Source organism: Belliella kenyensis (genome assembly GCF_022549675.1).
In the GTDB taxonomy this organism is placed as follows: Bacteria; Bacteroidota; Bacteroidia; order Cytophagales; family Cyclobacteriaceae; genus Belliella; species Belliella kenyensis.
Map to the genome: position 1 here is coordinate 1 of NZ_JAKZGR010000003.1, position 57,671 is coordinate 57,671.

41 protein-coding genes (1 of these 41 running past the window's edge) are annotated in these 57,671 nt (G+C 37.3%); 26 read left to right on the forward strand and 15 right to left on the reverse strand.

The window, feature by feature from the left end:
- Nucleotides 1–930: 930 nt before the first annotated feature.
- Complete coding sequence (gene pyrE, locus MM214_RS03420) at nt 931–1,575, reverse strand: orotate phosphoribosyltransferase (protein ID WP_241292030.1); 645 nt, start codon at nt 1,573–1,575, stop codon at nt 931–933.
- A gap of 104 nt (nt 1,576–1,679) precedes the next feature.
- Here pyrE and MM214_RS03425 point away from each other — a divergent pair, with 104 nt between their 5' ends.
- A complete protein-coding gene (locus MM214_RS03425; RefSeq protein ID WP_241292032.1) occupies nt 1,680–2,366 on the forward strand; it encodes an NUDIX hydrolase in 687 nt (228 codons plus the stop codon).
- On the opposite strand, the gene coaD is transcribed toward MM214_RS03425, so the two are convergent.
- Genes coaD through MM214_RS03445 form a run of 4 tightly spaced genes read right to left on the reverse strand, consistent with a single transcriptional unit; the run spans nt 2,354 to nt 4,792 of the window.
- Nucleotides 2,354–2,809 carry a pantetheine-phosphate adenylyltransferase gene (coaD, locus tag MM214_RS03430; RefSeq protein WP_241292033.1) on the reverse strand — a complete coding sequence of 152 codons (456 nt, stop codon included), beginning with the start codon at nt 2,807–2,809 and terminating at the stop codon, nt 2,354–2,356. The genes MM214_RS03425 and coaD overlap by 13 nt on opposite strands.
- 11 nt (nt 2,810–2,820) lie before the next feature.
- Complete coding sequence (locus MM214_RS03435; RefSeq protein WP_241292035.1) at nt 2,821–3,651, reverse strand: DUF3822 family protein; 831 nt, start codon at nt 3,649–3,651, stop codon at nt 2,821–2,823.
- Nucleotides 3,652–3,653: 2 nt separating this feature from the next.
- On the reverse strand, nt 3,654–4,235 hold the full coding sequence (locus MM214_RS03440) for a hypothetical protein (RefSeq protein ID WP_241292037.1): 582 nt from the start codon (nt 4,233–4,235) through the stop codon (nt 3,654–3,656).
- 53 nt (nt 4,236–4,288) lie between these two features.
- Nucleotides 4,289–4,792 carry an NUDIX domain-containing protein gene (locus MM214_RS03445; RefSeq protein ID WP_241292039.1) on the reverse strand — a complete coding sequence of 168 codons (504 nt, stop codon included), beginning with the start codon at nt 4,790–4,792 and terminating at the stop codon, nt 4,289–4,291.
- A gap of 23 nt (nt 4,793–4,815) precedes the next feature.
- Here MM214_RS03445 and MM214_RS03450 point away from each other — a divergent pair, with 23 nt between their 5' ends.
- Together MM214_RS03450 and MM214_RS03455 are read left to right on the forward strand one after the other, a co-directional pair.
- Nucleotides 4,816–6,261, forward strand: coding sequence for an ATP-dependent DNA helicase (locus MM214_RS03450; protein ID WP_241292041.1), 1,446 nt, complete (start codon nt 4,816–4,818; stop codon nt 6,259–6,261).
- 88 nt (nt 6,262–6,349) lie between these two features.
- Nucleotides 6,350–6,739 carry a DUF1573 domain-containing protein gene (locus MM214_RS03455; RefSeq protein WP_241292043.1) on the forward strand — a complete coding sequence of 130 codons (390 nt, stop codon included), beginning with the start codon at nt 6,350–6,352 and terminating at the stop codon, nt 6,737–6,739.
- A 36-nt stretch (nt 6,740–6,775) separates the two neighbouring features.
- Here MM214_RS03455 and MM214_RS03460 read toward each other — a convergent pair whose 3' ends face one another.
- The 5 genes from MM214_RS03460 to MM214_RS03480 form a co-directional block, all read right to left on the reverse strand.
- Nucleotides 6,776–7,399, reverse strand: coding sequence for an SGNH/GDSL hydrolase family protein (locus MM214_RS03460; RefSeq protein WP_241292045.1), 624 nt, complete (start codon nt 7,397–7,399; stop codon nt 6,776–6,778).
- Between the two features lie 99 nt (nt 7,400–7,498).
- Nucleotides 7,499–8,542 (reverse strand): S66 peptidase family protein, encoded by a 1,044-nt coding sequence (locus MM214_RS03465; RefSeq protein ID WP_241292047.1) that lies wholly within the window; start codon nt 8,540–8,542, stop codon nt 7,499–7,501.
- 19 nt (nt 8,543–8,561) lie between these two features.
- Nucleotides 8,562–9,878: a D-alanyl-D-alanine carboxypeptidase/D-alanyl-D-alanine-endopeptidase gene (locus MM214_RS03470; RefSeq protein ID WP_241292049.1), complete on the reverse strand. Its 1,317-nt coding sequence runs from the start codon at nt 9,876–9,878 to the stop codon at nt 8,562–8,564.
- Nucleotides 9,875–10,264, reverse strand: a complete 390-nt coding sequence (locus tag MM214_RS03475; protein ID WP_241292051.1) for a DUF423 domain-containing protein — start codon at nt 10,262–10,264, stop codon at nt 9,875–9,877. Before MM214_RS03475 ends, MM214_RS03470 begins: the two co-directional genes overlap by 4 nt.
- Before the next feature lie 53 nt (nt 10,265–10,317).
- A complete protein-coding gene (locus tag MM214_RS03480; protein WP_241292053.1) occupies nt 10,318–10,983 on the reverse strand; it encodes a YggS family pyridoxal phosphate-dependent enzyme in 666 nt (221 codons plus the stop codon).
- Between the two features lie 48 nt (nt 10,984–11,031).
- On the opposite strand from MM214_RS03480, the gene MM214_RS03485 reads away from it, so the two are divergent.
- The 3 genes from MM214_RS03485 (at nt 11,032) to MM214_RS03495 (ending at nt 14,034) form a co-directional block, all read left to right on the forward strand.
- Nucleotides 11,032–12,585: a GH3 family domain-containing protein gene (locus tag MM214_RS03485; RefSeq protein WP_241292055.1), complete on the forward strand. Its 1,554-nt coding sequence runs from the start codon at nt 11,032–11,034 to the stop codon at nt 12,583–12,585.
- Between the two features lie 38 nt (nt 12,586–12,623).
- The gene (locus MM214_RS03490) at nt 12,624–13,217 is read left to right on the forward strand and encodes a LysE family translocator (protein WP_317208405.1); all 594 of its coding nucleotides are present in this window, start codon (nt 12,624–12,626) and stop codon (nt 13,215–13,217) included.
- A gap of 205 nt (nt 13,218–13,422) precedes the next feature.
- Nucleotides 13,423–14,034 (forward strand): DUF6992 family protein, encoded by a 612-nt coding sequence (locus MM214_RS03495; protein ID WP_241292059.1) that lies wholly within the window; start codon nt 13,423–13,425, stop codon nt 14,032–14,034.
- Nucleotides 14,035–14,343: 309 nt separating this feature from the next.
- On the opposite strand, the gene ald is transcribed toward MM214_RS03495, so the two are convergent.
- Nucleotides 14,344–15,462 (reverse strand): alanine dehydrogenase, encoded by a 1,119-nt coding sequence (gene ald, locus MM214_RS03500; RefSeq protein ID WP_241292061.1) that lies wholly within the window; start codon nt 15,460–15,462, stop codon nt 14,344–14,346.
- A 442-nt stretch (nt 15,463–15,904) separates the two neighbouring features.
- On the opposite strand from ald, the gene MM214_RS03505 reads away from it, so the two are divergent.
- From MM214_RS03505 to priA, 6 genes are all read left to right on the forward strand, one after another.
- A complete protein-coding gene (locus MM214_RS03505; protein WP_241292063.1) occupies nt 15,905–18,319 on the forward strand; it encodes an alpha-ketoacid dehydrogenase subunit alpha/beta in 2,415 nt (804 codons plus the stop codon).
- Nucleotides 18,320–18,596: 277 nt separating this feature from the next.
- A complete protein-coding gene (locus MM214_RS03510) occupies nt 18,597–20,525 on the forward strand; it encodes a DUF3857 domain-containing protein (RefSeq protein ID WP_241292065.1) in 1,929 nt (642 codons plus the stop codon).
- Nucleotide 20,526: 1 nt separating this feature from the next.
- Nucleotides 20,527–22,449, forward strand: coding sequence for a DUF3857 domain-containing protein (locus tag MM214_RS03515; RefSeq protein WP_241292067.1), 1,923 nt, complete (start codon nt 20,527–20,529; stop codon nt 22,447–22,449).
- Between the two features lie 115 nt (nt 22,450–22,564).
- A complete protein-coding gene (gene purL / locus MM214_RS03520) occupies nt 22,565–26,248 on the forward strand; it encodes a phosphoribosylformylglycinamidine synthase (protein WP_241292069.1) in 3,684 nt (1,227 codons plus the stop codon).
- A gap of 218 nt (nt 26,249–26,466) precedes the next feature.
- Nucleotides 26,467–27,450: a GSCFA domain-containing protein gene (locus MM214_RS03525; RefSeq protein ID WP_241292071.1), complete on the forward strand. Its 984-nt coding sequence runs from the start codon at nt 26,467–26,469 to the stop codon at nt 27,448–27,450.
- Nucleotides 27,451–27,668: 218 nt separating this feature from the next.
- On the forward strand, nt 27,669–30,188 hold the full coding sequence (priA, locus tag MM214_RS03530; protein WP_241292073.1) for a replication restart helicase PriA: 2,520 nt from the start codon (nt 27,669–27,671) through the stop codon (nt 30,186–30,188).
- Nucleotides 30,189–30,249: 61 nt separating this feature from the next.
- Here priA and MM214_RS03535 read toward each other — a convergent pair whose 3' ends face one another.
- Entirely contained in the window at nt 30,250–30,921 is a 672-nt protein-coding gene (locus MM214_RS03535) for a hypothetical protein (protein WP_241292075.1), read from the reverse strand.
- A 311-nt stretch (nt 30,922–31,232) separates the two neighbouring features.
- Here MM214_RS03535 and MM214_RS03540 point away from each other — a divergent pair, with 311 nt between their 5' ends.
- The 4 genes from MM214_RS03540 (at nt 31,233) to MM214_RS03555 (ending at nt 35,949) form a co-directional block, all read left to right on the forward strand.
- Entirely contained in the window at nt 31,233–33,584 is a 2,352-nt protein-coding gene (locus tag MM214_RS03540) for a TonB-dependent receptor (protein ID WP_241292077.1), read from the forward strand.
- 4 nt (nt 33,585–33,588) lie between these two features.
- Nucleotides 33,589–34,512: a DUF4249 domain-containing protein gene (locus tag MM214_RS03545; RefSeq protein ID WP_241292079.1), complete on the forward strand. Its 924-nt coding sequence runs from the start codon at nt 33,589–33,591 to the stop codon at nt 34,510–34,512.
- A 418-nt stretch (nt 34,513–34,930) separates the two neighbouring features.
- On the forward strand, nt 34,931–35,176 hold the full coding sequence (locus MM214_RS03550) for a hypothetical protein (protein WP_241292081.1): 246 nt from the start codon (nt 34,931–34,933) through the stop codon (nt 35,174–35,176).
- Nucleotides 35,173–35,949 (forward strand): XRE family transcriptional regulator, encoded by a 777-nt coding sequence (locus MM214_RS03555; protein WP_241292083.1) that lies wholly within the window; start codon nt 35,173–35,175, stop codon nt 35,947–35,949. Before MM214_RS03550 ends, MM214_RS03555 begins: the two co-directional genes overlap by 4 nt.
- 276 nt (nt 35,950–36,225) lie before the next feature.
- On the opposite strand, the gene MM214_RS03560 is transcribed toward MM214_RS03555, so the two are convergent.
- Nucleotides 36,226–37,608, reverse strand: coding sequence for a TIGR00341 family protein (locus MM214_RS03560; protein WP_241292085.1), 1,383 nt, complete (start codon nt 37,606–37,608; stop codon nt 36,226–36,228).
- Nucleotides 37,609–38,144: 536 nt separating this feature from the next.
- On the opposite strand from MM214_RS03560, the gene MM214_RS03565 reads away from it, so the two are divergent.
- The 5 genes from MM214_RS03565 to MM214_RS03585 all read left to right on the forward strand — a co-directional run bounded on the left by MM214_RS03565 (nt 38,145) and on the right by MM214_RS03585 (nt 44,174).
- Nucleotides 38,145–38,510, forward strand: coding sequence for a response regulator (locus tag MM214_RS03565; RefSeq protein ID WP_241292087.1), 366 nt, complete (start codon nt 38,145–38,147; stop codon nt 38,508–38,510).
- Between the two features lie 54 nt (nt 38,511–38,564).
- Nucleotides 38,565–39,362 (forward strand): MlaE family ABC transporter permease, encoded by a 798-nt coding sequence (locus tag MM214_RS03570; RefSeq protein ID WP_241292089.1) that lies wholly within the window; start codon nt 38,565–38,567, stop codon nt 39,360–39,362.
- Nucleotides 39,355–40,113 (forward strand): ABC transporter ATP-binding protein, encoded by a 759-nt coding sequence (locus MM214_RS03575; RefSeq protein WP_241292091.1) that lies wholly within the window; start codon nt 39,355–39,357, stop codon nt 40,111–40,113. Before MM214_RS03570 ends, MM214_RS03575 begins: the two co-directional genes overlap by 8 nt.
- Nucleotides 40,113–41,081, forward strand: coding sequence for an MlaD family protein (locus MM214_RS03580; RefSeq protein ID WP_241292093.1), 969 nt, complete (start codon nt 40,113–40,115; stop codon nt 41,079–41,081). The genes MM214_RS03575 and MM214_RS03580 overlap by 1 nt, the downstream gene beginning before the upstream one ends.
- Before the next feature lie 396 nt (nt 41,082–41,477).
- Nucleotides 41,478–44,174 (forward strand): M14 family metallopeptidase, encoded by a 2,697-nt coding sequence (locus MM214_RS03585; protein WP_241292095.1) that lies wholly within the window; start codon nt 41,478–41,480, stop codon nt 44,172–44,174.
- 220 nt (nt 44,175–44,394) lie between these two features.
- Here MM214_RS03585 and MM214_RS03590 read toward each other — a convergent pair whose 3' ends face one another.
- Both MM214_RS03590 and MM214_RS03595 read right to left on the reverse strand, forming a co-directional pair.
- Nucleotides 44,395–45,240, reverse strand: a complete 846-nt coding sequence (locus tag MM214_RS03590; protein WP_241292097.1) for an OmpA/MotB family protein — start codon at nt 45,238–45,240, stop codon at nt 44,395–44,397.
- Nucleotides 45,241–45,659: 419 nt separating this feature from the next.
- Entirely contained in the window at nt 45,660–48,512 is a 2,853-nt protein-coding gene (locus MM214_RS03595) for a triple tyrosine motif-containing protein (protein ID WP_241292099.1), read from the reverse strand.
- 248 nt (nt 48,513–48,760) lie between these two features.
- Between MM214_RS03595 and MM214_RS03600 the strand changes: the two genes are divergently transcribed.
- The 5 genes from MM214_RS03600 to MM214_RS03620 all read left to right on the forward strand — a co-directional run.
- On the forward strand, nt 48,761–51,841 hold the full coding sequence (locus tag MM214_RS03600) for a SusC/RagA family TonB-linked outer membrane protein (RefSeq protein ID WP_241292102.1): 3,081 nt from the start codon (nt 48,761–48,763) through the stop codon (nt 51,839–51,841).
- A 5-nt stretch (nt 51,842–51,846) separates the two neighbouring features.
- Nucleotides 51,847–53,319: a RagB/SusD family nutrient uptake outer membrane protein gene (locus MM214_RS03605; RefSeq protein ID WP_241292104.1), complete on the forward strand. Its 1,473-nt coding sequence runs from the start codon at nt 51,847–51,849 to the stop codon at nt 53,317–53,319.
- A 12-nt stretch (nt 53,320–53,331) separates the two neighbouring features.
- Nucleotides 53,332–54,813, forward strand: coding sequence for a PKD domain-containing protein (locus MM214_RS03610; protein ID WP_241292106.1), 1,482 nt, complete (start codon nt 53,332–53,334; stop codon nt 54,811–54,813).
- A gap of 12 nt (nt 54,814–54,825) precedes the next feature.
- Nucleotides 54,826–55,947, forward strand: a complete 1,122-nt coding sequence (locus MM214_RS03615) for a glycoside hydrolase family 16 protein (RefSeq protein ID WP_241292108.1) — start codon at nt 54,826–54,828, stop codon at nt 55,945–55,947.
- 413 nt (nt 55,948–56,360) lie between these two features.
- Nucleotides 56,361–57,671, forward strand: partial view of a potassium channel family protein gene (locus MM214_RS03620; protein WP_241292110.1) — the 5' portion only. 387 nt of this gene lie beyond the right edge of the window; only the first 1,311 of its 1,698 coding nucleotides appear in the window; the start codon lies at nt 56,361–56,363; its stop codon lies beyond the right edge, outside the window.

Below are 57,671 nucleotides of genomic sequence, written 5' to 3' on the forward strand. Positions count from 1 at the left end.
AGTTACTGCGATAAACTAGCTACTTCACATGAAAGAACCTCCTTGCGGCTCTGCGTGCTAAATTTTAACTAGGAAGGGCTCAGAGAGGTATTTGCAAAGGATGAAATTTGGTGTTAAGGATGGAATTTAGAAGTATGGGTGAAGTATGGGTGAGTAATGAATTTAGTGTTATAAACTCGCTACTTCACAGAAGGAAACTCTTTGCGGCTCTGCGTGCCAAATTTTAACTAGGAAGGGCTCAGAAAGGTATTTTCAAAGGATTAATTTTAGTGTTAAGGATGGAATTTAGAAGTATGGATGAAGTTAGGGTGAGTAATGAAGTTACTGCGATAAACTAGCTACTTCACATGAAAGAACCTCCTTGCGGCTCTGCGTGCCAAATTTTAACTAGGAAGGGCTCAGAGAGGTATTTGCAAAGGATGAAATTTAGTGTTAAGGATGGAATTAAGAAGTATGCATGAAGTTAGGGTGAGTAATGCAGTTACTGCGATAAACTCGCTACTTCACATGAAAGAACCTCCTTGCGGCTCTGCGTGCCAAATTTTAACTAGGAAGGGCTCAGAGAGGTATTTGCAAAGGATGAAATTTGGTGTTAAGGATGGAATTTAGAAGTATGGGTGAGTAATGAATTTAGTGTTATAAACTCGCTACTTCACAGAAAGAAACTCTTTGCGGCTCTGCGTGCCAAATTTTAACTAGGAAGGGCTCAGAGAGGTATTTGCAAAGGATGAAATTTAGTGTTAAGGATGGAATTTTGAAGTATGGATATAGTTTGGAGGAGTAATGAGTTTAGCCTTATATACTAGCTACTTCACAGAGAGAAACTCTTTGCGGCTCTGTGTATCAGTCAAGCTTTAACTACAAAAAGTTAGCCTCGAAAATGTTTCCGAGGCCATTGAAGATAATATGATTAGATAGATCTATTGTTTTTTATTTACCCCAAGTGCTTGGATCTTTTCTCCATTCTACCAATGATGCTAAAGTCTCATCGTCAATATAATCTTTAGCTAATGCCTGTGGGAGTAAAGAAGAATAGTTGCTTAAGCATACTAAATCTATTCCTGCTTCTTGAAAATTATGGCTTGCGACATCAAAGCCGTAGGTGAAAATAGCGACCATTCCCAAAACCTCAAAGCCTGCGTCCTTCAAATCTCTTGCAGCTTTCAATGAACTGCCTCCAGTGGACACCAAATCTTCAACAACAACAACTTTCTGTCCTGGAGTAACTTTTCCTTCTATCATGTTTTCCATTCCATGACCTTTGGCCTTTGATCTTACATAGACAAATGGAAGGCCTAAGGCATCAGCCAATATCGCCCCCTGAGGAATTCCTGCTGTAGCTACGCCTGCTATTGCTTCTACTTCTGAAAATTCTGTTTGGATAGCTTTTATCAAGTTGTCTTTGATAAGTGTCCGAACCTCCGGATAGGATAAGGATAACCTGTTATCACAATAGATAGGAGATTTCCAACCAGAAGCCCAAGTAAAAGGATTTTCTGGTTGCAATCTTATCGCTTCAATTTTAAGGAGTTTTAGAGCGATTTCGGCCGCTACAGTTTTGTCAAGTAATTTCATACTTCAAAAATAGCAGATAAAAGGGAGTTGGAATTGTGCATGTTGATTTTTTTTATGCATTTTTGAGTGTAATAATAATTAGACGTCAAAAAGTACCTAGTACAATGAAAATTTTTATCAATGATAAGCCTGTGGATCTTTTGACTCCTCAAGAGCTTCCTAAAGATAGGACTTTCGAATGTATTTACGAGAATCCCAAAGATCTTCCAACTTCTGCCAATTTTCATGATGATGTTCTCATCACCAATCCATCGAAAGATATAATTATTAAGCTACTCTATCTATTGCGTACTAGAAAACTTAAGAATCTTGATTCTGTGGTATTGGTGTCGACCGATGTTGAGGAGCTCAAGCGTTTTGTAAAGAGTAGATTTACGATTATCAAAGCCGCTGGGGGTGTTGTCAAAAAGGGTGAAAACGTACTATTTATTCATCGGCTTGGAAAGTGGGACTTACCGAAGGGGAAATTTGAAAAAGGGGAGACTCCTGCCGAATGTGCTGTCCGTGAAGTAGAAGAAGAGTGTGCAATTACAGTAAAGTTAGGAGAGGAAATATGTAAAACTTGGCATACTTATACGCACAATCGAAAAAGTATTTTAAAGAAAACATATTGGTATGCAATGGATAGCCTGAATGATTCTAAAATGAAGCCACAGAAAGAGGAGGGGATTGAAGATATCAAATGGCTTACGCACCAGGAAGCAAAGGTAGCCTTGGTGAATTCATATCCTTCAATGCGCTATTTGTACAAGAGATTTTTGAAAATGGAGCCTAAAGTTCAGACCTCATAAGGGAGATAAGCTTTTATATCTGCCCCATAACGGTGTACATCTCTTATGATAGTGGAGCTGATTGCTGCAAACTCCGGGGAAGTAATCAGAAACACTGTCTCTAAACTTTCATTAAGATTCCTGTTCATTTGAGATATTGTGTTTTCGTATTCAAAATCTGTAGTGTTCCTCAGCCCTCTTATAAGAAAGTTTGCGCCTATTTTTTTAGCTAAAAATGCTGTAAGCTCATTGTAGACTATGACTTCCACACGATCATTATGCTGATATACACTTTTGATTTTAGATACCATTTCATCTATGTCAAAATATCTGTTTTTCTTTGATGAATTGTATCCAATACCTATGTATACTTTGTCAAATAGTTCTAGACTTCTCATGACAATGTCATGATGACCTTTGGTAAATGGATCAAATGAACCAGGAAATATCGCTGTCTTTTTCATGTTTCAGGGTTTTATTTAAACTCCCAATGTGCTTCGAATATTGGGGAATTTAAAAATGCTTCAGTCCCACTCAGATATTGTTGATTTTGCCTTGGCTGAGTCAAAACAAAGTTTTTGAAATATTTATTTCCAAAATCTTGATCAAATTCAAATGTTTGAAAATCTCCCATTGCTGTCACTTTACAATATTTCCTATCGAAGTTCAAATGAATTAAAGTACCGAATACATAATTCAACAATGAATTTCTATCCTCAATATGGTAAGTATTAAAGTTTGCTAATTGATTGTTTTTGAATGAAGCAATGTAACAATTTTTATCCCAGAGGTACATGAATAACTCTTGGTTTAGATAATTGCTTTTATCTTTTAGTAAATAAGCTAAAAATGAGCTGCTTCCATGGTACATCTGAGTCTTAGGTCTACTCTGGGTCAAAAGCTCATGTAATGTATTTGATATGGAGCCTGCTATGTAAAGATTATTACTATCGAGGCTATTGAAGTAATCTGCATGTGTGTTTTTTTGATCCTGAGCAAAAGATAGGTAGTTACTGAGCTGATTAACATCAAACAGAACCCCTGGGACTAAGGTGTAATTATCATTGAAAAGGTGAACCTTGAGAGGTACTTGGAGATTGAATAGCTTGTCTCGAAGAAGTACATCTTTTAAGGATGAATCGTCAGCAAAGTATTTCTGGTGTATTGCTGATATTTTTTCATTTCCATCTTTGGCAAGCAAGACGAATTTTTGTTCAAACAATAAAAGCGACAAACTTGACACCAAACTCATGTCAAATTTATCGCTGTACCTATTCTCTTGAATATTTTCTAAAGAATTCGTCAAAATTACTCCCAGTTACCAGCTGTAGACGAGTCTGTTTTTGAACCAACGCGAAGAGCCTTTTCTTTATTATTTAACTTTCTCTTAGGGTTGATAGGGTCTGGATCTCTGATCTCAAATACTGGAATCTCCCTGTTATTTCTTTCCACTTTATCAGCGAAAAACTCAAAGCTTTGTCCACCTGAACCAGGTACTATGTTTAAGTTCTCAAGATTGAAGTTTGGATATTTTCTTGCATTGAACAAAGAATCAATTACTCCAACAGATCCAAGTGTATCAAATTTAACAGTGGTTTCTTCTTTACCATATTCCAAAAGTTTGGTGGTCTCTTTTCTTTCTACCAACCAAATCTCACCGTTTTGGATAAAGTTTTTTAAATCCTGCCAGTTTGAGGCATACTCGCCATTTGCTGCATTGTAAGCAATCTGAGCATCTCTGAGCATTTTAAGCTTTTCGATAATCCTAGTCTCTGTTCTTTCGATTTCTTTCTCAGCTTCTACTACGCTATCCACGCTGTCATAAAGCTTGTATCCTAGGCCCAAAGCACCAATAAGGAAGACAATAGATAATATTCTAGTTAAAGTCATTTTTGATTTGATTTAATCTACTTGATAAGGTTGATGGTATTTCTAATAAAGTGCTATTTTAGATAATTATTTTCAAAATTAAAATATCCTTTCAATTTTCTCACATCATTCAGTGAATTTATTCCCCAAAAGAGTCTATGTTTCTCTGATTTTTTGATAAGCGCAAGATTATTCATGTCGACAAAGCATATTTCTGTGATCAACTGCATTTCCTCGCTGAGCTCAGGGTCTATACCCATTTTTAAAATACCACTCTTGATATTGACTTCAAAATAAAGTTCTATTGCATGAAGTGGTTTTTCTAAGTATTCAAATGTACATAAGAAATCTTTCACTTCAATGTCTAAGCCAGTTTCTTCTAAGAATTCTCTCTTTAGATTGTCTTCAGCTGAGCTACCGAATTTCATTCCTCCTCCTGGCACATTCCAAAAAAATCTGTTTTCACCCATTTTATGTTTGATTAGAAGAATTTTATTTTCTACGATCAAAACTCCATTTACCCTTACTCTTAGTCTGTTTCCAAATTTCTCTTTGATTGTTTGTTCTAATTTCTCCATTTTAGGCTTAGATTCGTAGCTTTATGAGCAATAAAGATAATCAATTCGTGCCAAAGCCTTCTTTGCTTTTGCAAAGAAACTTCTCCTATGAACCTACCTCTGGGCAAAAGAGATTTTTTGAGAAAATGGATATTTTTTTCTCTCAAAAGTCTGATAATCAATCAGCTTTTATTCTAAGAGGATACGCTGGGACTGGCAAGACGTCGTTGATTTCTGCCCTCGTAAAAACTTTGCCAAGATTGAACCTGAAGTCATTGCTTCTTGCTCCTACAGGAAGAGCTGCCAAAGTTATGGGGAATTATAGTGGACGTGCTGCTTTTACTATTCATAAGATCATTTATAGACCAAAGAACAGTTCCCTTGAGATAGGCTCTGGCTTTGAGCTTTCAAAAAACTATTACAAAGACACACTTTTTATAGTAGATGAGGCTTCCATGCTGGCAGATGATGGTGCTGGAAGTCTCTTGAGAGACTTGGTCCATTTTGTCTACCAAGAGAGTAGCAATAGGCTCATGCTAGTAGGTGATACTGCACAGTTGCCTCCCGTTGGGAGTCAGCATAGTCCAGCTCTAGATAAGGAGTATTTAATAAGAAATTTCAGAATCGAAGCGGATCATATTGAATTGACAGAAGTGATGAGGCAACAATTGAATTCTGGAATCCTTTACAATGCTACGCTTCTGAGACAGCAAGTGATACTTGAAAAACCCAAGATTGGGTTTTATACTAAAGGGTTTAAGGATTTCTTTAAAATGACAGGGGAGAGGTTGGAGGACGGTTTACGGTATGCATATCAAAAGTTTGGAGTAGAAAATTCTACAATCATTACTAGGTCCAACAAGCTTGCTGTTCAATATAATCAATACATTAGGAGGACTATTCATTTTTTCGAAGAGGAGATCAGTGCAGGAGATCTATTGATGATTGTGAAAAATAATTACACCTATATGGCAGATTCTGAAAAAGTAAATTTCCTTGCTAATGGTGATTTTGCTGAGGTTGCAAAAATCAGATCTTTTGAAGAAATTTATGGCTTAAGATTTGCAACTTTAGAACTTAGGCTGATAGATTATCCTGAGGAGCCAAATTTTGAAGCCAAAGTGATACTCGATACATTGTATAGCAATGCACCATCTTTGGATTTAGACACTTATAAGGAGTTATATAGGCAAGTTGCTGAGGATTATGCTGATATAGCGAACAAGGCAGAAAGAATGGAATTGATAAAAAAAGATCCTTATCTTTCGGCGCTACAAATAAAGTTTGCCTATGCGCTGACTTGTCACAAATCACAAGGCGGACAATGGGATGCTGTATTTGTAGATCAAGGCTTCCTAACAGAGGAGCAAGTAGATAAAGAATATATGAGGTGGCTGTATACGGCAGTTACCAGAGCCAAAAAGGAACTATTTATGGTGAACTTTCATTCGAATTTTTACCTTAATGGCGATAATCCAGAAGTAGTTTAAGGTTAGTAAGCCTTTGATGAAGTTCAAAGGCGGAGTTATAGATTGAAAATGATATACTAAATGCATTACAATTAAATTAAATGATAAAATGAAAAAGTTAGTTTTATTAATGGTCATGGCGCTATTTGTGTTTGCCGCACAAGCACAAGAAAAGAAGGGAGCTGAAATCATCTTCAAAGAGAAATCTATAGATTTTGGGGATATCACTCAAGGTGATAAAGTAGAGCATACCTTTGTGTTTGAGAATACTGGAGATTCACCTCTTGTTATTTCAAACGTGGCAGTGACTTGTGGGTGTACTGCACCAAATTGGCCAAAAACTCCAATAGCTCCAGGGGAAAAAGGCGAAATGAAAGTGGTCTTCAATTCTGCTGGTAAAATGGGGAAACAAAATTCAGTAGTTCGTGTGTATTCAAATGCAGCTGAACCTATTGAAAAAGTGTCTTTGATATCCAATGTTTTGCCCAAAGGAAAATAGTTTAAATCGTGGATATCATCATGATTTAGAGCAGACCTAAAAGGTCTGCTTTTTTTTATAGGTTTTTAAAATTAAATCAGACCAATAATCATATATAATATAGCTTGGATGAAGTTCATCGGCTACCAATGCTTGGCTTTGATGGCCAAACTGTCGATAATGTGCTGTAATGTCCAAGAAGGTGATCCCAAATTCCAAACAGATACTTTTTTTTACAATATTGAATGCGTCGATTTCCTTTTTTACATTTTCTTTATCTACGCCTTTGTGAGCGGCAAAAGGTGTTACTCCCCAGTCAGGTATTGAAAGAACGATCACGTTTGATGTATTGCCACGAGCAAATGTGATGGCATCTAGAAGTAAAGCCTTGAATTCAAGCTGGAAATTATCCACTGATCTGCCTCTGTACTGATTGTTGACACCAATCAATAGCGTAACAAGGTCATAGGTTTGACCTTTTATTTGAGCTTTTTCTATGCCTTTTTGAAGTTCATCAGTGGTCCATCCTGTAGTTGCTACGATTATTGGCTGATCAAATTCTACGTTTTTGGAGGCTAATTTTGTGACGAGTTGACTTGGATACCTATCCTTTGAATCTACTCCTTCACCTATCGTATAGGAATCTCCAAGAGCTAAATAGGTTTGTTTACTAGAATCCATTTTGATTACATTTTTTTGGGTGCTTTTAGACGAAATACAACTTGACCAATTCAATGTTAGTGTCAAAAACAGGATGTTAAATATGATTTTTTTCATATTTTATTCGAATATTCTTTCAATCATGGTGATTGTACCCTTATCAGCATCTAGCTTCACTTTGGCACCTATAGGTATAATGAATTGTTTAGGTATATGTCCTATCATAGCTCCTTTGTAGGCGGGTATTTTTAAAGGAAGAATGTAGTCATCAAGGATATCATCTAGGGTTAGAGATCCGTATCCACTTGATGGTGTACAGTCAGTGCATTGACCAAAGACAAAACCTCTTATTTTATCCAAGGTTCCATTTAGTTTTAAGGTACTCATCATACGATCTATTTTGTAGGGATCCTCCCCAATATCTTCTAAGAATAGTATGGCGTCTGCGAAATCTGGTAAATAGGGTGTTCCTGAAAGTGCTGTAAGCACGGTAAGATTTCCTCCCAATATTTTCCCTTCAACAACTCCAGGATAAATCCCAATAGTTCGGTTGCCTTTGATGACGAGATCATCACTTTTTTGATTTTCGTTTTCGAAGGTTATCAAAGATTTATTGAAAAACATTTCCTCAAATTGCTTGACGTTGAAAGAATTCCAACTACCTGTTCCATTGGGTCCATGGAAACTGATTAAGCCAGCCTTCGCTTGGAGAGCATTATGTATCGCTGTGATGTCAGAATATCCCAGAAGTGGTTTGGGATTTTTTTTGATCAATTCATAGTCGATAAGAGGTAAAATTCTCGAAGCTCCAGAACCACCCCTAATGCAAACAATGCCTCTTACATCCCTATCCGCAAACATTTCATTCAAATCGTCTGCTCTCTCCTCGTCAGTTCCTGCCAAGTGGCCGTGGCGATTTTTTAAATTTTTGCCTAGCTTGACTTTGAAGCCTAATGCTTCCAAAGCTTCTTGAGCAAACATAAACTGAATCCTGTCTGATGTGGCCGCTGAAGGACTTATTAGTCCTATTTGATCTCCTTTGTGCAATGAGATTGGTAAAATTGTTTTTTCATTTATTGAAAACGATTTTTTTGAATCAAATCCAACGAAGGGCATTGCTCCCAAAGTAAGTCCAATAGATTTTATAAATTGTCTTTTCTTCATGATAAGGTCAAATTGAGAGTTAAAAATTTTCCTTTACAAAAATCAGCACTTTTTCCATTTCAGCCCGGATTTCGGAAGCTTTATTTAAATAATTATTGTTCATCAATGCAAATGCAAAGTAATTGTTCGATTTGGTTTTTATAATTCCAACCAACGAATGATTGTTACTTATTGTACCAGTTTTTGCAAATACATATGGTGATGAATCTTTGTAATTGTTTTTTAGAGTTCCATTAATTCCTCCCTGTGGCAATAACTGCATTAGTTCTTGCCGAGGCATCATTTTATCTAATTTTTGAATCAGCTGAACCATGCTCCGAGGTGTTACCAAATTATGTCTGGATAACCCTGACCCGTCTACCCATTGAGGTGTGTCGGGGAGATCTGATAAGTGGTTTTTGAGTATATATTGAATAGTTTTCTCTACATTGAGTTCACCAAACAATTCGTCGCTAACCATTAGCAGGATTTGTTCTGCGATAAAATTGTCACTCTCTTGTAACATTTCCTTCCAAAGAGGTTGTAATTCACCTCCTTGGTATTTTTTTGCATTAGCGGGAATTGTAGTGTTTACAATTTCTACCGGTTTTTTGAGAAGCTCCCGCATCAATTCTGCTGTAAGCTCTGGAGTGGCAATAAATGGCATAGAGCTTCCTGAGTGGGTATAGCTTTTGGGGTTGTAATAGAAAGTGTTGCTATGGAAATCTCTTCTGACAGATGTTAGGTTTTGCATTTCTGTAGAGCTAGTGGCATTGATTGCTCGAATATTGCTTTGAGGTCTACCATTTACATTTTTGAAGGTCACCAAATTGCCATAAATCGGCAATGGACTTTTTTCTGCTGAGTAAGAGTAGTAATAATCGTCCCAATTCCATCCTCTTCCGAAACTGTTTTCTTTCCAATTGGAAGTAGAATATTTTATTTTCTTATAATGTTCAAGAAAGGCTTCAATCTTTGGCTGAGGGAGTAAACTGTATTTCCAAGAAGGGTCTCCTGATCCCCAGATCGTGATCTCATCTCCTTGGGTAATGTATCTGAATGTATTTGTTTTTCTATTTAGGACCGCCAAGGAAGCAAAGAATGTTAACAATTTTGTGGTAGATGCAGGGATGAAATTCATGTGGCTATTTTTTTCAAAATGAACCCATTGATTATCCAAATCATAAAGCATGAAGCCAGTCAAATGATTGTCAAAAAAAGTATTTGGCCCGATCAGAGCATTTAATCGCTCATATCTTACCCGAATACTGTCTTCAAGTACATCATTGCTTTGTGCGTTTACAAAGCCAAACTGAAGAATTAGAATGAGTGAAAAGATACCTTTTTTAATGTTCATGAAATTGTTTTTTGAGTTTGGTTAGTAAATAAAAGTAAGAAAATCCAACCTAAAATAAATGCAATTCCTCCAAAAGGTGTAATTGCTCCTAACCAGGTGATACCAGTCAGGGAAAGCGTATAAAGCGATCCGGAAAAAACAAATATTCCAGTAAGAAATAGAAAAAAAGCTCTAGAAAGATGTTTGCTATAGGGATATCTATCTTTCAGTATTCCAACGGCAAGAATTGCAAATGTATGATAGAAGTGATATTTGACCGCTGTTTCGAATGTTTCGGCACGTCCATGTGTAGCTAGTGTTTCTGCTAGTCCATGAGCACCAAATGCTCCAATTACGACTCCTAAGCCTCCTAGAATTGCTGCTATTTTGATTTCTATATTGTTCATTCCCTTCTGATTGCGTGTTATGTTATGGAAAATACTAAGAATACGTTGTTTGATCACCTACTTCCGAATATAGCAGAACCAATCCGTACCATGGTACTGCCCTCTTCTTGTGCTAATAAATAGTCTCCACTCATGCCCATCGAAATTTCTTTAAGGTCAAAGTTTGATGGTAGATTTTTAGCTTTTAAAGTTTCAAATAGATTCTTGAGTCCTCTGAATTCAGACCTGATCTTTTGCGTATCCTCTGTAAAAGTTGCCATGCCCATCAATCCAATAATTTTTATGTTTTTTAAGGATTGAATTTCCATGCTATTGAACATTTCATTTAGTTCATTTTCATCAAAGCCAAATTTTGATTCTTCTTGTGCGATGTGAATTTGAAGTAGACAATGAATAATTCGATCCACTTTGCTGGCCTGCTTGTCGATTTCTTTTAGAAGCTTGTAAGAGTCCACCCCATGAATAAGGTAGACGAAAGGGGCAATATATTTCACTTTGTTCCGCTGAAGATGTCCGATCATATGCCAGCGAATATCCGACGGGAGATGTTCGTGTTTTTCAACAAGTTCTTGTACTTTATTTTCGCCAAAATCTCTGATTCCAGTTTCATAAGCCTCTTTAATGGCTTCGATTGATTTGGTTTTACTTACCGCTACCAGCAGGCATTCTGGATTTTTAAAGGTATTTTTTATTTCGAATAAGTTTTCTTTGATAGACATTCTTTTAACTTTGACAGCTCAATAACTCAAATATACCAAAACAAAGATATGGCTATCTTAGGGACATTACTAAAAAACGGCATCAGATTAAGAGAATCTTTGGAACAAGAGTACAGCTCGCCAGCATTTTTGCAGAAGCATGAGTTGCAAAAACTAATCATTAAATCTGCCAAGACTGAAATAGGTAAAAAGTATGGATTTGGCGATATATTGAAAGCATTCAAATCGGATGATGATAGCTTTTACCAACATTTTTGTAAAAATATCCCAATATATGATTATGATAAAATTTATGAAGAGTGGTGGTATAAGCTAAAGGAAGGTGGAAAAAATATTACTTGGCCAGGAGAGATCAGGTATTTTGCTCTTAGTTCTGGAACATCAGGTGCTACTTCGAAGTATATACCTATCTCCAAGGATATGGTGAAGGCTATTAGGAAAACTGGTGTCAGGCAGATTTTGACTTTATCAAAATATGATTTACCTCCAAGTCTATTTACAAAAGGAATTTTGATGCTTGGTGGAAGCACGGATTTGGAGTTTAATGGAACTTATTTTTCTGGAGATTTAAGTGGGATTACAGCTGGAAGGCTTCCTATTTGGTTTCAAAGATTCTATAAACCCGGCAAGAAAATATCTAGAAATAAAAATTGGGGTGAAAAACTAGATCAAATAGTTCAAAATGCCAGTAAATGGGACATTGGAATTATAGTAGGTGTACCTGCGTGGCTACAGATTCTTATGGAAAAGATAATTGAGCATTATCAAGTTGATACAATTCATGATGTATGGCCCAATCTGCAGATTTTTGTTCATGGTGGAGTTTCGTTCCAACCTTATCGAAAGGGTTTTGAAAAGCTTTTGGCTAAACCCTTGATCTATATGGAGACGTACTTGGCTTCAGAAGGATTTTTGGCATTCCAAGCTACTCCAAACAGTGGATCTATGCGATTGGTACTTAATAACGGGATATTTTACGAGTTTGTGCCATTTATTGATGAGAATTTTGATCAAAATGGGGAGTTGAAGTCTGATGTTAATCCTCTGAAAATAGATGAAATAGAAGAAGGAAAGGAGTATGCCATACTGATAAGCACTTGCTCTGGAGCATGGAGGTATTTAATAGGTGATACGATAAAGTTTGTTTCAAAATCAGACAATGAAATCATCATCACAGGAAGGACAAAACATTTTTTAAGTTTGTGTGGAGAGCACCTGTCAGTGGATAATATGAATAAAGCGATAAATCTACTAGAGGATGCATGCAATATAGATGTAAGAGAATTTACTGTGGTCGGTCTTCCTCATGGAAATTTATTTATGCATCATTGGTTCATTGGTACAGAAGATGAGGTAGATGAAAATTGGCTTAGAGATCAAATAGATGAACAATTGAAGTCATTAAACGATGATTATGTCGTCGAAAGGAAACACGCACTAAAAGAGGTAAAGCTTACTAGGCTTTCTCCATCGTTGTTTTACACCTGGATGAGATCTGAAGGAAAAGAGGGGGGGCAAAATAAGTTTCCAAGGGTATTGAAGGGGGAGAAATTGAAATCATGGCTATCATTCCTTCAAGAAAATAATGTTTCAATCTCATGAATCAGGCACTTCTTGAAGGGCTCAGTGTAGGATTGATCTTGTCAGCAATGATAGGTCCTGTATTTTTCACTCTGATTCAAAATTCTATCGAATCAGGATTTAAAAATACAGCAGTAATGGCATTTGGAATATTATTAAGTGATTTGATTTATGTGATGATTACTTTTTTTAGTGTCAGCATTTTTGCACAAAATCCATATTTCGAAGTATTTTTAGGATATGGAGGAGCATTGGTACTAATCGGATTTGGCGTAGTTACATTTTTCAAAAAATCAGTACACAGACCAAATACTGCTGGCATTGTTTTCCCAAAACCGAAAAAAATGACAGCATTTTTGAAAGGATTCAGTATAAATGGAGTGAATCCATTTGTGATGCTTTTCTGGATATCGATCGCTGGTATTGTTAGTATCAAAGATGAATTTAGAATTATCGATGTTGTTTTTTATTACGCAGGTATTTTACTGACTGTATTTTCTATTGATCTTTTAAAAGCTTTTGTGGCGAAGCAATTAAAACCGTATGTGACTCCAGTAATTATGATGAGAATGAATCGGATAGTGGCAATTGTTTTAGTCTTTTTTGGAATCAGGTTAATTTTGTATGCATATGAAAAACATTTGTTGCTTTAAAAGGTATTAGTAGGTGTAAAAGCCTTACCTACAGAGGTTGAACTGTGTTCAAGTCTAGAGATCCAAGCTGTCGGCTAGGGTGCGTATGTATATTCAGTTTTATAATGATCATTTCTAACGCATTTCCAACGATGTGATTGATATTCAGGGACAATGCATGTCGATCATTTTTTTTCCAATTAATAATTATAAAAACGATAGCTATATGAAAATCAAAAAAATTAACATGCTACATCTTATAGTGATGGCATTTTTGGTATTATTTAGTTGCCAGGTGATTGCACAGAATGATCAGCCAGAGCGACTGAGAGAGTTTAATGTAAAACGCATTGACTACAATAAATCTGGGATGTTGATCTTAGGCTCATGGGCTGTAGGAAATATGATGCTAGGTGGAGTGATGGCTAATAGAACGTCTGGTCAAACGAAAGCATTTCATCAGATGAATATATATTGGAATACAGTGAATCTCGCTATAGCAGGATTTGGGTATTATTCAGCAATGAAAGAAATTCCTAGCCCAGACTTTTGGGAAACATTAGATGCTCAACATGGTATCGAAAAGATATTGATCGTCAATGCAGCGTTGGACATTGCATATATGGCAGGAGGGTTTTACCTCAATGAGCGAGGTCTAAGAGTAGGAAGTGAACAGTTGCAGGGATTTGGTAAGTCAGTGATTCTTCAGGGAGCTTTTTTAATGAGTTTTGATGCTATCAAGTATGTTTTTCACGTTTCTCACGGAAAAGAATTGCCTGAAATCATGCAACATATCGGTTTTACCCCAAATGGCCTTGGTCTCGTGATGAATTTCTAAAACTCAAAGACATTATTTTGGATTGGTAACTACATGCTTTATGAATTTTAGAAGTTAAAAAGTTTTGAATCTTCAAAAATTGGAAAAAAATTAGGTTCAAAGTAGAGAACTTTGAACCTAATTTAGAAAATTTTAATCTTAAACTTCTTTGCCGTCATTATCAATTCATGAGTTGACGCCGTTGCTATTGAAGGATCTAGCCCGCCGTCATGGGGCGGCTATTGATCAACTTCAAAAATAAGTTAAATTGATATTCTCCAAAATTACTGGCAAAGTTCCATATTTAGATATGGAATATTAGTGTATAGATTAGTCTACCAGGTATTTTTCAACAGGAACATAATCCAAATTGAAGGCATCAGCTACAGCTTTATAGACAATATCACCATGAATTACATTCAGTCCAGGAATCAACTCGACATTTTCTTGTGCGGCTTTTTTCCAACCTTTGTCAGCCAATTGGATAGCATAAGGTAGTGTTGCGTTTGTCAATGCCAAAGTAGAAGTGTAAGGTACAGCACCCGGCATGTTTGCCACGCAATAATGTACTACATCATCGATCACATATGTTGGGTTTTCGTGAGTTGTAGGTTTACAAGTCTCAATGCAACCTCCTTGATCCACTGCTACGTCCACAAGCACTGCTCCCTTTTTCATATCGGCAAGCATGTCTCTAGTGATCAAGTGCGGAGCTTTAGCTCCTGGGATCAGAACAGCACCCACTACCAGGTCTGCGTCTTTGATCATCTCCCTTACATTGTATTCATTAGACATCATAGTCTTGACATTGGCAGGCATCACATCTGCAAGGTATCTCATTCTTGGAAGAGATACATCCATTATAGTGACATCTGCACCTAATCCAGCAGCCATCCATGCAGCTTGAGTACCAACTATACCACCTCCCAAGATCAAAACTTTCGCAGGGAGAGTTCCAGGGACTCCACCAAGCAATATACCTCTGCCTCCTAAAGGCTTTTCAAGATAATTAGCTCCTTTTTGGATAGCCATTCTTCCTGCTACTTCTGACATAGGCACCAAAAGCGGAAGGCTTCTGTCTGCCTTTTCCACCGTTTCATAAGCTAGGCAGATTGATTTGCTAGCTACCATTGCTTTGGTCAGTGGCTCATAAGATGCAAAGTGAAAATAAGTGAACAAAAGTTGATTTTCTTTGATCAATTTATATTCAGACTCGATTGGCTCTTTTACTTTCATGATCATTTCAGCAATGGCATATACATCCTCTATAGTAGGGAGTATGGCTGCTCCAGCTTCTGTGTACTGATCATCAGAGAACCCACTACCTTCTCCAGCTGTGTGCTGCACAAAAACTGAATGGCCTCTTTTTACTAATTCTTTGGCTCCAGCCGGGGTCAATGCAACCCTGTTTTCATTGTTTTTAATCTCCTTTGGAACACCTATTATCATGTCGTCTAAATTTGGGTTAGTATAACGGCGGCAAATATAATAATGTATAAGCATTCTATTTGAAAAATCCATATACTTTTTTGAATCAATATAGAATTAGATTTTAAATTGGAATATAATTTCATGTATTTTATTTTTTCTTAATAAAATTTTAAATTTGTAATTTTAATGATTGAAAATTTTGATCCGAGAAGCATAAAATATAGTCCTTTTAAAAGTATTGGTAAATTGTGTAATCTCCAATTGAAAATAAAGACTTTGTCATTAAAATAGGAATAATATTTTGTTAAATTGATTTTTTGTTAAAATTGTCAAAATAATTTTCTGAAAAATTTAAAATTTATACTGTTGAGTAGTTTGTAGAAAAGACAAAATTCTTTATTTTTGAAATAGTTGCAATAAATATATAATTACCCAAAATAGCTTTAGTTAACATGAAATTATGGCAGAAGTCGAGACAACATCATTCAAAAGAATAAAAAAGCCTGTGGATAAGAAGCAGCTTATAAAGGAATATCGTTTGGCACAGGAAAGCAGACATGCTTCTCTTATGGGGAGAAAGGAAGTCTTTATGGGTAAAGCGAAGTTTGGTATTTTTGGTGATGGCAAGGAGCTTGCTCAACTAGCGATGGCTAGGTATTTCCAGAAAGGGGATTTCAGAGCAGGATATTATAGAGATCAGACATTTATGTTTGCTACTGGTAACCTGACCTTACAAGAATATTTTGCGCAGTTGTATGCCCATACGGATGTAAATGCTGACCCAGCCTCTGCGGGAAGACTGATGAATGGGCATTTTGCCACAAGGTCACTCAATGATGATGGTTCGTGGAGAAATTTGATGGAGATAAAGAACTCATCAGCTGATATATCCCCGACGGCAGCGCAAATGCCAAAGCTTTTGGGGCTAGCTTATGCTTCCAAGCTGTTTAGAGAGAATCAGGCTCTCCATAGCTTTACAGATTTTACTCACAAAGGGAATGAGGTGGCATGGGGTACAATTGGAAACGCTTCAACCTCTGAGGGTATGTTTTTTGAGACAATCAATGCCGCTGGTGTACTTCAAGTACCGATGGTAGTATCTATATGGGATGACGGATACGGTATATCTGTACCCAATGAATATCATACTACCAAAGGTAGTATTTCAGAGGTTTTGAGAGGGTTTCAGAGAAATGATGACCAAAAAGGCTATGAGATCTTCGTGGTGAAAGGTTGGGATTTTGAAGCACTCGATAGGGCTTTTGAAAATGCATCTCGTATAGCTCGGGAAGAACATGTGCCAGTGCTTATCCATGTGACAGAAATGACTCAGCCACAAGGACATTCTACCTCTGGTTCACATGAAAGGTATAAATCTCCAGAAAGACTTCAATGGGAAAAAGAACATGATTGTCTTACTAAATTCAAAGAGTACCTTATAGATAACAAAGTAGCCAGTAATGAAGAACTAGATCTAATAGAGCAAGAGGCTAAGCAGTATGTCAAAGAGCAAAAAGATATAGCTTGGAAAGCTTTCTCTGGGACGATTAAATCAGAATTGGAAGAGGCTGTTACTCTTTTGAAAGGTGTCTCAGGAAATAGTTCTGATCCATCAGGAATCAACCAGTTAGCACAAGAACTTGAGAAAACCTTAAATCCAATAAGAAAAGATGTCATTTCAACTGTAAGAAGAGCGTTGTGGATTTTAAGAAATGACAAGGATTCAATTAAGCAAGAATTGAAGAATTGGTATCATGCTCAAAAAGACCTTAATGAAGACCGATACAATAGTCATCTGTATAGTCAGTCTGATAGTGGGGTAGAGCGTATTTCCCCAGTGGAAGCTACTTACGAAGAAGATTCTCCTCTAGTAGACGGAAGAGAAGTTCTTCAGGCTTGTTTTGATGATATACTTTCGAGAGATCCGAGGTTTTTTGCATTTGGTGAAGATGTAGGAAAGATAGGGGATGTTAATCAGGCATTTGCAGGATTACAAGCCAAGCATGGAGAATGGAGAGTAACAGACACTTCTATCAGAGAATGCACGATCATTGGTCAAGGACTTGGGGCAGCATTGCGAGGGTTGAGACCGATGGCTGAGATACAATACCTAGACTATATATATTACGCATTGATGACTTTGGCTGATGATGTAGCTTGTCTGCAATACAGAACCAAAGGCGGTCAAAAAGCCCCGCTCATCGTCCGTACAAGAGGACATAGATTGGAAGGTGTATGGCATGCTGGATCTCCTGTGGGGATGTTGCTTCATTCTTTGAGAGGAATGGTGATCTGCGTACCTCGTAATATGACCCAGGCTGCTGGTATGTACAATACTTTGATGGAAGCAGATGAGCCAGCCTTGGTGATAGAATGCTTGAATGGATATAGGCTGAAAGAAAAGATGCCATCGAATATTGGAAAAATGAAAGTTGCCATGGGAATGCCAGAGGTTCTTAGGTCTGGTGAGGATATTACCGTAGTGACGTATGGATCTATGTGCAGAGTCGTAATGGATGCAGCGGATGAACTTTCTTTGATGGGAATTGATCTGGAGGTGATTGATGCTCAGACCCTATTACCATTCGATACGACTGGAGTCATAGGGGAATCGGTGAAGAAAACAAACAGGGTGCTCTTCGCTGACGAGGACGTTCCCGGTGGAGGTACAGCTTATATGATGCAGCAAGCTATACAGCATCAAGGTATCTACTATCACTTGGATGCTGAGCCGGCTACGATTGCGGCAAAAGCACATAGGCCAGCTTACTCTTCAGATGGGGATTATTTTTCTAAGCCATCAGTCGAGGATGTGGTAGAGAAAGTTTACGCAATCATGCATGAGTCTAATCCTCAAAAGTTTCCTGCAATTTAATAGTTACCTTTTTCTTTTTTAAAAAAAAACCAGTCTGTAAAGGGCTGGTTTTTTTACTTTTAGGTATTTGAAAAATATTTTTTTATTAGTAACTATTCACCTATTTGAAATGTGATTTTAAGTATCTACATTTCAAGAAAAAAAAGGTTAGTTTATGGGTAGAATTTTTACTTTTTCAATTCTTGTTGGACTTTTTCACATCATTAGTACCTCTAGTGTTCATTCGCAACAGTTAGGGAGTTTAAAATTTGGTAAAATACCAAATGAATTTGTTCAGATGAAAGAATTTTTGGCAGATCCAGAAGCTGACGCAGTTATTATATCTCACGTAGGTGAAGCAAAGTTTAGTTTTACTACAGCAGCTGGTTTTGTGATTAATTACAAGATACATAAAATTGTAAAAGTCATCAACTCAGAGGGGACGAGTTATGCAGATTTTACCATTCCATTTTATAATATTCAAGGTAGAACAGATAAGGTTTTTAATATCAAAGGGAATGTTTATAATGTGGGAGATGATGGTAGAATTATCCAAGATAAACTGACGAAAGATAATATTTTTGAAGAAAAAGTAAGCGCAACTTACAATTTGATGAAGGTATCAATGCCAAAAGTGAAACCTGGGTCAGTAATAGAAATATCTTATGAAATCAATTCGGATCTGTTTAATTATCTTAGAGAATGGGAATTCCAATCAGAAATCCCCACCATCTGGAGTGAGTATAAGCTAGAGCATCCAGAGTATTTTTCGTATTCACAAATCAATCAAGGTAGTTTGAATTATGATATTAGCAAAAAGACAACTTCAGCTGGTAGGATCAACTGGATGCAATCTGACGTGGTTCATGGTAGGTATGTGACTTCTAATCAATCTAGTATGCAATCAGTAGATTTTGAAAATCAGAATTACCATTGGGCCGTATCTAATGTGCCTGCACTACGGGAAGAACCTTTTGTAGATAATCCTAAAAGTTACATCTCCAAAGTTGAATTTCAATTGAAGTGGATCCAATTTCCAAATAGTACCAGACAAAATGTAGCTCCTAGTTGGGAGAAAATGTCTGAAGAACTGATTGCGGATGAAGATTTTGGTAAGGTGTTGAATAAAACAAAGTTTGTAAAAGCGGTTGTACCTTCAATTGTAAAAGCAGATGACACAGAAGAAGAAAAGATTAATGCAATTTTGAACCATGTGAGTTCTAAAGTGAGCTGGAATGGTAAGAGAGGGATTTACCCTACAAAAAGTTTAGAAAAAGCTTATCAAGAAGGAAATGGGTCTGTTTCTGAAATCAACTTTATTTTGATAGCATTTCTTCGAGAAGCAGGCTTCAATGCTGACCCCATAGTGAGCAGTACAAGAGATATTGGCTTTATAAATCCAATTAATCCGCTGATGTATAAGCTTAACTATTTGAGTGCTGCTGTTCTTCATAATGGTAAAGAGTTGGTGTTAGATGCCTCTGATAATATGCTGCCTTTTGGTGTATCTCCTAGACACTCAATGAATCACAAAGGTTGGGTGGTAAGTAATCAAAATTCTCATTGGATAGATTTTCAAAGTAGGATACCGATGACCGAGGCTGCACTCATTCAGGTGTCTTTATCTGATTCTGATATTAATGTAGATGTAAATAAAAGGATCACTGGTTTTAAAGCAGGCAATTTAAAAAGAAGACTTAAACAAGAAGGATTAGAAAAGTTCAAAGAAGATTTTGCAAATAATTTGAAAGATTGGAAGGTCATAGAATCCAGTTTTGAAAACGCTGATGTGAGAGAAATGCCTTTCGTTGAAAAATATAAAATGGTAAGTCAACAGGGTATAGATATCTCGGGCGATTTTATCTATTTGGATATATTCGAGAAATTTTTTCATGCAGATAATCCCTTCAAAGATGAAAAAAGGCTTTTGCCTATTGACTACATTTATACTAGAAAGGATAACTTGACTCTTATTATTGATATACCAGAAGGATATGAGATTGAATCATTGCCTCAGTCTATTGTCTCAAACTTTGAAGATAAGAATCTTTCTTTTTCCTATATGTCTGCTATAAGTGGTGCTGATAAAATTCAAATCAATTGCTCTATGCTGGTTAATCAAACTTTTTACACTTCAGATAAGTATGAAAAGATGAAGGATTTTTTCTCTATCATGGAAGCAAAAAGGAAAGAGGTAATTGTTTTAAAAAGAAAGGTTACCGAGTAATATGAAGCAATTATCACTATTCTTATGTTTGTTTTGTTTTCTGATGCCGAACATTCTGAAAGCCCAAGAATATGCTGTAGCTAAATTAGATCCAAAATTGGTAGAAAAGGCTTCTGCAGTGATCAGACTTTCGGAAGAGTCAAATGTTGTGGATGAAAATGGTAAGATTACAAGAAGTGTAAAAATTGCATATACAATTTTTAAGGCTGAAGCAAATGATTTGGCAGAGACACAGGTGAACTATAGTAAATCTATTCAATTCAAAAACCTGCAAGCAAACGTGTATGACGCAGCTGGTAAGTTAATATTGAAGTCTAAAAAATCAGATATCAAAGATTATAGTAATTTCAGTTCTTTCTCTATCTATGAAGATAATAGGCAGAAAGTTCTTGATATGAAACAATACAAATATCCTTATACTGTAGAGTTTCTATATGAGGTGCAATATCCAAACTTGTACTATATTTCTTCTTGGTATCCACAGCCTTACTCAGCACTTCCAGTGGAATCAGCATCAGTTACCTATGATCTTCCCAAAGATAAGCGTATTCGGTTTTATTCAGAATCATCATTAATTGATGCAAACCAAAAACCGACAGTAGTAAGTAACAGGCAAAGGTTAATCTGGAGTTTAGAGAATTTACAAGCCATTGAATCAGAAAAGCTGATGCCAAGAACAGGAAATTATACACCTGTGCTTTATGCGGCTCCATCTGAGTTTGATTATGATGGGTATAAGGGTGACCTGAGTACTTGGGATTCATATGGGAGTTGGATAGGTCAACTGAACAAAGGGAAGGATGTTTTGAATGCAACCACAAAGGCTAAAGTGAAGGATTTGACGGAAGGACTTAATACTGATTTTGAGAAAATAAAGGCATTATATCAGTACATGCAAAACCATACAAGGTACGTTAGCATTCAGCTTGGTATTGGTGGACTGAGGCCATTTGAAGCTTCTACAGTCGAGAAGCTGTCATATGGAGACTGTAAAGCACTCTCAAATTATATGGGGGCATTACTCAAGGAGGCAGGGATAAATAGCCACTACGCACTCATCCACGGAGGTGATCGAAAAAGACCTACATTTGATCAGTTTCCTATGCATTACTTCAACCATGTTATCCTAGCTGTTCCATTAGAGAAAGATACTTTATGGCTAGAATGCACTAGCCAAACCAATCCAATAGGGTACTTAGGGAGGTTTACCGCTGATCGTCAAGCATTGCTGATCAATGATCATGGGGGACGTCTTGTTAAAACTCCAAGATATTCTAGTTTTGAAAACACCCAATTATTGAAAGCTGAAATCGAGATCAATGAAAATGGTACAGCTGACCTAGCCATCAATATGATTAACAGGGGCCTTCAGAGTGAGAATTTTGGACTGCAAAATTTGTATAGGCAAACTGATGAGCAAAGGAAAAAATGGTTTAATCAAAACTTCACACTTTCAGTATTGCAATTCGAGTCAATAGAGTCAGCACTCAAAAATGAAGGATTTCTAACTGAAGTCGAAACAAATGCCAAGGTTAAATTGAAAAATTTCACTAGCCTCTCTGGCAACAGAATATTTCTTTCTTTAAATACTTTGAATCCATTTACCTCTGGCCTTTCATCACTAAAAGGTGAAAGAAAGTACGATTTTGAAAGTAATATGGGTTTTTTGGATAATGATCAATTTGAGTATAAAATTCCAGCAGGATTTGTAGTGGAAAAATTGCCAGAATCAATATCTATTGAAAATCAGTTCGGAACTTATAAGGTAGATTTCAAAAATATAGATGGGATATTTACTTACATAAGGAGTTTTCAATTATACGATGGTGTGTTTCCAGCTGATGTGTACGAAAACTATGTTCAATTTTTAGATCAAGTAGAGAAAGCAGATAAAGTTAGGGTTGTCTTAGTCAGACAATCCTAGTTTTTATCAGTCAAGACTTGCTTTAAAATGATTTAGATCGTGATTTCTGTTTTCTGGTTTACAGCAATTGTTTACCTTTGCTACTTCTTCAAAAAAGACATCCAAAACAAAGGACATGATTCTCTTTTTCCAATCACAAAATTCAGCAATATACGCTGTACAATCAAAATTTCCATTAGCACAAAATGATATTGATAAGCTTGTTTGGCTTTTTGGCGAAGCAGAGCAGCTCCAAGTAGATTCAGTATCAGGGAAGTATGCAGGTCCAAGAAAAGAGATGATTACACCTTGGTCTACCAATGCTGTTGAAATTACGCTCAATATGGGGATTGAAGGAATCGTCAGGATTGAAGAATATCACTCCTTGCAAGATGAGTCTGCTATAGATCCGATGCTACAGCATGTATATCACGATCTTGGCCAGGATATATTTGAGATCCAAGTACAGCCTGCGACCGTCAAAGAGATAAATGATATCAAGTCTTACAATGATCAAGAGGGGTTGGCATTAAGTCAAGAGGAAGTAGATTATCTAGAAAATGTAGCAATGCAACTAGGAAGATCACTTACTGACTCAGAGGTGTTTGGCTTTAGCCAAGTCAATTCGGAACATTGTCGACACAAGATTTTTAATGGGACATTCATCATAGATGGTGAAGAAAAAGAAAAGTCACTTTTTCAATTGATTAAAGAAACTTCCAAAAGACATCCAAATCGGATAGTATCTGCTTACAAAGATAATGTGGCCTTTGTCACTGGTCCAAAAGCGCAACAATTTGCTCCTAAAACACAAGACAAGCCAGATTTTTTTGAGCCTGAGACTATTGACACGGTGATTTCCCTCAAAGCAGAAACCCATAATTTCCCTACTACAGTAGAGCCATTCAATGGAGCTGCAACGGGTGCTGGCGGAGAGATCAGAGATAGGATGGCTGGTGGTACTGCTTCTATACCTCTAGCTGGTACCGCAGTATACATGACATCATATTCACGAGCTGGAGAAGGTAGGTCATGGGAAAAAAATCTCAACGAAAGACCATGGTTGTATCAAACACCTATGGATATATTGATCAAAGCTTCAAATGGAGCTAGTGATTTCGGGAATAAATTTGGCCAACCTTTGATTTCTGGATCTGTGCTCACTTTTGAGCACGAGGAAGAAGGAAAGGCACACGGCTTTGATAAAGTTATCATGCTGGCTGGTGGTGTGGGCTTTACACGTAGTGAATATAGTAAAAAGCAAGAACCATCCAAAGGTGACCAAGTGATCATCATGGGTGGTGATAATTATAGAATTGGAATGGGGGGATCGGCAGTGTCGTCTGTAGCTACGGGTGAGTTTTCAAACGCTATAGAATTGAATGCGATTCAAAGGTCTAATCCTGAAATGCAGAAGCGTGTTTCAAACGTAATAAGAGCAATGGCTGAGTCAAATGACAACCCGATCATTTCTATTCATGATCATGGTGCAGGTGGTCACCTCAACTGTCTCTCAGAATTGGTGGAAACTACTGGAGGTACTATTCACATAGATAAGCTTCCTGTGGGGGATCCTACACTATCGGCTAAAGAGATCATTGGAAATGAATCCCAAGAGCGAATGGGATTAGTAGTAGGAGAAAAAAACCTTAGCCTACTACAAAAGATTTCTGAAAGGGAAAGAGCTCCTTTCTATGTCGTAGGAGAAACTACAGGTGACATGCATTTCAAGTTTGAAAATCTGCAGACTGGTGAGAAGCCAGTGGATTGGAATTTGTCATACATGTTTGGAAGTTCGCCAAAGACCATATTAGAAGATGATAGGTTTACAGCGACATTTTCAGAACCTGACTATGATATAGCTCATATCAAGTCTTATATCACCGAAGTGCTACAGCTTGAGGCAGTTGCATGTAAAGATTGGTTGACCAACAAAGTCGATAGGTCAGTGACAGGTAGAGTTGCAAAGCAGCAGACAGTGGGAGAGATACAGGTACCATTGAATAATGTGGCTGTGATGGCTATAGATTTTACAGGACAAAAAGGAATTGCCACTTCCATAGGGCATGCTCCAGTAGCAGCTTTGGCTAACCCAGAGGCGGGTTCTAGACTAGCGATCGCTGAAGCTTTGACAAATTTGGTCTGGGCACCGATAGAAGCGGGACTTGCAGGGATATCTCTAAGTGCTAATTGGATGTGGCCTGCAAAAAATAAAGGTGAAAACGACAGGCTTTATCGTGCAGTAGAAGCTGTCAGCGAATTCGCAATAGACCTTGGTGTCAATATACCTACAGGCAAAGATTCTTTGTCTATGACTCAAAAATACCCTGATGGGAAGGTGGTCTATTCTCCAGGTACAGTTATTATCTCTTCTATTGGAGAGTGTTCAGATATCAACAAAGTAGTGTCGCCTGACATAAGAGCTATAGAAGGTAGCAAGATATTTTATATAGATTTTTCTAAAGATGATCCCAAACTTGGTGGCTCTAGCTTCTATCAAGTGCTAAACAAAGTAGGAACTGATGTTCCTGATATCAAAGATTATCAATACTTTGGAAAAGCATTTATGACTATTCAGAAATTGGTAGAAAAAGGTGAAATCTTAGCCGGACATGATATTTCTTCTGGAGGCCTAATTTCTGCTTTGCTTGAAATGACATTCCCGTCCTCTAAGGTAGGTCTTGCAGTGAAAGTTGATAGATTGCAAAGCAGTGATAAGTTGAAAGCATTATTTGCAGAAAATCCTGGCGTGTTGATTCAAGTGGCCAATCCTGAGCGAGCTAGAGCTGTTTTGGCCAATCACGATATAGATTATGTTTCTATCGCCACTGTGACTACGGATGGTAAGATGGATCTTAATGGTCTAGGATTGACATTGGATGTTGCTCAAATGAGAGATACTTGGTACAAGTCCTCCTATCTTCTGGACAGAAAGCAATCTGGGGAAAAACTTGCTTCGGAACGTTTTGAAAACTACAAAAACCAGCCCTTGACTTATAATTTTCATGATAATTGGAAAGGCACTTTTGATAGTTTTGCCTTGAACCCTTACCGTAAAGATAAGTCTGGGAAAGTGGCTGCCATAATCAGAGAAAAAGGAGTGAATGGAGACAGAGAGATGGCTTATTCCTTGTGGTTGGCTGGATTTGATGTGAAGGATGTCCATATGACCGACCTGATCTCAGGTAGAGAAACATTAGAAGATGTGAACATGATAGTTTTTGTAGGTGGATTTTCTAATTCCGATGTACTTGGCTCTGCCAAAGGTTGGGCAGGTGCATTTCTTTACAATGAAAAAGCAAAGCTGGCATTGGATAGATTCTATGCAAGAAAAGATACCTTAAGTCTTGGGGTATGTAATGGCTGCCAACTGATGATAGCTTTGGGATTGGTGACACCTGATCATGATGTCAAGCCACAAATGCTTCACAATGAATCTCACAAGTTTGAATCAGCTTTTGTAAGCGTAAACATACCAGAAAATAACACAGTTATGTTTCAAAGCCTTGCAGGCCAGAAACTTGGTGTGTGGGTAGCCCATGGTGAAGGTAAGTTCTCATTACCGAAAGAAAAATCGGAATACCATATAGGAATGACGTATGCATACGAAAGCTATCCAGGGAATCCTAATGGTTCTGATTATTCAGTAGCAGGAATTGCGTCGATTGACGGTAGACATCTTGCTATCATGCCACATATCGAAAGATCATTGAAGCCATGGAATTGGCCTCATTACCCTGCTGAAAATGCACAAGATGAAATCACACCTTGGGTAGAGGCTTTTGTTAATGCCTTTAAGTGGGTGGAAAAAAATAGTTGAATTTAGGATTCTCGTTGACTGCAAAGTGTATGGCATCAACTATTTCTGGATCTTAAATATTTGCAATCCAAGGTCTGTGGAAACACAGGCCTTTTTTAATTCTCAAAAGGTCATTTTATGTGCCCATGAGTCTTCTTTCCATTTTTCCAAAACTTACCATTTCAAACTCTCCTTTAATCAAACCTTCTATTTCAAATATTTCTATTTAATTTTAGGTCATGCAATGGACAACAACTTTTGATATTCCCGAAGCTCAAGCGAAGATCGATCATCACGCTCATATTTATACAGTTGGGTCTTGTTTTTCCACCATGATAGGAGAAAAACTTGCAGATAGAAAGTTTGATGTAGTCAATAATCCTTTTGGAACTTTGTTTAACCCACTTTCTATATCAAAAGTGCTAGAAGATTCTATTTTGGAATTGGAAATCGACGAAGACATGATTCTTTCTCGTGATGGTTTGTATTTGCATTATGGCATGCATTCAGATGTGTCAGCATACAGCAAGGATTCTCTTAAGAGACTGATTCACAAGAAGCACGTCCAAACCAAAAATCAACTAGAAAATGCTAGTCATTTGATGATCACCTTTGGGACAGCTTGGGTATATGAATTGGTGGAAGAAAAGCAACTTGTGGCAAATTGTCACAAGCAACCTGGCCATTTTTTCAAAAAACGACTGATAAATCTGGAGGAAATTCACAAAATTTACATAGGACTCATTCAGCTTTTAAAGGAATGTAATCCTCATATCCATGTGGTTTTGACAGTAAGTCCTGTGAGACACGTGAAAGATGGAATTATTTCTGACCAACTAAGCAAAAGTCTGTTGCGACTAGCTTGTCACCAGATAGCAGATTCTTTTGATTTTGTACATTATTTCCCCAGTTATGAAATCATGATGGATGAGTTGAGGGATTACAGATTTTATAAAGCTGACAAAATTCATCCAAGCGAAGAGGCAGAAGATTATATTTGGCACAGATTCAAGCAATCATGGATAGCTCCAGTCGCTTACCCAATGATGCAGGAGATCGAGCAAATCAAAAAAGAGCTGGCACATCGCCCTTTCAACCCAGAAAGTCCCTCTCATCAAAAATTCCTAGAAACTTTGAGCAAAAAAATAGAGCGATTAAGTCAGTTGTTCGACTTTTCTAAAGAAATGGATCAATTGAGAAAGCATGTAGACTTTAGAAAATGAGTAATCAAAGTCCTATTTCTTCATAGCCCATATCTGAGTTGTGTTAAGGCTTGCGCTATTGAAGATTCTTAGCTATGTTCTGCAAGTCAAAAAATAAGGTTGCATTGTTCTTTTGGATAAAATGTTTAATTCCAAAAGTTCCTCGCCACTCTTTGTTTATATTTGTCAGAAGAGTTGGTAAAAGCTCATGATTGGACAAAGAATTAAATCATAAATTTTTGGAAAGTTTATTTGGTGATTTATTTGATGACTTGGAAAGTAAATCTGCAAGATTTGCGGATGTAATTCTTCCTGTACCCATTCCCAAAATGTTCACATACAAGATTCCCAAAAGTCTTGAAGGAGAAGTAGGGATAGGTTTTAGGGTGATGGTACAGTTTGGGTCTAAGAAAGTGCTCACAGGCATTATTGGCAAGGTTCATCAAAAGCCGCCAAAAGAGTACGAGGCAAAACCTATACTCGATGTTTTGGATAGTTATGCCATGGTCAATCCCCTTCAGATCAAATTTTGGTCTTGGATGGCTGAGTACTATTGTTGCCACATTGGAGAAGTGATGAATGCAGCTCTTCCAGCAGGACTTAAGCTGAGTAGCGAAAGTAAGATTCAACTGAACCCGACCTTTGATACAGAGACCTCACCTTATCCACTTGATGAAAGGGAAGAGGTAATCTTACAAGCACTAGCTTCCAAGTCAGAGCTAAGTTATGATGAATGCGAGCAGCTACTTGGTATCAAAAGTATTCACGGTATCATCAAAAGCTTGGTCATCAAAGAAGCCATAATTGTTTTCGAACAAGTCAAAGATAAATATACCCCCAAAGTAGAATCAAGAATTAGGTTTAGCCAGCCTTTTGTCGAAGATAGAAAGTCTTTGGAGACTTTATTCGATGAACTATCAGCAAAACCAAAGCAGGAGGAAATATTACTAAAGTATCTTCAAGAGGTACCTATTTATCAAAGGCCTGAGTTGAATGTCAAGGGCTTAGATAAAAGAATATTTGCAGATGCTGGATTATCCATGAGTTCTTTAAAGACCCTCATCAAAAATGGAGTTCTTGAAGAGTACAAACTCATCATCAGTAGATTTGAAGAAATCCAAGGAAATGACGAGGAGGTAACCTTGTCCGAAGAGCAAAACCGTGCGATTGAAGAGATAAAGTCTAGTTTTCAAGAGAAGCAGGTGAACCTCTTGCATGGAATCACTGGAAGTGGTAAAACAGAAATATACATCAAGCTCATAGAAGAAGCAATTGCAAGTGGAAGCCAAGTACTACTATTACTCCCTGAAATAGCCTTGACGACACAAATTGTATCGAGATTACAGAAGGTTTTTGGAAGTAAGATGGGGATTTACCACTCCAAATTTTCTGATAATGAAAGGGTTGAGGTTTGGAATGGTGTAATCAGCGGTAAATTTTCATTTGTAGTTGGTGTAAGGTCTTCTATTTTTCTCCCTTTCGATAGTTTGGGGTTGATCATTGTTGATGAAGAGCACGAATCCTCCTACAAGCAATTCGAACCTTCGCCGAGGTTTCATGCCAGAGATGCTGCCATCATGCTTTCTTGGCTGCATCAAGCAAAGACATTGCTAGGCTCAGCAACACCATCATTCGAAAGCTACTTCAATGCTAGAATCAAAAAGTATGGCTATGTACAACTCTTGAATAGGTACGGTGATGCCTCTTTACCAGAATTTTTGATATCAGATATTTTAGTAGACAAAAAGAAACAATTGTTGAAGTTAGATTTTACCCGACTCATGCGGGAAAAAATCCAAGAAGCTCTCAACAACCAAGAGCAAGTGTTGATTTTTCAAAACAGGCGAGGATACGCTCCATATATCTCATGTGAAGATTGTGGATGGATTCCAGAATGTGAGCACTGTGATGTAAGTCTCACATACCATCAATACAGCGAGGAGATGAGATGTCATTACTGTGGCTTCAAAGAAAAAATACCCAAAGTTTGTCCAGCATGTGGGAGTGGTAAATTGTCAGCAGTGGGTTTGGGTACAGAGCGTATCGAAGAGAGTTTATCTTTGCTATTTCCTGAGGCTAGAATTGCGCGCATGGATCTAGATACTACAAGGAGTAAGTATGGATACCAGAGAATTTTAGAGGATTTTGGAGCTGGGAATGTAGATGTTTTGGTTGGCACTCAGATGATTACAAAAGGTTTGGATTTCGATAGGGTGACCGTAGTAGGCATATTGGATGCTGATAGAATTTTGTACTTTCCAGACTTTAGGGCAGGGGAGCGGGCATTTCAACAGATTACCCAAGTGGCAGGCAGAGCTGGAAGAAGGGAAAAAAGGGGAGTAGTGATAATTCAATCCAGAAAACCTGACCATTTCCTATTCGATCAGGTGATCAAAGGTGACTATAAGGGTTTCTATTTACAAGATATGGCCGAAAGACAAAAGTTCTTTTACCCGCCTTTCGTCAAGTTGATCAAAGTTTCATGTAGACACAAAGATTACAAGCTTGCTGAAAAAGCAGCTCGACATTTGCATAATTTACTACTTGAAGTGCAAGTTAAGAAGATAATGCTTGGCCCAGAAAAGGGATTAATTGGGAAAATAAAAAATCAGTACATTTTCGAAACCTTGGTGAAATTGGATAAATCTGGAAATGCACAAGCTATTTTCAAACATGAATTAAGAAGAATACTAGAGAGCATGTATGCTAATAAGGAGTTCCGAAGTGTTAGGATAATTATTGATGTAGATCCTTATTAGATCCAAAATAAAAACTGACTCATGTTCAATATAATTAAACATGAGTCAGTGAAATTTTTTATCAAAAATGATAGGATAGCCTCAAAGCTTTTAGAGGAACAAGATTAAAACTCCACAACTTAGGACCTTCGTCTGTGGAGATGGTTCCAACATTATCTGAAAGCCTTATATTAGATGAAGAATAAATAACATCAAAGCCAGTCTCAGCTGAGAAACTTAATCTAGAGTTAAAGTGGTATTTCATTCCCCAAAAGTTTCCTAGCCCAATTGCACTAGCATTTACACTAGCATGTCTAGGGTTATTGCCAGATACTGTGCCTGTTTGTCTCGCATACCTTATCTGACTTAGAGCACCTGAAAGATCGAAACCTCCATAAGCTATAAACATATCAGAAATGAATTTTTGCCTTTCAAGTCCTATAGTAAGTCCATAGTTGATTATTCTAGAATTTTCGTAATCACTACCTTGGAAACTAATTTGTGAATCATTGAAGCTATTCATAAAAGTTCCACCAAGTCTAAATCCCATATTTTTTCCTCCTTGACCTGTGTAATTCTTTCTATAGAACAGGCTACTCGGAGAAGATCCATTGAAAAGCGGCCTTACATCTACACCTAGTTCATGCTTGGTTTGGATGTAATCAAATTTTTTACTTGATGTTTCATCTGAGGATTGGCCAAATGAATAGGTGCTGAGTAAGCAAAATGTTAGAACTATAAAGTTGACTTTCATAATATTGATTTTGAGTTAAATTTAAATTTTTAATTAGTTTACTAAAATTATATAATTTTAGTTACAAAAAAGTAAAATTTTTATAAATTTAGTTTTGACATCGTTAGTACCTGAATCATATCAAAACATACTATTTCTCCTGAAGTGCATGCTTTGTGAGTATATTGAACAATAGTCAAGTGGGTGTAACTAAAAAAAAACTAAGTATAATTAATTTGAAAAAATTGTAATAGCTTTGTGAAATCTATTCAATAGTTATTAATAATTTTTATTAAAGAGAGTGATTGAAACTTTATACTTAATATCTTTTTATGAAGAAAATTTACCTTGTCATTTTATTGACAATTGTCACTGCTACAATCAGTGTTGCGCAAAGAGTGACTATCAGTGGATCTATCAGAGATGCTTCAAGTAATGAAGCTTTGATTGGTGCCAATGTGTATGATAGGGTTTCGCAGAAAGGGGCTGTAAGTAATCAATTTGGCTTTTATTCTTACACGACCACTTTAGATAGTGTAAACCTATATTTTAGCTATGTGGGATATCAGTCCCAGAGGTTGACCATTTCAGTTTCTCAAGACACCACCATCAATGTCCAACTAATGCCAGATGGATTGCTTGAAGAGGTAGTAGTATCTGCAGAAAATATGGATCCGATTCAAGAAGTAACCAGGATGGGAACCATAAATATTCCAATAAGACAAATTAAAGAACTTCCTGCACTGATGGGGGAAGTAGATGTTTTCAAGGTTTTACAACTTCTGCCTGGTGTACAATCTGGTACTGAAGGGGCAAGTGGACTCTATGTGAGAGGCGGAGGACCTGATCAAAACCTGATTTTATTAGACGGTGTACCTATTTATAATGCTTCACATTTGTTTGGCTTCTTTTCAGTATTCAATGCAGATGCTATCAATAATGTAGAATTGATAAAAGGGGGATTTCCATCACGATACGGTGGCAGGTTGTCCTCAGTCATCGATGTGACCATGAAAGAAGGTAACATGAAAGAGTTCAAAGGAGAGGGTTCAATTGGGTTGATTGCATCTAAAATTACTTTAGAGGGACCAATTGTCAAAGACAAGACCTCTTTCATTATTTCTGCCAGAAGAACCTACCTAGATATCTTAGCAAGACCTATCATAGCAGCAGCTACTTCTGGCAATGAGACCGTTGGATACTATTTCTACGATTTGAACGGAAAAGTAAATCATATCGTCAATGATAAGAATAGAATTTATCTAAGCGTATATTCGGGTGATGATAAGGCCTATGCGAGGTATAAAAATTTTTACGTTAATAACGATATAAGGTCTGATTATGAGGATGAGTTTGGGTTGAAATGGGGCAATTTTATTACTGCATTACGCTGGAATAATGTCATCAACAGCAGGTTATTTGCAAATTATACTTTTACATATAGCAGGTATCACTTTGACCTTTTCAATGATTATCAAGAAAAACAAACAGGTCCAGGGGTGAATGAGACCAGGTTCTATTCTGAAAAGTACTTTTCAGGAATCAGGGATTGGGCAAGTAAAGCTGATTTTGAATTCATACCGAATCCTGATCATTATATCAGGTTTGGCGGTAATGTGATCTTGCACAAATTCTCCCCAGGAGTATATGCCAGTAAAAGTAATCAGAGGGAAGGAAATCAGACTCTTGGATCGGATGAACTTAATTCAACAGAGTATTCGCTCTATGCGGAGGATGATTTCAATATTACCTCTAGGTTGAAGGCAAATGTTGGCATGCATTACTCTGGTTTTTTGACCAGTGGTCAAAACTATAATTCCCTTCAACCAAGAGTTACTGCTAGATACTTGATCAACGAATCAACTTCTATCAAGGGTTCTTATGTTACCATGGCTCAATTTATTCATTTACTGACAAATGCTGGATTGGGATTACCAACAGACTTATGGGTACCTGCAACGCAACAGATAGGTCCTCAAAAAGCTCAACAAGCAGCCCTAGGTTTTTTCAAAAGCTTAAAAGGTATAGAACTCAGTGCAGAAGCTTATTACAAGACTATGGATGGTCTGATAGAGTACAGAGATGGAGCAACTTACCTGAATATAGATCAAGATTGGCAACAAAAAGTAGCTGTAGGTGAGGGGAAGAGCTATGGTCTAGAGCTCCTGGCTCAAAAGAAAATCGGTAAAGTCTCTGGCTGGATCGGTTATACATGGTCCAATACCACGAGGAGATTTGATGAAATTAATTTTGGAGAGTGGTTTCCTTACAAATATGATCGTAGACATGACATTAGCATAGCACTCACGCATGATTGGAAAGACAATAAAGACTTTTCTCTAGTCTGGGTGTATGGAACTGGCAATGCTGTATCCTTGCCAACTCACAGGTATGAAGGAGCCGAATCTTCTATGTGGGGAGGTGGCTGGAGGCCAGAAATACAATATTATGAAAGTAGAAATAATTTCCGCAATAGGGCTTACCATAGACTGGACTTGAGTTTTAGCTGGTGGAAAGATACGAGATGGGGGCAGAGAAAATGGACCTTGGGTATCTATAATGCCTACAATAGGTTAAATCCATTCTTTATGGACTTAAGCTATGATAGATCAGGGAATAGAAAAATCGTTCAATACAGTCTTTTCCCAGTAATTCCTTCATTTGCATACACCTTCAAATTTTAAAAATATGAAGCTTACAACAAATTGCTCCAAATTACTTTTGATACTGACTGCATTTCTAAGTGCTTGTGAGACAGTGGTAGACATTGATATACCATTTGAGAAACCTTTGATTACTATAAATAGTATTTTGGAGGATTCTGAAAACCCTATTGTTAGACTTACATTTAGCAAGCATATTTTAGATAATAACTACATCTACGATCCTATTGCAAATGCTACAGTGACTATTCGGAAAGATTTGGTCGATCATGATTTGGTATTTGATCAGAGCGCTGGAAATTATATTAATCAATCTATCTATATTGAACCAGGTTCAACATACACTTTGACAATCGATGTGCCTAATTATGAAAGGATAGAAGTGACGGAGACAGTGCCACAAGTGGTTCCCATTATTTCTTTCACTGTAAATGGAACCACCGAAATGGATTATTACACAAGAGAGGATGTTAGTTTAGTATTTCAAGATCCTGTTGGAGAAAATTTTTATGAGATATCAGCCTATAATGTAATGACCTATAGATATCCCAACCAAATAGGGGAAATTGTAGAGCATAGAACAGAACAGACTATCTATCTCACTCCGAAAAACCCTGTATACCAGAGAGAATATTCATCAAATACTCTTTTATTTAACGATAGGCTTTTTGATGGCAGTCAATTTGAGATGGAGATGTTTAGTGCTGGTAGCTCTTTTACATTTAATCCAAATCCAGGTCATGTTAATCCAGATTTTGAAGTAGAGGTGGAGAGTTACATTATTCTGAAATCAGTCTCTAGAAGTTATTATTTGTACCAGACCACATTCAACTTGCAAAGATGGACAGATGGAGATCCATTTGCACAGCCTGTGCAAGTGTATAATAATATTCCAAAAGGGCTAGGAGTGTTTGCCACACAAGCTTCTTATGTCTATCGAGTGAGATAGCAAGTTAGTTTCCGACAAATTGAATATAATTATGTGACTAAAATCTGCAATCGAATGTTATAATATACTGATTTTAAGTGATAATAGGCCTTCCAAGTTTCATTCAATTATTACTAAAAAATGAAATATGACTAATAAAAACCTAAAAGGTATTTGGGTTTTAGGAATTGCCTATTTGAATATCTGCATTTACACCATTGGAAATTTGCAATGCGAGTTTAAGTTAGCTTCTCAACCCCTATCCACGAGGTACATGTACGTCAGAGCGGACCCAACTTGAGCCGGTCAGATAGGTATCAATTGATACATAATTCACATTTTGTGACAACAGCTGTCATTTTTGTGTTGTTTTTATAAACATATGAATGTTATTTAAAATAACTTTCTTAAATTAGCTCCTGTTAAAAATCATGTAGCTATGGAAGATCAATCTAAAATCAGACTAACACAAAAAACTTTGGCTTCAGGAAATTGTCAAGTGAAATTCATAATAGAAGATGAAGTCAAGCCGCAATACGGCTATCTTTTAGTGAATGAACCAAAGTCAGTTGGTGAAATAATGGAAGAAATTAAGCGCCGAATGGAAAATCGCAGAAAAAACAATCCTTTCTCACTTAATAATCCGATAAAAGACGATCACAACTTTTACTTATTTTCAGCATGAAAATGTTATCGAAGAATATCAGGTTTCTTCGCAATTCTCATGGTCTGACTCAAACAGATTTGGCAGATCAATTGGGAGTGCAGCGGACGATGATCTCTGCTTATGAAGATGGTCGGTCAGAACCTAAGCTACCTGCTCTCTGCAAGATCTCTGAAATTTTTTCGGTATCACTTGATGAGCTTTTGAATCATGATATACAAGAGTCGGGGAGAAGAGTGCTTCAGCCTACACAAATGAAAGTGCTCACGATCGCTGTTGATGAGAATGACGAAGAGCAGATCACCATGGTAGGCCAAAAAGCATCAGCTGGATACCTCAATGGCTTTGCAGATCTTGAGTACATGGAGTCACTTCCTCATATCAAGCTCCCTCACTTATCGAATCACCTTACCTATAGAGCATTTGAAATAGCTGGAGATAGTATGTTGCCCTTGGTCTCTGGTACATTGATCATTGGAAGCTATTTAGAGCGGCTTAGAGACATCAAAAGCGGGAAGACATATATTTTGATTACCGTAACAGAAGGTGTCGTGTATAAGCGAGTTTTCAATTATTTAGAAGAGAATGGGAAGCTATATTTGGTATCAGATAACGAACACTACAAGCCATATGAAATCAAAGGAGAGGATGTCTTAGAAATATGGGAAGCGAAGGCATTTATCAGCACAGATTTTCCTAATCCCAAAGACAAAACTGCTCCTGTCACAAACGAAGATCTTTCTAAAATGATTTTAGACTTGAAGACAGAAATCATACAAATGAAAAATCGATAAGGAAGATTTTTCTTAAGATATATATCATCAGATGGAGTGAAAAGGAAAGAGGTACCAAGAACCGTAAACCCAGTACCTCAAAAAGTGCTGAGAAATTTGGTGAGGTTCAAAAAATAAGTCAATATCTCCTCACAAAGTTTTTTAAAATATAAACCAAAACGTGTATAACCTCTACAAAGGTACATGGACCGAATGGCAAAAAAAATACCCTGATCAGGGTATTTTTTTTGCCATTCGGTAAATAAAGTGATATCAAAAATCAGAAATGTTATAAAATTAGTCTATGATTAAGGCCACAGTATCTGCCTTGGTTCGGAGTTTAAGCCATTTTTGAAACTTTTTCACTTCCTGCTCATTGGGTCTTTGTTTAAATTGAGCATAGGCCATCATTAGCGTGTCTTGTTCGTTCTTTTGTACATCAGCCACCACAGCCCGATTCATGGAGAAAGAGACGAGGTTGGGATGATTTACTTGAGCTTCTTTTCCTATATCCATCACTTGGCGACTAGATGATGCATACTGAGAAAGTTCACTTTCCAGAAAAGCGATTTTTTGATCTTTACTTTGAATCAACGATTCATTTCTTTCATAAAGATCCTTAAGTACATCGGATCTCAGCATATTCAAGTCAGGTGTACCATCTCCACTTTGCTTTATTTTGAGATAGGTTTTGCCCAGGTTAAAGGCTTTTAACCTGTTTTCCAGCCTTTCTATTTCCTCCTGACTTATTTGTTCTCCTACAAAAGAAACTTCAATACCACTGCTATCAGGTTTGTAATTTAGTGTACTTGCGATCAGTTGTGCACGAGGGAAATCGAGTTCAGTTTGAACAAAGCTTTTGGCATTTTTCTCCCAAATGGTGCGAGAGACGATATTGTAAGCCAAGTATACGCTGGGTACTATGGTCAGTATAGTGAATATGGTGATATATCGTTTTACTGTCTTTTCTCTGTTTGCGTCCAAAAATTCCTTTTTAGGGTATTTCATGAATCGGACAATCAAATATGTCGAAAGACTGATGAAAACAGAATTAATAAAAAACAGGTAAAAAGCACCAAAGAAATATAGTAAATTACCCGTAGCCAAACCATATCCAGCTGTGCACAAGGGGGGCATTAGGGCAGTTGCTATAGCCACGCCAGGGATGGCATTTGATTTTTCTTTTCTCGATCCAGCTACTATTCCTGCAAGTCCTCCAAACAGGGCAATGAGGACATCCCAAATGCTTGGCTCTGTACGTGCGAGAAGTTCTGATTGGGCGTCATTGAGTGGTGTAAATGCAAAATAAAATGTACTGGTAAGAATACTTATCAGCACTGCAATTCCTAGGTTTTTTAGAGATCGTTTCAATAGATCGAAATCATTTATACCTGCGGCCATACCTATACCCATGATAGGTCCCATCAGTGGCGATATCAGCATGGCACCGATTATGACAGCGGTAGAATTTACATTCAATCCTACTGAAGCCACAAAGATGGCAAATATCAAAATCCAAAGATTGGCTCCTTTAAATTCAATGTTTTTCTTAATGTAATCTATCGTTTCTAACTCATCTTCTTTTCCCTCATGCAGATCAAAACGATCTCTGAAAAATAGTAGAAGATGAAGCAGCTTATTTCTAAGTGAGATTGGTTTTTTGCTTTGATCTTTTTCCATGATTTTTAAAACTTAAAAGACTAATATAAGCTAAATTTTTTAATTCAAAAGATGAGCATTCTTTGACACAAGATAGAGTAGGAGGTCACTTATGAGGAATCCATTTTGATTAATTTGACGCCTAGTTTTATTAAAAATCCTACTCAAAAAGGAGCAGTGATTTTAAGCTTTAATTCGAAAATATGTCTAATTTTTAAAATTTTTATAAGAATTTCCCCTTGACAGGAGCTTAATTTTTTTCGGTATGAACAATTCGATGACCTATTCTAATAAGATTTATGTGAATCTATTTAAAGTACTGAAAAATAAGTAAATATATTATATTTAGTCTTGGCTAAATATGTCTTGGCTAAAAAAATTAGACTAAGCTAAATTTGAATTTTATTTGAATTTTCTCTCATTGGTGGAATAAAACCTTATTTTTGTTAGCGAGTTAAATCCATATACCCAACAAATGCACAATCACCAGCAGATGGTCAATTTACTTTCACTTGAATCAAAGAGCTGGAGTAAGGACAAACTAAAGATTTTTGAAAATGAATGAATTGAAAGCAAGAATTATTTTTGTAGATGATGACAAGATTCAGCACATGATCAACAGGAAAAATATGTTGAGATTAAACCCGAATTTGGAACTAATTTTCTTTGAAAATCCTTATTCGGCATTAGATTGGCTAGAGAGTGGGGAGGCAGATCTTTTGTTGTTGGATATCAACATGCCTGAGATGAGCGGTTGGGAGTTTTTGGAAAATTTAGAAAATAGAGGGATTCAGATTCCAGCTTATATGCTGAGCTCTTCCATGGATCCTGAAGACATCGACAGGAGTAATTCATATGCGGCGGTGAAAGGATTTTTAATAAAACCTTTACAGATTTCTGCCATTCAATCACTCTTGGAATAGTAAAATTTATAATTTATTAATTTAGAGATTTTCGTTATTAAGAAAGCAGAATTTATGTCAGAAAAATCTGAAAATAACAAGCCAGTATTGACGAAAAAACTTGACAAGTTTTTGACCGGATTGGCAAATGCATTTCGCTTTGTCAAGAGGTTTTTTTCAGAGGTCTGGTTTCCTCCTTATGAATTCAAAGAGATACTAAGGCAATGTTATGAAATTGGGTACAGGTCACTTCCATTGATCTCCTTGACGGGATTTATAGTGGGGATAGTTTTCACAAATCAATCAAGACCTTCTTTATCAGAATTTGGGGCTACTTCTTGGCTCCCAGCATTGATTTCAATCGCTATCATCAGGGCTATGGGGCCACTTGTAACTGCACTTATAGCAGCTGGAAAAGTGGGCTCAAGCATCGGTGCAGAGATAGGGTCTATGAAAGTGACAGAGCAAATAGACGCCATGGAAGTTTCTGCAATCAACCCATTCAAATACTTGGTCGTAAGTAGGACAATTGCCACTACATTGATGATCCCGATACTGGTACTTTATACCGATTTCGTGGCCTTGATAGGTTCCTTTATCAATGTAAATCAAAATGAACTTGTCAGCCTTTCGACTTTCTTTGTACAGGTATTTGAAGCTGTTTCCTTTTTAGATGTCTTTTCTTCTCTCATCAAATCACTCGTATTTGGTTTTACTATTGGGATAGTGGGTTGTTACAAAGGTTATAATTCTTCAAATGGAACAGAAGGTGTAGGAAAAGCAGCCAATGCCTCTGTGGTCATGTCCATGTTTCTGATATTTATAGAAGAGCTTCTAGCCCTACAAATTGTAAACGCAATCAGATATGCATAGTGAAGATGAAAAAGTAGTTGAGATTCGGGGAGTAAAGAAATCCTTCGATGAAAATCATGTACTGAGAGGTGTAGATCTAGACCTGCATAAGGGAGAAAACCTAGTCGTTTTAGGGAAATCTGGGACTGGTAAATCGGTATTGATAAAACTCATGGTGGGTCTTTTAAAGCAAGATGAAGGTACTATTACAATTCTCGGTAAAAACACCAACAATCTAAAGCTGAAAGAACTCAATAAATTGAGACTAAAAATCGGATTTGCTTTCCAAGCCTCGGCACTTTACGATAGTATGACAGTAAGAGAAAACCTTGAGTTTCCCCTTGTCCGCAACGTAAAAAACCTAACCAGAAAAGAGATTAACAAAAAGGTGGAGGGGCTTTTGGATTCGGTAGGCTTACCCAAAACCATAAATCAAATGCCTGCTGAACTTTCGGGTGGTCAAAAGAAAAGAATCGGTATCGCTAGGACGCTAATTCTTGAACCAGAGATCATGCTATATGATGAACCGACAGCTGGATTAGATCCTACGACGTGTATTGACATCAACAATTTGATCAATCAAGTAAAAGAAGAATATAATACCTCATCGATTGTAATTACCCATGATCTTACCTGTGCCAAAGTCACTGGGGATCGCATGGCAGTATTGATTGATGGACAATTTCAAGCCGTGGGAACATTTGAAGAAGTATTTGCCCAAGCTACCAACCCAAGGATAAAATCATTTTATGACTATAATTTCATTCAATAATGAGAAACGATAATAAAAAAACCGTTTTGGTCGGTGTATTTGTACTGATCGGAATCATCATACTAGTGGCAGGTATCATGACATTAGGTGGTCAACAAAAGAAGTTTGTCAAAAGCATTAGCCTAAAAGCTGTCTTTGATGATGTAGCTGGTCTTCAAACTGGAAATAACGTATGGTTTTCCGGTGTCAAGATAGGTACAGTAAAAAAGATCCATTTCTATGGCGATTCTCAAGTAGAGATCGAAATGAATGTTGAATCAAAGTCAAAAGATTATATTCGCAAGGACTCCAAAGCTACAATTAGCTCCGATGGACTTATAGGTAATAAAATTATCGTAATTTATGGAGGTACTTCCCAAGCACCAGTAGTAGAAAATGGAGATAGACTGATATCAGAAATGCCACTGGATACTGATAAGATGATGGAGACTTTGCAAGAAAACAATAAAAACCTTGTTTCGATCACCAATGATCTAAAAATATTGACAGGCAAAATTGCAGAAGGAGAAGGTATCATAGGAGCAGTGCTTACAGATTCTACTTTGGCAATGAGTTTTAGAAATATGATGACTAGCCTTGAAAGAACAGCTGTGAAGAGTAACCAGATGACTACTGACTTGGCAAAGTTATCGGCTAACTTGAATCAAGAAGGTAATCTGGTTCATGATCTCCTTACAGACAAGGAAATCTATGGAAACCTTCAAAAATCCATACTTGACCTTCAGTCAACTGCTGATAATGCCAAGGAGATGACTACTAACCTTAATCAGGTGACCAACAAGCTCAATAGTACAGATAATGCAGTTGGAACACTATTGAATGATAGAGAATTCAACAACACTTTAAAAAGTACCTTGGTAAATATTGACAGCTCCACTATGAATTTGAATAGAGGTTTGGAGGCCTTGGAGTATACTTGGCCTTTCAGAAGAGGATTTAAAAGAATGAACAAGGCAAACAACAACTAATTTGAACAAGGTTCAATAAAATTAAATTTAAAAAGGCTGATCTAGGTAAAACTTGGATCAGCCTTTTTTCATAGTCAATAATTAGGTGGTATTGTAAGCATACCTTCAAAGGTATGAATAGTCATTTGAAGCATGCATACCCTGCGAATAGTGCTCAAAGGCTTTCGATTCAGAAGTATTATTTACTTCAAGTGAAAAACATCCTATGCTGTGAAAGTTTTAAATCATAATTCAAAATATTATTATTGCACTTATATAATTAGCATAATTTTTCTCAACTAATAAGCCAATATTCTAGAAATGACCTTTTATAACTTTTTAGATCCGATTATCGATGTAGGTTTTGATTCGCTTATTTCTTAGAGTATTTTCGATCAAACACATTCCTAGATGATTATGAGAAAATTTTACTTAACCTTATTATCTGTCTTGATCTTTACCTTCTTGGGAATCGCTCAGCAGATACCTACACCAAAAGAGCATTTTGGATTTAATATCGGAGATGATTATAAGTTAGCAACTTTTGAAGCAACTGATGCCTATTTTCGCAAAATTGCAGACCTCTCAGATAGGGTCAAATACGTCGAAATCGGACCATCCGAAGAAGGCAGGCAAATGCCTATGATGATCATTACTTCACCGGAGAATCATAAAAATCTAGCTCAATTTAAAGAAATATCTCAAAAACTTGGAAGGGCTGAAGTCAGTGAAGAGGAAGCAAAGAAGCTTTCAAAGCAGGGCAAGCCTGTAGTTTGGATAGATGGTGGCCTACACTCTACTGAAACTGTAGCTTCACACCAACTGATAGAGACTTATTACAAATTGGTCAGTGGGGAAGATGAAGAGACACTCAGGCTACTTGATGATTTGGTCATTCTACTTGTTCACACCAATCCAGATGGACAAGAGATCATCACAAACTGGTACATGATGCCTGAAGATGTGGAGAAAAGAAACATGAGGTCGCCTTACATGTATCAGAAATATGTAGGTCATGACAATAACAGAGATTTTTTCATGAATAATATGAAAGAATCTACCAACCTGTCACTGCAACAATACGTGGAGTGGATTCCACAGATTATTTATAACCATCACCAAACCTCTCCAGCCGGAACAGTAGTAGCAGGTCCACCTTATAGAGATCCATTCAATCATGTCTTTGATCCTCTGATCATGACTAGCTTAGATGGAGTAGGTGCAGCCATGATCAACAGACTAAACGTCGAAGACAAGCCTGGATACACCCGACTTAGTGGTTCGGTGTTTTCATCTTGGTGGAATGGAGGTCTTCGGACGACTCCCTATTTTCACAATATAATTGGAATACTTACAGAGACCACAGGAAGTCCAACTCCTTCAGAAATTCCACTTGTGCCAGATCGCTTGATACCTACACATGCTACCCCATATCCTATAGAACCACAATCGTGGAATTTTAAGAAGTCCATAGACTATTCTGTCTCTATGAACTATGCCGTTTTGGATTATGCTAGTAGAAATGCAGACGCCCTGCTATTCAATATATATAAGATGGGGAAAAATGCCATCGATAAAGGGAATATGGATAATTGGACCAAGTATCCAAAACGTTCTGATGCAGTTACAGCAGCTTTTGAGGCAGACAAGCCAGCAGATACTGGAAATAATAGCTGGAGAAGAACTATGCCCACTACTTATTTTGACAAAATTTTCAAAGACCCCGAGCTTAGAGATCCTCGTGGGTTCATCCTATCTGCCGATCAAGCTGACTTTCCAACAGCTGTCAAATTTCTCAATGCTTTGATCAAGTCGGGTGTACAGGTTCATGAAGCTTCAGAGAGGTTTACTGTGGCGGGCAAAAATTATCCAAAAGGGTCATACATTGTGAAAACAGCACAGGCATTTAGACCACATATTTTAGACATGTTTGAGCCACAAGATCACCCCAATGATTTTATGTATCCAGGCGGTCCTCCAGTTAGACCCTATGATGCAGCAGGTTGGACTTTGGCTTTTTCCATGGGAATAGAATTTGATAGGGTATTAGATGGGTTTGAAGGTCCATTTCAGGCATTGCCGTATGGTGAGATACTCCCAATGCCTACTCAGCAGCTACCATCAGGGTCCGGCTATATAGTCGATGGAAGGGTAAACAATGCATTTATTGTTGTCAATGATTTGCTAAAAGCTGGAGTTGAAGTCCTAAGAATCACAGACGGTGAACCAGGTATTCCAGCAGGATCATTTTATGTAGGAGCAAAAGGTAAAGAAATCTTGAATAAGGGAGCCAAGGATTTAGGTATATCAGTGAGAGCTGGATCTAAGCCAAAAGCAACCAAGAAAGTTTCACCTTCAAAAATCGCATTGTTTGATTATTACGGAGGATCGATGCCTTCAGGCTGGGTTCGATGGATGCTCGAGCAATACAATTTCCCTTTTCAAGTAGTTTACCCACAGGAAATAGATAAGGGAAATCTCAAAGCGAAATATGATGTGATACTGTTTATCGGTCCAGGCACACCAAGCTTAGGTAGTTCGATGACTAGAAATCAAATGGAAGATCAGGATGTGCCTGAGGAATATCAGTCTCTGATAGGTAGCTTAACAGCTGAAAAATCTATTCCTGAGTTAAAGAAATTTATTGAACAAGGTGGTAAAGTTGTGGCTGTGGGTGCAGCCACTTCCTTGGCCTATCACCTAGAGTTACCTGTTAGAAATGCATTGGTTGAATTGAACTCAGAAGGTAAGGAGAGACCTTTGCCAGGTGACAAATATTATATCCCGGGAAGTATTTTAAAAGCAAATATAGCAACGGATCATCCGCTGAATCTTGGAATGAATGAAACTGCAAACCTAACTTTCAACAATTCTCCTGTTTTCAAATTCGAGGATGAAGCAAAAGACATTTCGCCACTGGCATGGTTTGATGAGTCATCGCCTTTAGTTAGTGGTTGGGCATGGGGAGAAGCTTACTTGAAAAATGGTATTGTTGCTTTTGAGGCTAATTTAGGAAAAGGAAAGTTAATAGCTTATGGACCTGAGATTACATTTCGTGCTCAATCTCACGGTACTTTCAAAATGCTATTCAATAACCTTTATCAGGTCAAATAAAAATACTTGAAGTAAAAATAATGCCTTAGTGAAAATAGATAGAGTACTTATGAGGTCTTCTATATTTTTCACTAAGGCATATTTTTTTGAGTTGGTGATTTATCAGCTTTTTGATAATCCGCAAAAACACTAAGCTACGATCTTAGCAAAGAGTTAATGAGATTCAAATACTAATAACTCAACTGTTTCTTGTTTCTCTTTTTTGGACCTATATATAGGACTATTCCATCAAAGCAAAAAACTTATCCAAATCAGGTATAATCACAATTCTGGTTCTTCTATTTTTGGCCATGTTTTCTGGAGTATCATTATCTACGATTGGCATATAGCTACTTCTTCCAGCTGCAATCATTTTTTCGGGGTCTACATTATATTTTGTTTGAAGAGCCCTTACAATTGAAGTTGCTCTTTTTACACTTAGATCCCAATTATCTTGTACTGTGGAAGTACTGATACTTCTAGGATCAGTATGCCCTTCGATCATTACTTCCATAGAAGGTTCAGAGTTGATTACTTCAGCTAACCTCGAAAGAAGACCGTCAGCATTCCTACTAACCATAAAGCTTCCTGTGTTGAAAAGTAATCTGTCTGATACAGATATCATTACCACAGTTTTGTCTATATCTATTTGGATATCTTCATTTTCTTGAGCAGAACCATCCGTAATAGATTGCTTTAAATTGTGAGAAATAGCTAAATTGACTGAATCTTCTAAAGTTTTTGCGTTTGCTAATTCAGATTGATCTACCTTTGATAGTGTAGCTTTGAGTTTTTCACGACCATTATTGGACATAGGGAGTTTTCCATCCATGCTAAACTTTGCATCTCCTTCTGCCCTGAGAGAATTAATTTTTGCATTATATTCCTCGACTCTTCTTTCTATTCTGGCAAATCGCTCTTCTAGAATTCTCTTTTCTTCTTCAAGTTTATCTTTTTCAGCAGTCGTTTCTGCTAAATTGTAGGCAGTGGTATTGTAATCATTTTCTAATGCTACATACTTTTTTTTCGAAACACATGATGCTATTAAAGCACCAGAAATTAGGGTGATTGCTACTGTCTTTTTCATAAGTTGGTTTTTGTTTTGCGGGATATTTCCAAAAACAGAGCCATTGAGAAATTAGCAAGTAAATTATAGCCTATAAATGTCTTCCAGCATGAGTATTTTGTCAAAAATCAAACAAAAATGTATCTCTTTTCTCATTGTTAGTCCTAGTTTTTAAATCATGCTTCCTTCTAAATTTACCAATGATTATAATTTATTTCTCTTTTATAATCATTCAAGTTCTGGAAACCAAAATTATTTTTTGATCAATATCTGCTCTCATATAGTCAACTAGAATGTATTAATTAAAAATACCTCCTATGGAACAAAGGAGGTACTTTAATCATAGAAGCAGGAATATAGGTAGCCATCTTAGTTCCTTACCTTTTTTATAGAGAAATATTCAAACTCACCACCATTTGGAGGGGATAAGATACGTTCTTCTAGAATTTCAATATAAACTCTTGCAGATTTTCTTCTCTTACAAGCTCAAGCTTCTTCCTTAGGCGATATCTTGCTATTTCAACTCCTCTGACAGAAATATTCATCAAATAAGCTATTTCTTTTGTGCTCAAATTCATTCTTAAATAGGCACTGAGCTTTATTTCCTGAGGACTAAGTGTAGGGTAAACTTTTTTGAACCTGCTCATAAAATCTCCATGAACTTGATCAAAATGAATTTCGAATTGTTCCCAATCTTCATCTTCAGCAATGTTTTTCTCGATGTTCTTTATTACTTTTTGAATTTCATTCTTGACTTCTTGATTTTTACTTTTTTTAATGATTCCACCCAAATTGGTTTTTAAATGATCAATAAAACCATTTTTTGTAATTAAATGCATGGTAGCAGTTGCCAATTCCTTGTCTTTAAGTTGGATCTCTTGAAGTAAGTTTTCATTTCTTAATTTCTCCACCTCTTGCAAAGAATGTTGTAATTCCGAATCTTTTTCATCGATGACTTGCTGGGACGCGGTTTTGATCTTTTGAGTTTTCTTTTGATATTTTTTATCTATGGTTCTATAGAAGGCAAATGCAGCAAACCCAAAAATAATCACATAACAGAAGTAAGCGATTCCGCTTCTGTACCAAGGCGGTAGTATTTCAAAGGACCAACTAGTGGGTGTTGCAAGAATACCATTCTGATCCTTACTTCTTACGTGAAATGTATACTTACCTTCCCTTAGATTCGTGTATGCTTTTTCATTTTTGAATACCCACTCACCATATTCCTCTTCAAAACCTTCTAGCCAATATTGAAAAGAAAGGTATTGTTCATTGGCTGGGGTGGGATTACTTGCTTCGAACCGTAGGTTTGATTTTTTATATGGAATTTTTAGCATCGAACTATCTCTGCTTTTGCTATTGCCGTCATGAATGAGCGAATCTGTGGTGCCAGTGATGTATACAGATCTGATCAGTGTAGGGTAGAGGTTAGTTTTTGTTTTTTTGTCATTCAGATTAAACCTTATAAATCCATCATTTGCGGCAAAAAGTACCTCATTACTTTTGATTGATGCTATATTCTGAAGGTCATCATTTAATAATTTTCTAATTTGATTAAAATCTTCTTGGTGCTTTTGGAATGTTCCGTCTACCTTTTTTTCCAAAACACCAGCATTGTTTTCACTGATGTAGTATATATTACCCAATTGGTCTTCAAGCAAAAAATGTAAAATCTCATCCCGTTTAAAGTATTTTAAAAAATAGTCATCAACTTCAAAACGATTGGTGATTTTGTCGTATTTAAAAATCCCGGCTTGAGTGGTAAATACCAATTCATTCTTAATAGACCATACATTATTCAAGACATTGCTTGGTAGACCTGACTCTGGCCCGAACACCTCTACTGAGGCATTTTCTAGAGAAGCATCTAATGTGAGTTTATAAAGGCCTTTGTATCCATGCGCTACCCAAATATTCCCTTCTAAATCTTGTTCTATAATCCTACTTGATTCATAGAAACCCTTGATTTGCCTCAAAAACTCAATTTTATCATTTTCGATTATGTAAAGATATATGCCATTGTAACCCCCTACAAGCAGAAGGTTTGGGTTGTTCTTAAGAGTCTGAAAATTCCAAAGACCACTAGGGCCAGGTATTTTCTCAGCCTTATTATCTTTCAGCACAAAAGCTCCATCATGATGTGCCACTAGCAAAAAGTTGTTGAAAGGTTTGATTTGATATACCTGTCCATATGAATTTCTGACCAACACTGCCTTTTGATTTGTTTTGTTGGCGTCATTCATAACATATACCCCATTACTAGTTCCAAAATAAATATTGCCTTGATAATAGGCTGCGTGGTATCCAATTCCATATAAACCAGAAGATTGATTGACTTGTAAAAATTGGGCATTCAAGTCTATGACAGAAATCCCATTATTATGTCCGATCCATAAATTACCGCTCAAGTCCTCAAAAAGTGATAGGATCGTATTGTTATTTAAGCCATTTTGTTGATTATAAGTAAAAATTGATTCGCCACTATTTGTGATGATCATTAAACCTTGATCTTGAGTCCCAATCGCAACATTTCCGTTTTTAAGTTGAATTGCCACGTTTATATTATCAGCCGAAACTGACTTCCATGGCTCGATTTGGCCTCTCTGAATTGAATGTATGCCATGGTTTTTAGAAAAGATAGTTTGATTTGTTGGACTCATTTGTAAGACAGCGCTGATTTGGCTTTGTTCGAAATGGTCTATTGATCCTAAGGATTCTAAATGTGTTTTTTCAATTCGAGATAGCCCTTTCCCCAATTCATTGACAAAAATTTGTCCTTGGTGATAATGAAAACTTTCAAACGAGCTTTTTGTTGATATTTCTTCCAGATAGGTATGATCACTATTGAACAAATAGATTCTGTTGCTAGTACAGAAGTATAAGCCAGAATTTGAAATGAATACTTTCCATACCTCTTCAAGATTTTGAAAAGCTTCTGGGATTAATGGTTTCATTGAAGTAAACTGAAGCCTCCCTATTTTATCTGGAGAAAAATACCCAAAATCTCCCTGTCCAGCTACGTATATATTCCCGTTTTCGGCTATTTGAACATGCCTCATCTTTGATCCCGATGGAAGTGCATACCTTCTCCAATTCACTCCATCATATTCCAACAAACCAAAATTATTGGCAACATATATTAGGCCTTCGCTATTTTGTGCGATTGCATAGTTTTGTATTCCTCCATTGTATGCTTGACTAGAATAGTAAGTTGAGATAGGTATACCCAATCGCTGAGCGTTGTTTTCAATCCCGTAGATCATTATAAATAGAAAAATTACAAACCTTTTCATTTCTTAGTTTATTGATGACAATAGTAAGATAGTAAATATACTTATGATGTAATAATTTTATCTGATTATTGAGTTAATGAAATTTCTAAAAATAGGCTCAATTTTTCATTCAATCGATATTATTAGATATGATGATGTGTTTTTGAGAAAGAAAAAAAAATGTATTGATGTATTATTGATGTATCCATTTATTTCTGTTATGATTAAAGAATGTTCAAATTTAGAGCTTCAATAAATCCAAAATTCAAATGAGAAAACTAATACTATTTTGTATTGTGTTTGCGATCCATTATGGTTTGTGGGCACAAGGTGATGTAGTGAGAGGTCAGGTGAAAGATGACACCGGATTTCCACTACCAGGAGTGAGTGTTTTGAAATTGAAAACCACCGAGGGAACAATCACAGATCTTGATGGGAACTTTTCTATCAAGGCTGCCGTAGGTGATGAGCTTCAATTTTCTTTTATGGGCTTCAAGCCCCAAGTAGTAGCAGTGGGCGCTTCGAGACAAATCAATGTCACTTTATCGGAAGATCTTACTAGCCTCAATGAAGTAGTCGTAATTGGTTACGGAACTGCTACCAAAAAGGAACTCACAGGTGCTACCTCACAAGTAAAGGGTGAGGCCATAGAGAGGATGAACATGCCTCGAGTAGATCAGGCACTACAAGGTCAACTTGCAGGCGTCAATATCACTACAAACTCTGGGGCTCCTGGGGGTACTTCAAACATCCGAATCAGAGGGATTGGAACTTTTGGTGACAATGATCCTTTGATTCTAGTAGATGGGGTTATCTATGATGCAGCTGGTCTAAATGCGCTAAATCCCAATGATATAGAGTCAGTGAACGTCCTTAAAGATGGTACTGCTGGTATTTATGGCGTTAGGGCTGCAAATGGGGTGATTTTGATAGAAACTAAAAAGGGAAATTTGGGTTCAAAACCTAGGTTGGATTTTACCGCTTACTATGGTGTCCAAGAGACTGCTCGAAAGTTAGAATTGTTGAATGCTAGGGAGTTTGCCATACTCAAAAATGAAGCTTTTGCAGCTGGAGGTCAGCCAATGCCTTTTAACAATGTAGAATTGGGAGAAGGGACTAATTGGCAAAATGAAGTTTTTCAAACAGCTCCTGTCCAAGAATACAACCTTACAGTTACAGGTGGTTCGGAAAAGACTACTTATTCCATAGGAGGATCATATTTTGCCCAACAAGGTATAGTTGGTGGTCCAAAAGCTAATTTTGAGAGATACAATGCCAGGATCAATTTTACAACAGAGCTCGCTCCCAAAGTGAAATTGACTAATGTGTTGCTCTACACGAGAGAAGAAAGTAAAGGCCTACCTCAAGGTGGTATTGGCTCTGTGCTTTATAATACGATTAATGCGTACCCAACTGAAACTGTTTTCGTTGGCAATAGATTTTCTTATTTGGAGAATGTGAATGACATTATCAATCCATTAGCTCAGATGCAAAATACCTACAATGATACTTGGGTAAATAAATTGGTAGGAAAAGAAGAGATTGAATATAAGATCAATAATAATTTCACAGCAACAGGAAGAGCTGGATATAATTTTGCCATGGTAGATTCTAAGGCCTTCAATCCGCTCGTATGGTATGGCCCAGGGAAATTTGCAAACTCAGCAAGAAATGCCAACCTTGACCCAGTTTTGGTGGACGTAGGTGGTGTTCAGATCGAGAGAGGTGCGAATGTGTTTGAATCTAGAAATACCTTTTTAGATTACAATTTAGAAGCATTTTTGAATTATCAAGAAACATTCAAAGATGATCATACTGTCAAAGGGATGTTTGGAGTCTCCTTGGTGGGAAATAGAAGTGAAGGATTGAATGGCGTTGGATTCAATATACCTAATAACGATCTTAATTTTGCAGACATTTCAGCAAATCAAGCTCCTGGGGGCTTTTTGAACAATGTTGGATCCTTTCAGAGTAGACAAAGATTAACTTCAGCATTTTTAAGAGCTGAATATGATTATCAGAAAAAATATCTGGTGTCAGCAGTAGTTAGAAGAGATGGATCATCCAATTTTGGACCAAATAACAGAATAGGTTATTTCCCTGCGATATCAGGTGCTTGGGTGGTTTCAGATGAGTCATTTTTTAATGTTGGTTTCATAGATTTTATGAAGCTTCGAACTAGCTTTGGGGTGTCAGGTAATGACCAAATTGGATTGTTCAGATACAGAGGATTGCTCAATGGATCTGCAACTTATGTTTTCAATGACCTGATTGTGAATGGTGCAGCCATAGGAGCCACCAGTAACCCTGATCTGAAATGGGAGACTACATATCAGACCAATCTTGGCTTAGATTTTTCACTTTTCAATGCACTAGACTTTACAGCTAACTACTTTGTCAAGAACACAAAAGATTTACTTTTCCAGCCTGATGTATCTGCTTTGTTAGGTTCATATGGTCCGGGAGGTTTCCCTCCAGTGATCAATGCTGGTGATGTAATGAACAGAGGTATAGAGCTAGAGCTAGGATATGGTACATCAAAAAAAGATGGTGTCAATTTTAGATTTGATTACAATGTGACATTTCTAAAAAATGAAGTAACAGCTGTTCCCGAGGGATTTGAGTTTATTCCAGGTGCGGCTTTCAGTGTAGGGGGTAATGTAGCCACAAGATTTCAGAAGGGATTTCCAATAGGTTACTTCATAGGCTATCAGACTGATGGAATTTTCCAGACACAAGAAGAGATTGCTTCTAGCCCAGTTTCTCAAGCTGGTGCGAGACCAGGTGATTTGAGATTTGTAGATCAAAATGGAGATGGAGTTATCAATTTTGGCGATGATTCTGACAGGACTATGATAGGATCTCCAATTCCTGATGTTGTGATGGGATTCAATTTCTCAGTTGATTTTAAAGGATTTGATTTTGGTGCAAATATCTATGCAGCCCTAGGTCAAGACATCATAAGAAACTATGAAAGGCAACAACCTTGGGCTAATCAGTTAGCATATAATATCAATAGATGGACAGGTCCAGGATCAACGAATGAAATTCCAAGATTGACTACAGGTCCTACAAGAAACACTGTATTCTCTGATTTCTATGTTGAAGACGGTTCTTTCTTAAGGTTGAGAAATGTGCAGCTTGGTTATACCATTCCTTCTCAAGTGTCAAAGAAAATTGGTATGCAGTATTTTAGACTATATATAGCTGCTAATAACCTTGTTACTTTGACAAAATATCAAGGATTTGATCCAGATGTGGGAGCTGGAAATCCACTTTTTGCTGGTGTAGACAATGGTATATATCCACAAGCAAGAACCATTATGGCTGGTGTTAACATTAAATTCTAAAAATCATGAAACGAATATATAAGTGGTTACTCATAATCCCAATAGGTATATTTTCAGCTTGCGATAGCCTGCTGGATATAGACCCAGAATACACACAGGATGCGGAGAATTTCTTCAATACGCCTGAGGATTTCAATAGGGCTATCATTGGTGTCTACGACATGATGCAGCCGGCCTATTTGAATATATGGATCGGTGAAATAGCTTCCGATAATGCAATCGCTGGAGGGGAAAGTGTAAATGATACAAGAGGTCTTCATGAAATTCAAGACATGACCCATGGTGGAGTCAATGATGAATTGAGGGCAGTGATGAGAGTGAATTATACTGGAATTGCTAGAGCAAATTACATTTTCGAAAATCAAAACAAGATTGATTTCCCTGGAAAAAATTTGATTTTGGCAGAGGCTCGAATGATGAGAGCTTATTTCTACTTCAATCTAGTCAATTATTTTGGAGATATGCCATTGATCATTGATAGAAGACTCTCAATCAATGAAGTATCTAGTACACCAAGGGCACCTAAAGCTGATATTTATGCTCAGATTGAGGCAGATCTTAGAGCTTCGATTGATGTACTACCAGCTACTGTGACGGAAACGGGGAGACTTACTTCTGGAGCTGCTACTGCATTATTAGGGAAAGTATTGCTTTACCAAGGCAAATATCCAGAGGCAGCGACTGTACTAGGTGGACTCATTGATAGCAATCCTGGTGGATACTCATTGTTTGAGGATTTTACAACTTTATTTCTGGTTGCCAATCAAAATGTATCGGAAGATGTATTTACTATTCAGTTTTCAGGTTTGAATGGTGGAGATTATGGTTGCTTGATATGTCTAAATGGCAACGCAGCTGTGGGCTTTCATGGTGTGAGACAGTATGAAGGACCATTCTATGCAGATGGAAATAGCTATAACCTTCCCACTCAGAATTTATATGACGCATTTGATGATAATGACATTAGAAGAGATGCTACCATATTGGACATTGAAGCTTTTATCGCTTCCCAACCAAACCCTTCTAGCATCACCTATGCAGTGGGCGGTGGAGGTCATACAGGCTATTATCAAAATAAATACATCAAAAGAGCCAATGAGTTAGGTCTTCCAGATGATGACTTGACAAGTCCTCTGAACTACAGGGTCATCCGATGGGCAGATGTTTTGCTGATGGCTGCTGAAGCTTTTCAAAGATCAGGAAATGATGGAAGAGCAAGAACAGAACTTAATAAAGTACGCCAAAGGGTAAATATGCCTGCTATCAATGCTTCAGGAGATGCGCTATATCAAGCTATACTGAGAGAGAGAAGGTTAGAGCTATCTGGGGAAGGTTATAGATTCTGGGATTTGGTGAGAACGGGACAAGCTGCTGAAAGAATCAGTGGTTTTGTAACAGGCAAGCATGAGTTATTCCCTATTCCTCAAGTTGAAATAGACTTAGTAGGAGGGACTTGGAGTCAAAATCCTGGCTATTAAAAAAGAAAAATCATGAAAAAATTATCAAAATATTTAAGCTTCATATTTCCACTACTCTTGGCTTTTGCTTGTGTGGAAGAATATGCCTTAGACGCTCTGCCACCAACTGAAGCAGATGCCAGGTTCACTTTTCAGCCTACTGCTGAAAGCGACAATATCTTAAGATTTACAGCAGATGGAGATTTCTTTATGATGAATTGGGACCTCGGCAATGGACAGACTGCCGAAGGTAAAGTGGCCACAGGCACATACCCTCTTGCTGGAACCTACACCGTGACTTTGACGGTTTTTAGTGCTGGCGGAAGTATATCCTCTTCCAGAGAAGTGGTGATCGCAGAGACAGACCCACTATTACTTGATAGACCGATTTATAATATGTTGACGGGTGGTTCTAGTGCTGTAGAAGGCAAAACATGGAAAATAGATGCTAGTAGATCTGGTCACTTTGGAGTAGGTCCCAATCCTATAGGTGCAGCTGGCTATTTCCCAGAATGGTATCAAGCAGGGGCTTTTGAAAAAGAGGGATCTGGTATGTATACAGACAGGTATACATTCTTCTTGGATGGTTTTGGATTCCGAATGGAAACTAATGGCTTGGTCTATTTGAATATTAATCAAGGGGGGAATTTCCCAGGAGCATTTGATCCAGGGGTAGGAGATTTGTCTGCGCCATACACAGCCCCTGACAATCTAAGATGGTCTATTGTAGAGTCAGATGGTGCTTTGCCTGAATTGACTATTAGTAATGGTGGCTTTATTGGGTATTTTGCAGGTGGAAGAACTTACCAAATTGTCAGACTTGAAGAAAATGAGTTGTTCTTAAGATTCGTTGACCAAAGTGAAACTAGCCGTGCATGGTATGTGAGATTGATCCCAGAGGACTATGTACCAGGAGCTGAACCAGAACCAGAACCAGAGCCAGAACCTCAAAATCCTGATGTAAGTTTTACACTCAATGACTTGGTGGGAGATGGTAGAAAAGTATGGAGGCTCAAACCTGCTGCTGGTGCATTTGGAGTAGGACCTAGACCAAACAGTGATGAGTGGTTTCCATCAGGTAATGATATCTCTTCAGAAAGAGCATGTCTATTCAATGATTTATATATTTTCAATTCTAATGGTCAATATGAGTATGATGCTCAAGGAGATGTGTATGGTGAAGGCTACATGGGAATACCAGATGCTTGTCAGCCAGAGAGTAGCTTGGCAGGGACTGTTGGTGCTGCATGGGCATCAGGTACACATGCTTTTAGCTTTACTCCTGGTACACCTACAGATTTACCTAAAATCACAGTGACTGGTACAGGCGCATTCATAGTTTTGCCGAAAGCATATAATGGTGGAGAATACACCTCAGGCCCTCCAAGAGAAAATGAATCTGTTACTTACAATGTGATTGGATATGATGAAGCTAGTGAGGAATTGACAATTTCCATTAGAGTATCCAGCGAAGCCATTTACTGGACGTTTGTATTGGTACCAGTAAATGATTAAAATATGTTAATTATGAATAAGTTTATTTGTGCAGTCTTTGCAATACTTACCATTTCGATGGCAAATTCTTGCAATCAAGACAACGGAACAGAGCAAGTATTACTCCCTACAAATTTGAATGTTTCTTTGGAGCAATTGGGTAATGGGCAGGTTCGGGTAAATTTCTCTGCCGATAGAGCGAATTTCTTCAGGGTTAGCTTCGGCGTAGGCAGCAATGAACCCGAACTAGTTACTGGTAATTCTGCAACACACAGATACACTGCTGCTGGTGAGTTTGTAATTACAGTACAAGCTCATGCTACAGAAGCAGAATTCATTAAAAAAGAAGAGACAATTGTAATTACTAACCAAATTCTAGGTATAGGTTTGCCAACAACTGGATTCGAATCGCCCATGACATATGATGGCTATGCATTAGTTTGGAATGATGAGTTTAATGGCACTAGCTTGTCTTCAGACTGGGTATTTGAAATTGGTGATGGCTGTCCTAATCTGTGTGGGTGGGGTAACAATGAATTACAGTTCTATCGCAGAGAAAATACAGAGGTCAAGGATGGTTATTTGATCATCACTGCAAAACAGGAAGCTGTAGGAGGTAAAAATTATACCTCCTCTAGAATTAAAACTCAAGGCAGGAAGAATTTTAAATTCGGAAGAATTGATATTCGTGCTGCTATGCCAAAAGGGCAAGGGATTTGGCCTGCTTTGTGGATGCTTGGTGAAAGTATTACTGATATTAGCTGGCCTGCATGTGGTGAAATTGACATCATGGAGATGGTCGGTGGAAATGCCTCTGGAAGAGATGATACCGTGCATGGTACATTACATTGGGATAATAATGGGACATACAACTACAGAGGGGGGAAGAAAACCCTCTCGGGTGGAGCAAAACTTGCAGATAACTTCCATGTTTACAGTGTGATTTGGGATGAATCTAAAATTACTTGGCTTTTAGATGATGTGGTCTATCATGAACAAAACATCAGCCCAGCATCAATGGATGAGTTCAGAGAGCACTTCTTTTTTATCATCAATTTGGCTGTAGGTGGTAATTGGCCAGGAAGTCCCGATAGTAGTACAACTTTCCCTCAGCAACTCGCTGTAGATTACGTTAGGGTGTTTCAAAAGAATTAAAATCATCAAACCTATAAGTCTATTGTATTTATAAATCAATAGAATACAGGCCTCCAGAATTTTTGGAGGCCTGTTTTTTTGTGGGTAAACTACCGGATATTGCATTACCAATGAAGGATATAGGAGCAGATTAAAAATCGATTCTAAAATTGATACTTGGCCCAAAGTAGACTAATGTAATCTAGGCAATTGAAATATGATTTGGAATTGAAATTAATCCAATAGTAATTCAAAATTAATATGAAAAGCATCCGCCAAAATGATTACTATTCCTCACAAATGATTTTATCTGGAGGTGAAAAATCAATAAAAAACAACCTTTTAATGAACACCCTAGAATATTTGAGGAACTAATTGAGAAAATTTAAAAGTATATCTTTAGCTTTACGATTAGCAGAAAAATTGATTTTTACATGAAATTTCTCACAACACAAGTAACGCTTTTTCTAAAAAATAGACCAGATAGAAGAAACTTAAAAACATTGTTCAGGTTTCTTATTGCTTTGTTTGCAATGATTACCGTTTTTTCGATAATCTTCCATTTACTTATGGTAAGAGAAGGGCAATATTTTAGTTTTCTTACGGGATTTTACTGGACATTGACAGTGATGTCAACTTTGGGGTTTGGAGATATTACTTTCCATTCAGATGCTGGAAGGTTATTTTCTATCATAGTTCTTCTTTCAGGAATGGTATTTTTATTAGTACTGTTTCCATTTACATTTATCAATTTTTTTTATTCTCCATGGATGAAAGCCCAAGAGCAGTCAAAAGTACCTAGCGAGCTTCCAGAGCATACTTCTGGGCATGTTATTTTGACAAAATACGGAACAGTAACAGAAGCACTTATCAAGAAACTTAATAGATTTAACTATGAGTATGTAGTCCTAGTGTCAGATATAGCTGAAGGTTTGAGGTTAAGAGATCTAGGTATTAAAGTGATGCTGGGAAGTCTAGATGATCCTAATACCTATCATGCTGCTCGTGTTGGCAAGGCGGCATTGGTTGCTACTACTGAATCTGACGTTCTTAATACCAATGTAGCATTCACAGTTAGGGAGATTTCTAAGGAAGTACCTATCATTACAACATGTAGTTTTGCGCATTCTGATGATATACTAAAGCTTGCAGGAAGTAATCATGTGCTACATTTGGGAGAGATTATGGGCCTATTCCTTTCGCGAAGAGCAAATGGAGGCGATGCCTGTGCTCATATCGTTGGAAGGTTTGACGATCTGCTGATTGCAGAGGCCATGGTCACTGGTTCAGAGTTAGTGGGTAAAATGCTCAAGGACACCAAGCTGCGACAGGAAGTAGGGGTGAGTGTAGTGGGAGCTTGGGATAGAGGAAAGTTCCTTTCTGCTCATCCAGATACGAAGATCTCAAAGAGTACTGTGCTTGTATTAGCAGGCTCTCAAGCACAGATCAAATTGTACAATAAGATCTATGGTGTAAAATCAGAAATCAGTGCACCAGTGATCATTATCGGTGGAGGCAGAGTAGGTAGAGCAACGGGTAAAGCTCTGGAAAAAAGAAATATAGATTACAGAATTATAGAAAAGGATCCAGAGCGAATATTTCATAGAGAGACCACCATCCTTGGTGATGCAGCTGAAATAGAGATTTTAAAAATCGCAGGAATCGATAATTCTCCTTGTGTAATAATCACTTCACATGATGATGATATCAATGTATACCTTACCATCTATTGTCGCATGTTGCGT

Excerpts from the sequence above, each read along its gene's own strand:
- MM214_RS03595 (WP_241292099.1), bottom strand. The coding sequence starts at position 48,512 with ATGAAAAGGTTTGTAATTTTTCTATTTATAATGATCTACGGGATTGAA.
- MM214_RS03580 (WP_241292093.1), top strand. The coding sequence starts at position 40,113 with ATGAGAAACGATAATAAAAAAACCGTTTTGGTCGGTGTATTTGTACTG.
- MM214_RS03560 (WP_241292085.1), bottom strand. The coding sequence starts at position 37,608 with ATGGAAAAAGATCAAAGCAAAAAACCAATCTCACTTAGAAATAAGCTG.
- MM214_RS03445 (WP_241292039.1), bottom strand. The coding sequence starts at position 4,792 with ATGGAGAAATTAGAACAAACAATCAAAGAGAAATTTGGAAACAGACTA.
- purL (WP_241292069.1), top strand. The coding sequence starts at position 22,565 with ATGATTCTCTTTTTCCAATCACAAAATTCAGCAATATACGCTGTACAA.
- MM214_RS03575 (WP_241292091.1), top strand. The coding sequence starts at position 39,355 with ATGCATAGTGAAGATGAAAAAGTAGTTGAGATTCGGGGAGTAAAGAAA.
- MM214_RS03485 (WP_241292055.1), top strand. The coding sequence starts at position 11,032 with ATGGCTATCTTAGGGACATTACTAAAAAACGGCATCAGATTAAGAGAA.
- coaD (WP_241292033.1), bottom strand. The coding sequence starts at position 2,809 with ATGAAAAAGACAGCGATATTTCCTGGTTCATTTGATCCATTTACCAAA.
- MM214_RS03540 (WP_241292077.1), top strand. The coding sequence starts at position 31,233 with ATGAAGAAAATTTACCTTGTCATTTTATTGACAATTGTCACTGCTACA.
- MM214_RS03440 (WP_241292037.1), bottom strand. The coding sequence starts at position 4,235 with ATGACTTTAACTAGAATATTATCTATTGTCTTCCTTATTGGTGCTTTG.
- MM214_RS03510 (WP_241292065.1), top strand. The coding sequence starts at position 18,597 with ATGAAAGAATTTTTGGCAGATCCAGAAGCTGACGCAGTTATTATATCT.
- MM214_RS03515 (WP_241292067.1), top strand. The coding sequence starts at position 20,527 with ATGAAGCAATTATCACTATTCTTATGTTTGTTTTGTTTTCTGATGCCG.
- MM214_RS03570 (WP_241292089.1), top strand. The coding sequence starts at position 38,565 with ATGTCAGAAAAATCTGAAAATAACAAGCCAGTATTGACGAAAAAACTT.
- MM214_RS03450 (WP_241292041.1), top strand. The coding sequence starts at position 4,816 with ATGAGCAATAAAGATAATCAATTCGTGCCAAAGCCTTCTTTGCTTTTG.
- ald (WP_241292061.1), bottom strand. The coding sequence starts at position 15,462 with ATGATAATAGGTGTTCCAAAGGAGATTAAAAACAATGAAAACAGGGTT.
- MM214_RS03600 (WP_241292102.1), top strand. The coding sequence starts at position 48,761 with ATGAGAAAACTAATACTATTTTGTATTGTGTTTGCGATCCATTATGGT.
- MM214_RS03605 (WP_241292104.1), top strand. The coding sequence starts at position 51,847 with ATGAAACGAATATATAAGTGGTTACTCATAATCCCAATAGGTATATTT.
- MM214_RS03590 (WP_241292097.1), bottom strand. The coding sequence starts at position 45,240 with ATGAAAAAGACAGTAGCAATCACCCTAATTTCTGGTGCTTTAATAGCA.
- MM214_RS03555 (WP_241292083.1), top strand. The coding sequence starts at position 35,173 with ATGAAAATGTTATCGAAGAATATCAGGTTTCTTCGCAATTCTCATGGT.
- MM214_RS03525 (WP_241292071.1), top strand. The coding sequence starts at position 26,467 with ATGCAATGGACAACAACTTTTGATATTCCCGAAGCTCAAGCGAAGATC.
- MM214_RS03535 (WP_241292075.1), bottom strand. The coding sequence starts at position 30,921 with ATGAAAGTCAACTTTATAGTTCTAACATTTTGCTTACTCAGCACCTAT.
- pyrE (WP_241292030.1), bottom strand. The coding sequence starts at position 1,575 with ATGAAATTACTTGACAAAACTGTAGCGGCCGAAATCGCTCTAAAACTC.
- MM214_RS03460 (WP_241292045.1), bottom strand. The coding sequence starts at position 7,399 with ATGGATTCTAGTAAACAAACCTATTTAGCTCTTGGAGATTCCTATACG.
- MM214_RS03615 (WP_241292108.1), top strand. The coding sequence starts at position 54,826 with ATGAATAAGTTTATTTGTGCAGTCTTTGCAATACTTACCATTTCGATG.
- MM214_RS03550 (WP_241292081.1), top strand. The coding sequence starts at position 34,931 with ATGGAAGATCAATCTAAAATCAGACTAACACAAAAAACTTTGGCTTCA.
- MM214_RS03505 (WP_241292063.1), top strand. The coding sequence starts at position 15,905 with ATGGCAGAAGTCGAGACAACATCATTCAAAAGAATAAAAAAGCCTGTG.
- MM214_RS03475 (WP_241292051.1), bottom strand. The coding sequence starts at position 10,264 with ATGAACAATATAGAAATCAAAATAGCAGCAATTCTAGGAGGCTTAGGA.
- MM214_RS03480 (WP_241292053.1), bottom strand. The coding sequence starts at position 10,983 with ATGTCTATCAAAGAAAACTTATTCGAAATAAAAAATACCTTTAAAAAT.
- MM214_RS03495 (WP_241292059.1), top strand. The coding sequence starts at position 13,423 with ATGAAAATCAAAAAAATTAACATGCTACATCTTATAGTGATGGCATTT.
- MM214_RS03585 (WP_241292095.1), top strand. The coding sequence starts at position 41,478 with ATGAGAAAATTTTACTTAACCTTATTATCTGTCTTGATCTTTACCTTC.
- MM214_RS03425 (WP_241292032.1), top strand. The coding sequence starts at position 1,680 with ATGAAAATTTTTATCAATGATAAGCCTGTGGATCTTTTGACTCCTCAA.
- MM214_RS03610 (WP_241292106.1), top strand. The coding sequence starts at position 53,332 with ATGAAAAAATTATCAAAATATTTAAGCTTCATATTTCCACTACTCTTG.
- MM214_RS03465 (WP_241292047.1), bottom strand. The coding sequence starts at position 8,542 with ATGAAGAAAAGACAATTTATAAAATCTATTGGACTTACTTTGGGAGCA.
- MM214_RS03455 (WP_241292043.1), top strand. The coding sequence starts at position 6,350 with ATGAAAAAGTTAGTTTTATTAATGGTCATGGCGCTATTTGTGTTTGCC.
- MM214_RS03565 (WP_241292087.1), top strand. The coding sequence starts at position 38,145 with ATGAATGAATTGAAAGCAAGAATTATTTTTGTAGATGATGACAAGATT.
- MM214_RS03545 (WP_241292079.1), top strand. The coding sequence starts at position 33,589 with ATGAAGCTTACAACAAATTGCTCCAAATTACTTTTGATACTGACTGCA.
- MM214_RS03470 (WP_241292049.1), bottom strand. The coding sequence starts at position 9,878 with ATGAACATTAAAAAAGGTATCTTTTCACTCATTCTAATTCTTCAGTTT.